The following is a 57671-nucleotide window of genomic DNA, read 5'->3' as shown; positions in this document are numbered from 1 at the left end:
TATAATTTAACCACTAATAACACGCCTTATTTGTAGAGGTGGCTATGAGCCAATTCACTCATTTATTTGATGCTTTACATCCGGAGCCTTGGTTGTGGGTTATTTTGTTGCTCGCTGCCGCCGTTATTCTCTTCATTCGTAATACCATCCGCATGGATATTGTTGCCGTGCTGGTGATGTTAGTCTTTAGTCTCAGCGGTATCCTGACGGTGGAAGAAGTCTTCGCCGGCTTTAGTGATCCGAATATTATCTTAATCGCACTGTTGTTTATTGTCGGTGAAGGCTTGGTGCGCACGGGCGTAGCCTATCAGGTGAGTGAGTGGTTGTTGAAGGCTTCCCGTAATAGCGAGTCGCGCGTACTCATTTTCATGATGTTGGCTGTGGCGGGGTTAGGTGCGTTCATGAGTTCTACTGGTGTTGTGGCAATTTTTATTCCTGTGGTACTGATGATTTGCCAACAAATGAATATTTCACCGAAACGCCTGATGATGCCGTTAAGTGTGGCGGGTTTGATTAGCGGTATGTTGACATTAATCGCTACGGCGCCGAACTTGGTGGTTAATGCCGAGTTAGTCCGCGAAACCGATATGCGCTTAAAATTCTTTGATTTTACTCCTATCGGATTAGCCATTTTATTGCTTGGTATCGGTTATATGTTGGTGGCGCGACGTTGGTTGAAGTCTGATAAAGAAAGCGAGATGCACAGCACGGATAAACGTTCTATGAACGATTTAATTTATGAATACGGCTTGCAATTGCGTGCGCAGCGTTTTGTTGTGAAAAAAGGCTCTTCGCTTATCGGTAAACATTTAGACGAATTACATTTACGTTCCAAATTCGGTTTGAATGTTTTGGCGATTGAGCGTTGGAAGCGTTTTCGTCCGATATTTATTTCGGCGCTTGGCTCCTCAGAAGTGCGTGAAAAAGATATTTTATTGATGGACAGCAGCGATCCCGAACTCAATTTGGCTGAGTTCTGTCAGGAATATAATTTAGAACGGGCGGAAATTCGTGCACAGTCTTTTTCGGAACAAGCCAGTTCCATCGGTATGGCGGAATTGATTTTGGTGCCGGATTCCGATTGTATCGGAAAATCTACCGAAGAACTGCACTTCCGTTCCAAATACGGCTTAAACGTTGTCGGTATTAAGCGTGACGGTGAAGTGCTTGACGGACATTTTGTGGAAATGCCTTATAAAGCGGGGGATTTGCTGTTAGTCGTGGGTGATTGGAAACTCATCCAGCAAATGCGTACTCACAGTAAAGACTTCTTTGTGTTGAACTATCCTAGCGAAATCACCCGTGCCGTGCCTGCACAAAGCCAAGCTCCTTATGCTTTATTAAGTATTTTAGTCATGGTGTTTTTGATGGTGACACGCCTCGTACCAAACGTTGTTGCCGCTTTAATTGCCTGTTTAATGCTCGGTTATTTCCGTTGTGTGGACAGCAAAAGCGCCTATGAATCCATTCATTGGTCGAGTCTCGTGCTGATTGTGGGCATGATGCCATTCTCCCTAGCGTTGCAAAAAACCGGTGGGGTGGCGATGATTGTCGATTTAATGCTGAATTTGGTGGGTGGCATGGGTAAACACTGGATCTTGATTAGCCTGTTTATTCTCACGGCAGTGGTCGGTTTGTTTATTTCCAACACCGCCACGGCAATTCTTATCGCGCCGATTGCGATTACGATGGCGAACCAGCTGAATTTATCTCCGGTACCGTTCGCCATGGTCGTTGCTATTGCGGCTTCAGCAGCCTTTATGACACCGGTATCTTCTCCGGTAAATACCATGGTTTTCGGCCCTGGTGGTTATAAATTTGCTGATTTTGTCAAAATTGGCGTGCCGTTCACTATTTTAGTGATGTTAGTGAGTATATTTCTTATTCCTTTACTCTTTCCTTTTTAACCTTTAAGGACAATTTTATGAGTATTTATGATCTTAAACCCAAGTTCCAAAATCTGTTGCGCCCGCTTGTAATAAAACTTGAGCAACGTGGTGTGACTGCCAATCAGGTGACCTTAACTGCTTGTGCTATTTCTGTCATTTTAGGGTTAATGTTGACCGCACTTTCTGACTATAACTGGCTTTTTATTTTGATTCCTATTTGGTTGTTTGTGCGCATGGCACTAAATGCTATTGATGGTATGTTGGCACGTGAATTTAACCAAAAATCCCGTTTGGGCGGATACTTAAATGAAATCACTGATGTGGTATCCGATGCTGCCTTATATCTGCCTTTTGCTTTTGTCTATCCTTTTGACGCTTTGCAAATCGGATTGATCATTTGGTTATCGGCATTGACGGAATTTTGTGGTGTGCTCGGGCAAGTTCAAGGTAAAACTCGTCGTTATGATGGTCCATTAGGCAAAAGCGATCGGGCGTTTTTGTTCGGCGTGTTGGGCTTAGTCTACGCTTTTCTCTCGATGCTACCGGATTTTCTCTATTGGGTGAGTTGGGCTATCGTCATTTTGTTAATTGCCACCTGTATAAAACGCGTTAAGTCTGGTTTGGCTGAAGTCGGTAACGAATAGGAGCACAAACATGTTAGCTAAATTTATCGATTTTCTCTTGTGTCGCTTCACCTCCTTTATCACCGGTGTTCGTCCGCAAAAAAATGTCGAACAGCAATCCGCGGATAAACATCGTTTGTATTTTGCCAACCATAACAGCCACGGTGATTTTATCTTGTTGTGGGTATCTTTGCCGTATCAAGTGCGTAAAAACACCCGTCCGGTTGCAGGCGCGGATTATTGGACAAAAGGGCCTATTCGGCGTTTTTTGGCATACAAGGTGTTTAATATGTTGCTGATTGAACGGGGCGGCGATAACCCGCAAGCCATTACCCAACAAATTAGCGATGCCTTGCAACATCATTCTCTGATTATTTTCCCTGAAGGCACCCGTAAAATGGACGACGATGTGGCGCTACAACCTTTCAAAAGCGGTTTGTATTACGTCGCAAAGCAAAACCCGCAATTAGAACTTGTGCCGGTATGGATTAGCAACATGCATAATGTTTTGCCGAAGGGCTTTGTGGTGCCGATTCCGCTGTTGTGCGATTTATATATGGGAGAGCCGTTATTCTACCGTGAAGAGGAAGATAAGGCCGATTTCTTAATCCGTGCCGAACAGGCATTATTAAGTTTAAATTTAACCGAGAAAGGAAAAGCATAATGGAAATATGGCAGCTGTTTGGTGGTTTAATTATCACCTTAATTATCGCGTCATCAATCGGTTATGGATTGAAATTCAAAGTCGGCTTTTCTACACCTCATGCGGTAATTGATAATCTTAACGCGCGAATTAACGCGTGGTGGGTGATGATTTTAATTATCTTCGCCGCTGCCGCGTTGGGGTTTTACGGCGTGATCGGGTTATTTTTTGTGATTTCTTTCATGGCATTGCGTGAATTTTTATCCTTGCTTTATATTCGCCGTGGCGATCATTTAGCTCTTGCCGCGTGTTTTTACGTCATCCTGCCTATTCAATACATTTTAGTGGCGATCGACTGGTTCAGTATGTTCACCATCTTCATTCCGGTGTATGGCTTCCTGTTTTTGCCAATTCTCTCCGCCTTGTTGGGCGACACTGCGCATTTCTTAGATCGTTCCACCAAAGTGCAATGGGCATTGATGATCAGCGTCTTCTGTATTTCCCACATCCCGGCAATCCTGACATTGGATATTGAAGGTTTTGAAGATAAAAAACTGCTATTGATGATTTTCTTGATTTTAGTGGTGCAATCCAGTGATGTGTTGCAATACGTATGGGGCAAGTTGTTCGGCAAACACAAAATTGCGCCGAAACTTTCGCCATCCAAAACCGTAGAAGGTTTTGTGGGCGGTGTCGTCAGCGCCAGTGTACTGGGTGGCTTGCTCTATTGGCTTACCCCGTTTAACCCGGTACAAGCGGTGTTAATGAGCTTATTAATCTGCCTCATGGGCTTTTTAGGCGGGTTGGTGATGTCCGCTATGAAACGGAGTATGGGCGTAAAAGACTGGGGGAATATGATTAGTGGCCACGGCGGCATGTTAGATCGTATGGATTCTCTTTGCTTCGCCGCGCCGATTTTCTTCCATGTTGTCAGATATTATTGGACCTAGGGCTACTGTTACGATAACGACTCCGGGTCAAATTGAATTGTTTATTCGCAAACCTTAAAAAAACGAGAGAAAAAATGACCGCACTTTTAAAGATTGGTTTGGTGTCCGTTTCTGATCGGGCATCGCAAGGGGTTTATCCGGATCAAGGCATTCCAGAATTAAAAAATTGGTTGGAACAGGCGTTAGTGGAGCCATTTGAGGTGGTAGAGCGCCTGATTCCGGACGAGCAACCGGAAATCGAGCGGACGCTGTGCGAGTTGGTGGATGGGGAGCATTGCCATTTGGTGCTCACCACCGGCGGCACCGGGCCGGCAAAGCGGGATGTTACGCCGGATGCAACACTTGCTGTCGCTGATCGTGAAATGCCGGGATTCGGCGAGCAAATGCGTCAAGTTAGCCTGCATTTTGTGCCGACAGCTATTCTTTCCCGTCAAGTAGGCGTGATTCGTAAAGAAAGTTTGATTTTAAATTTACCGGGGCAGCCGAAAGCCATCAAGGAGACGTTGGAAGGCGTGAAAGATGAAAACGGCAACGTGTTGGTGAAGGGGATTTTCAGTGCCGTGCCCTATTGTTTGCAACTCATTAACGGGTTATATATCGACACCAAACCGGAAATCATTGCCAGTTTTCGTCCGAAATCTGCGCGCCGCAGTTAAATGCGGAGGAAAGTGCGGTCATTTTTAACGGCGTTTTTGTGAAAGCAAAACAGAATAATCACGAAATAAAGCGATTAAGATTATTAAATACGACGTCTTGTTTTGTATTACAATAAAATCAACTGATTAATTAAGAGGAACCCATCATATGCCAGCCCAATCTGATTACCGTTACAGCTTAAAAGTCAATGGTAATACCGAATTTGACGTAGTGAGTTTTGTATTAACCGAGGGACTTTCGCAACTATTTCGTTTAGAACTGGAGCTAGCCGCCTTTAACCCCGCCTCTTCTTTTTCCGATGTGTTAGATAACGAAGCGACCTTGACCTTTTGGCAAGGTTCGGCGCCAGTGCGTTATGTTTCGGGCATTGTCACAGGGTTTGCGCAAGGCGAAAGCGGTTTTAGTCGAACCCGGTATAAAATGGTAATTGAGCCGTCGTTAAGTCGGGCGCGATATCAATCGGATAATAAAATCTTCCAACAGCAAAACAGCGAAAAAATCCTCCGTACACTGTTGCAAAAGAATCAGGTCTCGCAAGTGGATTTCAGTTTAACGAATGCGGATTGGGTGCGAGAATATTGCGTGCAATATCGGGAAACGGATTTAGCCTTTATTGAACGTTTAGCGGCAGAAGAAGGCGCCTATTATTATTTTGAACATCAAGCGGACAGCCATCTCTTACATTTCTGCAACGATAGCCAAACCGCCCCGCATAAAGGCACCTTGCTTTATAACGCCACGCCGTCAGGCGACCGTCCGCAGGCCGCGTTATGGCATTTCGCTTATGAAGCCAATCTTACCCCACAAAGCCAAACCTTACGTGATTATACCTTCACCAATCCCCGCTATAACTTAGAACAGTCTTCGCTTGCCCAAGGGCAAAATATCCTCGGGGGGCAAAGTGCGGTCAATTCTGCGGGCGTTTATGAAAAGTACGACTACCCGGGACGATACAAACGGGATGAACAGGGTAAACCTTTTAGTCAATATCGTTTGGAGTATGAGCGTCGTGAAGCGGAAGTCGCCTTTGCTCAGGGAGATGATTTACGGGTAGTGCCGGGGTATGTGTTTGAGCTTGAAGGGCATCGTAGAGCAGACTTTAATCGCCCTTGGCTCATTGTGTCAATCGAACATCGCGGTTATCAACATGGGATTTTAGAAGAAGAGGCGGGAGCGTTAGGTAATCGTTATGAAAACCACCTCAAACTGATACCGCACACCACGCAATGGCGACCTTTGCCACAACCGAAACCGAAAGTGGACGGTCCACAAATGGCGCATGTGGTGGGTCCGGAAGGAGAGGAAATCTATTGTGACGACTGGGGCCGGGTGAAAATCCGGTTTCCGTGGGACAGAGTGGGCAGTCATGACGAACACAGTTCTTGCTGGGTGCGGGTCAGTCAGGGTTGGGCGGGTGCGCAGTATGGCAGTCAAATGCTGCCTAGAATCGGACAAGAAGTCATTGTCAACTTCTTGGAGGGCGACCCGGACCAACCGATAATCACCGGACGTACCTATCACAGTACTACCGAGCCGCCTTATCCGGTGCCGAAACATAAAACGCGGATGACGATAAAATCGAAAACGCATAAAGGCAACGGCTTTAACGAACTGCGTTTTGAAGATGAAAAAGGTCAAGAAGAAATCTTTTTGCATGCAGAGAAAGACCATAACCATATCGTCAACCATGACGAAACCAGCCGAATTGGACATGACCGCACGGAGCAGGTGAGTCGAAACGAAACCGTGAATATCGGACATGACCGCATGGAAACTGTCGGTCTGGATGAAAGCCTGACTATCAACCGAGACCAAATGCGCCATATTGGTCGCAACCGCATCAGCAAAATCGAAAAAGACAATCTTCTCAATATCGGCAATAACTACCAAGTGAACGTGCATGCGGACACGATTATCAAGGTGGGTAAAGATACCACGATTGAAGTGGCGCAGAATGGCGAATGGCTTGCCGGTGATTTACTGGAGAGTATTTGTAAGCATTTTAATATAGAGGGCTATGAGGAAGTGCGTCTGCAGGGCCCGGCGGGCGAGGTTGTGGTAAATCAAGAAGGGATTACATTGATAGGGAATGTGCGGATTGAGGGGGAATTGACTGAAGAGGGCGGTTCAGCGGAGGCGGTGAATCCGTTTAAAACTCAAGTCTATGAAGCTAGACCTTTGGATATGTTGGATATTGAGTTTTCGTAATTAAGGAGCATAAGTATGTCAGAACAAGAAAAACAGACAAATGAACAGAACAATAAAATTGAATCCCCAATAATTCCAAATGTTGCTTATCCATTGAAACCGAGAAGTAATACCACTAATCTCTCTCAACAATATTTTAATCGTCTTGCTGGTGATGAAACATCGGCTTTTCTGTTTAATGATAGTGGTCTTTGGCACCAAGGGATTCATTTAAGAGCTTCGCAGTTTCCGAGTAGTGAATTTGAGAATGACAAGATTTGTGCGATTGCCGATGGCAAATTGATTGCCTATAAAGTGGATAGCGAATATAAAAAGGATAGTGAAGTTGAAGTCCCCATGAAAAGTGCGGTGTATTCTACGGGCTATTTTTTGTTGAAGCATAAAATGGCGTATCCGAAAGACAATGTACTGACGTTTTATTCGCTTTATCGTCATACGGCAAAGTTGTCAGATTATCCGCCGAAGAAACGTTATGTCACCAAATCAGCCGATGCAAATCCGGTGACGATCAAAGACAGACGGGGTGTCGTGATTGCACAATTAGCTGATGGTTTGATAATTTCCATCAAGTCCCCAAACTCTAAAGCGTCCCGTCACGAAATTGAATCTTATCAGGATGAACAAGGACAGATTCATCGCCCGTCAAATGGGGATATATGGACGATTTATAAAGGCTCTTATCACCAAGAGGAAGACAGTACACAACATGCTATTCCATTTTTATCCCAAAACAATATAGAGACGGAAGCGGATAAGGAAGTGTTACTTAGTGGAAATCGGCAAATTGAAGTTAAAGCCGGAGAGGTGCTGGGCTTAATGGGTGAATATAACCAAACAGGTAAAAGCGGTGAGAAACTGTTACATCTTGAAGTGTTTACCTATGACGACATTGAGCAATTTAGAGCTAAAGCAGAGGCGGCTTATAAGCAGGATAAAGAAAAGAAAGGGATAAAAGACAATTTTCTATATGTAGCACGAGGCAGTCAGCTTTACACCGTGCTAAAGGACGAAGTTGTAGAGCTGGAGAAAACCCAAGTCGAAATCATGGTGCCGTTAGCGGATGTAGCGAAGCAGACCGTGAAGAAGAACACGGATAAGACGGGTAAGGATTATTACAATGTACAGCCGTATCTTTATAGCCTGCTAGAAAATAATAATGATGGCGGAATTTACGTGGATGATAGTCATTTAACTCATGGCTTATTATTTCCGGGCGTGAATGTGTTTAAAGATGAAGCCCATGAAGTGAGTATTTTTAAGGAGAAAATAGCAACATGCGCAGAGCCGGAGGGTACTGCGACGCCGGAAGAAAAAGACCGATTAGGGCCGGTATTTAAAGAAATCTGGCAAGAATTGGACGTGGACAAGGATAGTCGACAAGGAGAGGTGCAGTTTGAAGCTGGGACGTTAAAGGCATTATTGACCAATCCGATAATACGTAGACGACTGACGGGGATAATTGTGAGACACAAGAGTGAGTGGTCTGCGGAGCAAGAGGGCAAATTTGAAGAGCTTAAGGCGCTGATGAGGAAGAATAATTGTGCGGAGAAGGCGGAGAGATTTGGTAAAAGAGTAGCAGACTTAGGGATTAAGTTGAAGGGGGAAGGATTTGATAGTGAGCAGGAGGCCTATTATATGCATCCGTTGGGGCTGATTGGGTGGTTGTCAGGCATGTGCATGCCATTAAAAGAGGCCAAAGAAACCGCTTTAATTATTTCGGGTACATATGAAGGAAAAGGTGGATTTGCTAGTCTATCTGGTAATTTTGATAACATGGGCATGTCATGGGGGATTGTTCAGTTTAATTTCGGGCAAAATACCTTAGGCCCGCTTTTGATAGATATGAGAAATAAAAATACCACCCTATTCAATGGGTGTTTTTCTAATAATGAAGATTTATCCAGTTTAAATAAAGCGTTAGATAAAGGGACTAACGAGCAGATGAAGTGGGCTATAGATATGCAAAATAAATATAATTCTAGATGGAAGGATATTTTTAATAAATTGGCTGAAATAAGAGAATTTCAAGAAATTCAGATTGAGCATGCAGATAAATATATCAAAACGGCTATACATATTATTCGTTGGATGAGGGGAATTCACCCTTCTGTTATGGAAAAAGTAGAGTTTAAAACCTTTGCAGCCTTGGTGGATCTATCCATTCAACAAGGAGGTATTGATAAAGTTAAGGATATTATAAAAGCTAAGAGTTTAAGCTCTCCTCCTAATACGCAGTACGCATTTGCTAAATTGGTAGTTGAGGAAAGAGGTAGTACCGCATCAGCCAGATGGAGAGCTGATTGTATAAGTAGAAGGCTGGGTATCTTGAATAAAAAAGCAACAAGTTATTCTCATAGTGGATACGTTGCAAAAAGGGATAATAGTAAATTCTCTTTAATTAAAGAGGTATATATATGCGAGTTATAGTGTTTCTTTTTCTTTTGTTTTTTGGGAATGGTACTGTGTATGCTTATGAGTGTGATGAGGATTATTCAAAAATAGAGATAAACATAAATAATAATGATATAACATGGTGTAAAAGCAGATTTTCAATGCAAGATAACTACTTTTTCTTAAAAACAAATAGAGTTACCTATAAGATAGAGCATTCATCATTTGCAACTAGTGTAGAGGATTACTTTTCTAGTTTGAATAATAATTCAGAATTATTTTGTTCGAGAGAGAAAATTACTTCTCTTAATATAAATGAAATTTTATTTTTTACCCTGCATCCAAGTGGAATTGATGAGATTCCATATTGCTATTCATTGGATTTGCGTTATTTTGATGAAAAAATACATTTTGTAAAAGATGATTCTGATGTCAAAGTAAGCATGTTGGGTTTTAACTCATTAGGTATTATAAATAAAGATAAACAGTATCTTTACAATTCTCCAAATAGAATAACAAGGATGTATTTAGTAAAAGGTGATAAGATAAGGGTGTTAAAAGAAGAAAAGGATGAAAAGGGTGATACTTGGTACTTCATCAGCTACAAAGGAAAAAAAGAAATCAATATGTGGATTAAAGCTGATTCCGTCGATCTAAATTAAATGATTTGTTAACCGCACTTTGTAATGTGCGGTTATTTTTTTGTTCTTTTAAAAGCTAGCAATCACTCCGCTAAATCTTCATTGTATATGTATTTGAATCTGGTAGATGGTTTTGGAAAAAAGAGCTACTCTTTCTAACAATAAGCCAGGTGTATGGAGATATCCTAATAGTGCTCCTAAAAGTATTCATGATCGTATTAAGATGGAAGGAGCTAATTGTAATAAGTCCATAGTGTCTTATGGAAATTTACAGGGAACTTTTGGTGTTTTAGATCTTAATGTGTTGGCAGATAATGATTGGGGAACTACTATTAGTTGACTTATCAACGGTGGCGCAAATGGATTTGATGATAGGATAAAATACAGAATTTGTTAAAGGAGATTATGAAATATGAATTATGTAAAAATAAAAAGTAGTCTTGTATTATTTTTTACGTTTATTTTTGGAATGTGTTCTCCTGCATTATCTGATGTTAGATATAATGTTAAAGTAAATAATAATGATATAGAGTTATCAGTTAGTGATGATGGAGAATTTATTGTATTAAATAAAACTAAAAATAATATCTTGTTTAAGAAAGAAAATATTCTATCTGATGGAATTTATTTCTTGAATAATATATCAAAAGAAAAAGATCTTTTTGTTGTGAGATTAGTCTTCGGTGGTTCAGGGGGACAAGAACTTGACTATTATTACCATATTGATGAGAATTCAGTATATCTTGTTAAAGAGAGTACAAGGTACTTAGAAACAGAAAGTAGTATAAGAGATAGAGTATGTGATTATTTTTATTCAAATAAAGTTAACGAATGCTTCTATCTTGTTTTAATGAAAAGTTATTTATATGATTTAAATAGAAAAAAGACAAGCATGTATTTAATTAAGGGAGATAGAGTAAAAATTATTAAAACTGCGTTTGATGCTGATGGAACTAGATGGTATTTTATTAACTACAAAGGAAAAAAAGAAATTAATATGTGGATTAAAGCTGATTCAGTTGATTTAAATTAAATGATTTGTTAACCGCACTTTGTAATGTGCGGTTATTTTTTGTTCTTTTGAAGACTAACAGGCTATACGCTAAATAATAAAGAGACTTTTGCAACTATGTAAGCATAAGATAGATACACAATTCATATACTGTCTCTAAAGCAGAAAGACGTCATAATTTCTCTATAACAAAAAAGGTGTGGAAATGCGAAGAGTAAATTATACTATTATTCTTTTATTGGCGTTGATTTTTTCATTATGTTCATATGGTTCAGATTATTGTTTATTTAAAGAGATTCCCTATGGGAATAAGTTTTTAATTAAGGTATTTATTTTATCTAAAGAATGTAAATTTGATAATAATTCTGATTCTATTGTTCAATTATTTAATGGTGATAAAGCTATTAAGGAATCTAAATATATTTTACCTAAAATAGAAGTTAATGATGATTACATTTTTGAAGGAGAAAGAGACTTAAGAGTTAATGGTGATTTGTTAGAAGTAGAAATAGCTAAGCCAAGCAGGGCAATGTCAGATGCTTATAGTTTTATATTTAAGTTTAAAATAGATAAAGAAAAAATTTCATTTTTTGATTATGAAATATCTGATCTTTGCTATATTCCAAATGAAAGTTTATGTCCTAGAATTAGCAAGGTGAGAGAAGATAAAGAACTTCATGAAATTATTAGATTTCATTTAAATGGAATAGATCTTTTCAAATTTAATACGCTAGATGTTTATGAGAATATATATTCTTACTGGCAAAAAGACGGAAAGGATTCTAAGATTTCTGTAAATAAAGCTTACCTTTATAAAAAGCCGGGAGATATTTCAAATATATATTTGATTAAAAATGACCATATTCTAATATTAGATGAATTTTTAGATAAGGATAAATCAAAATGGTATCTTATAAACTACAAAGGAAAAAAAGAAATAAATATGTGGATTAAAGCAGAGTCCGTTGATTTGAATTAAATAATTTATTAACCGCACTTTACAACGTGCGGTTATTTTTTGTTCTTTTAAAAACGAACGAGCTACATGCCAATTAACCGAGGGACTTTCAAAACTCTTCCGTTTAGAACTGGAGCTAGCCGCCTTTAACCCCGCCTCTTCTTTTTCCGATGTGTTAGATAACGAAGCGACCTTGACCTTTTGGCAAGGTTCGGAGACGGTGCGTTATGTTTCGGGCATTGTCACGGGGTTTGCGCAAGGCGAAAGCGGTTTTAGTCGAACCCGGTATAAAATGGTAATTGAGCCGTCGTTAAGTCGGGCGCGATATCAATCGGATAATAAAATCTTCCAACAGCAAAACAGCGAAAAAATCCTCCGTACACTGTTGCAAAAGAATCAGGTCTCGCAAGTGGATTTCAGTTTAACGAATGCGGATTGGGTGCGAGAATATTGCGTGCAATATCGGGAAACGGATTTAGCCTTTATTGAACGTTTAGCGGCAGAAGAAGGCGCCTATTATTATTTTGAACATCAAGCGGACAGCCATCTCTTACATTTCTGCAACGATAGCCAAACCGCCCCGCATAAAGGCACCTTGCTTTATAACGCCACGCCGTCAGGCGACCGTCCGCAGGCCGCGTTATGGCATTTCGCCTATGAAGCCAATCTTACCCCACAAAGCCAAACCTTACGTGATTATACCTTCACCAATCCCCGCTATAACTTAGAACAGTCTTCGCTTGCCCAAGGGCAAAATATCCTCGGGGGGCAAAGTGCGGTCAATTCTGCGGGCGTTTATGAAAAGTACGACTACCCGGGACGATACAAACGGGATGAACAGGGTAAACCTTTTAGTCAATATCGTTTGGAGTATGAGCGTCGTGAAGCGGAAGTCGCCTTTGCTCAGGGAGATGATTTACGGGTAGTGCCGGGGTATGTGTTTGAGCTTGAAGGGCATCGTAGAGCAGACTTTAATCGCCCTTGGCTCATTGTGTCAATCGAACATCGCGGTTATCAACATGGGATTTTAGAAGAAGAGGCGGGAGCGTTAGGTAATCGTTATGAAAACCACCTCAAACTGATACCGCACACCACGCAATGGCGACCTTTGCCACAACCGAAACCGAAAGTGGACGGTCCACAAATGGCGCATGTGGTGGGTCCGGAAGGAGAGGAAATCTATTGTGACGACTGGGGCCGGGTGAAAATCCGGTTTCCGTGGGACAGAGTGGGCAGTCATGACGAACACAGTTCTTGCTGGGTGCGGGTCAGTCAGGGTTGGGCGGGTGCGCAGTATGGCAGTCAAATGCTGCCGCGCATCGGACAAGAAGTCATTGTCAACTTCTTAGAGGGTGACCCGGACCAACCGATAATCACCGGACGTACCTATCACAGCACTACCGAACCACCTTATCCGCTGCCGAAACATAAAACGCGGATGACGATAAAATCAAAAACGCATAAAGGCAACGGCTTTAATGAATTACGTTTTGAAGATGAAAAAGGTCAAGAAGAAATCTTTTTGCATGCAGAGAAAGACCATAACCATATCGTCAACCATGACGAAACCAGCCGAATTGGACATGACCGCACGGAGCAGGTTAACCGAAATGAAACCGTGAATATCGGACATGACCGCATGGAAACTGTCGGTCTGGATGAAAGCCTGACTATCAACCGAGACCAAATGCGCCATATTGGTCGCAACCGCATCAGCAAAATCGAAAAAGACAATCTTCTCAATATCGGCAATAACTACCAAGTGAACGTGCATGCGGACACGATTATCAAGGTGGGTAAAGATACCACGATTGAAGTGGCGCAGAATGGCGAATGGCTTGCCGGTGATTTACTGGAGAGTATTTGTAAGCATTTTAATATAGAGGGCTATGAGGAAGTGCGTCTGCAGGGCCCGGCGGGCGAGGTTGTGGTAAATCAAGAAGGGATTACATTGATAGGGAATGTGCGGATTGAGGGGGAATTGACTGAAGAGGGCGGTTCAGCGGAGGCGGTGAATCCGTTTAAAACTCAAGTCTATGAAGCTAGACCTTTGGATATGTTGGATATTGAGTTTTCGTAATTAAGGAGCATAAGTATGTCAGAACAAGAAAAACAGACAAATGAACAGAACAATAAAATTGAATCCCCAATAATTCCAAATGTTGCTTATCCATTGAAACCGAGAAGTAATACCACTAATCTCTCTCAACAATATTTTAATCGTCTTGCTGGTGATGAAACATCGGCTTTTCTGTTTAATGATAGTGGTCTTTGGCACCAAGGGATTCATTTAAGAGCTTCGCAGTTTCCGAGTAGTGAATTTGAGAATGACAAGATTTGTGCGATTGCCGATGGCAAATTGATTGCCTATAAAGTGGATAGCGAATATAAAAAGGATAGTGAAGTTGAAGTCCCCATGAAAAGTGCGGTGTATTCTACGGGCTATTTTTTGTTGAAGCATAAAATGGCGTATCCGAAAGACAATGTACTGACGTTTTATTCGCTTTATCGTCATACGGCAAAGTTGTCAGATTATCCGCCGAAGAAACGTTATGTCACCAAATCAGCCGATGCAAATCCGGTGACGATCAAAGACAGACGGGGTGTCGTGATTGCACAATTAGCTGATGGTTTGATAATTTCCATCAAGTCCCCAAACTCTAAAGCGTCCCGTCACGAAATTGAATCTTATCAGGATGAACAAGGACAGATTCATCGCCCGTCAAATGGGGATATATGGACGATTTATAAAGGCTCTTATCACCAAGAGGAAGACAGTACACAACATGCTATTCCATTTTTATCCCAAAACAATATAGAGACGGAAGCGGATAAGGAAGTGTTACTTAGTGGAAATCGGCAAATTGAAGTTAAAGCCGGAGAGGTGCTGGGCTTAATGGGTGAATATAACCAAACAGGTAAAAGCGGTGAGAAACTGTTACATCTTGAAGTGTTTACCTATGACGACATTGAGCAATTTAGAGCTAAAGCAGAGGCGGCTTATAAGCAGGATAAAGAAAAGAAAGGGATAAAAGACAATTTTCTATATGTAGCACGAGGCAGTCAGCTTTACACCGTGCTAAAGGACGAAGTTGTAGAGCTGGAGAAAACCCAAGTCGAAATCATGGTGCCGTTAGCGGATGTAGCGAAGCAGACCGTGAAGAAGAACACGGATAAGACGGGTAAGGATTATTACAATGTACAGCCGTATCTTTATAGCCTGCTAGAAAATAATAACGATGGCGGAATTTACGTAGATGATAGTCATTTAACTCATGGCTTATTATTTCCGGGCGTGAATGTGTTTAAAGATGAAGCCCATGAAGTGAGTATTTTTAAGGAGAAAATAGCAACATGCGCAGAGCCGGAGGGTACTGCGACGCCGGAAGAAAAAGACCGATTAGGGCCGGTATTTAAAGAAATCTGGCAAGAATTGGACGTGGACAAGGATAGTCGACAAGGAGAGGTGCAGTTTGAAGCTGGGACGTTAAAGGCATTATTGACCAATCCGATAATACGTAGACGACTGACGGGGATAATTGTGAGACACAAGAGTGAGTGGTCTGCGGAGCAAGAGGGCAAATTTGAAGAGCTTAAGGCGCTGATGAGGAAGAATAATTGTGCGGAGAAGGCGGAGAGATTTGGTAAAAGAGTAGCAGACTTAGGGATTAAGTTGAAGGGGGAAGGATTTGATAGTGAGCAGGAGGCCTATTATATGCATCCGTTGGGGCTGATTGGGTGGTTGGCTGTTACTGGTTGTCAATGCGGGAAAAAGTTAATTAATCAAATTAAGTGCACTAGATATGGTAAAGCTTATGGACCGGTTTACAGGGGAAATAAAAAACTTAACTCTTATTCTCGTTGGGACTACCTAATTTCTACAAGAAAAATAACCCAAGATGAAAAAAGTATTTTACTAGCTATGTCAGAGAATGAGGGGAATATGGATGCTGTTCATTCCTATGATAGTGAAATATTAACAGCAGGTGCTATGCAAAAAACAATTAATTCTTCTGGAGAAGGAGAATTGCCAATTCAAATGTTTAAATTTAAACAACAACACCCATCATTATTTGATAAATATTTCAAATGTTGTGGTTGGGATGTGGATTATGTTAATAATAAATATATTGCTTATTACAATGGTATGACTGGAACAAGACTTAAACAGTTTTTACGGAATGAATGTTCTGTTGATAATTATGGTAAGGTTGTACCTAATAAAGCTGTTGCTATTTTCGCAGAAGCTGTAATTGTTGAAGAGTATCAAGATTTACAAATTGAGGATTTTATTGATAGATTAAATAATAAAGCGCTAGTGAAAAAACCAAAAGGTTATAGTTATCAAATAGTCAACTATGTAAAATCTAATTTAGGAAAAGCTACAGTATTGGATCATGATGTCAATAGGCCAGGTTATGTGGGAGAGGATTTTGCTGAAGCTTTAAATTATTTTTATAGGAATCATCCAAATATAAGTAAAGATCCTAGTACATGGGGAGAAAAGCATAAAGACTATGAGAGAGAAATTATAGAGTATTATGGAAATCATAGGCGAGGTACTGATATGGTGAATAGATTTAAAAAATTGAAGGGTAAACTATGAAGAAAAAATTATTAATATTATTATTTTTTTCATTGCAGGCTTTTTCAAAAGATGTAAAGCTTTTTGAAGATAATAATTATCGAATCTATGATAGGATTGATTCAAATTGTAATCATTTATTTTTATATAACAAGAATAGTAAAAAAAATATAATATTAAAGGATCCTTTGAATAGTGATGTAAATCTATCAGAAAAAAATTGCTATTCTAAGGAAAATAAGGAAAATATTAAGGTTACATTTTTTCCAAGTGATATAGAGGATTTTTCTGTTAGTAATAAAATTTTGAGAATTAATTATGATCTAGATTCACACATCCTTATTTCTCCTAATGAGTATCAAAAAATTCATTACGCAAAATGTGCAATTATAGATATGGATAATGCAGTTTTTATTGGTAATGAAAATGCTAGAGAAGAAGTTTGTTCTGAAGCTGACTTTGTAAAATATATTTTCCCTAACTTAGGTTTCCCAATAACCTGGGAAAATTTATTGATATATGTAAAAAATAATAAATTTACAGATTCAATAGAGTATGAGATTAATAATTATATATCTATATTATTATCTATTAATTATGATTTTGAAAAAATTAATAATGTTATGGAAATATTAAATAATACTGGTTATACAGCACAGTCTGAAAGAATATTATCTTATAATTATGTGAAGATTAAAGAAAAGTCATATTTATATTCAGACGATTTAATGAAGTCAAATATGTATTTAATTAAAGGGGACAAAGTAAAGATCCTTAAAGATAAATTGGATAACAAGGGTATAAAATGGTACTTGATTAACTACAAAGGAAAAAAAGAAATTAATATGTGGGTTAAAGCTGAGGCTATTGACTTAAACTAACGAGTACATTGACCGTACATTTGTAATGTGCGGTTATTTTTTGTTCTTTTAAAAACGAACGAGCTACATGCCAATTAACCGAGGGACTTTCAAAACTCTTCCGTTTAGAACTGGAGCTAGCCGCCTTTAACCCCGCCTCTTCTTTTTCCGATGTGTTAGATAACGAAGCGACCTTGACCTTTTGGCAAGGTTCGGAGACGGTGCGTTATGTTTCGGGCATTGTCACGGGGTTTGCGCAAGGCGAAAGCGGTTTTAGTCGAACCCGGTATAAAATGGTAATTGAGCCGTCGTTAAGTCGGGCGCGATATCAATCGGATAATAAAATCTTCCAACAGCAAAACAGCGAAAAAATCCTCCGTACACTGTTGCAAAAGAATCAGGTCTCGCAAGTGGATTTCAGTTTAACGAATGCGGATTGGGTGCGAGAATATTGCGTGCAATATCGGGAAACGGATTTAGCCTTTATTGAACGTTTAGCGGCAGAAGAAGGCGCCTATTATTATTTTGAACATCAAGCGGACAGCCATCTCTTACATTTCTGCAACGATAGCCAAACCGCCCCGCATAAAGGCACCTTGCTTTATAACGCCACGCCGTCAGGCGACCGTCCGCAGGCCGCGTTATGGCATTTCGCCTATGAAGCCAATCTTACCCCACAAAGCCAAACCTTACGTGATTATACCTTCACCAATCCCCGCTATAACTTAGAACAGTCTTCGCTTGCCCAAGGGCAAAATATCCTCGGGGGGCAAAGTGCGGTCAATTCTGCGGGCGTTTATGAAAAGTACGACTACCCGGGACGATACAAACGGGATGAACAGGGTAAACCTTTTAGTCAATATCGTTTGGAGTATGAGCGTCGTGAAGCGGAAGTCGCCTTTGCTCAGGGAGATGATTTACGGGTAGTGCCGGGGTATGTGTTTGAGCTTGAAGGGCATCGTAGAGCAGACTTTAATCGCCCTTGGCTCATTGTGTCAATCGAACATCGCGGTTATCAACATGGGATTTTAGAAGAAGAGGCGGGAGCGTTAGGTAATCGTTATGAAAACCACCTCAAACTGATACCGCACACCACGCAATGGCGACCTTTGCCACAACCGAAACCGAAAGTGGACGGTCCACAAATGGCGCATGTGGTGGGTCCGGAAGGAGAGGAAATCTATTGTGACGACTGGGGCCGGGTGAAAATCCGGTTTCCGTGGGACAGAGTGGGCAGTCATGACGAACACAGTTCTTGCTGGGTGCGGGTCAGTCAGGGTTGGGCGGGTGCGCAGTATGGCAGTCAAATGCTGCCTAGAATCGGACAAGAAGTCATTGTCAACTTCTTGGAGGGCGACCCGGACCAACCGATAATCACCGGACGTACCTATCACAGTACTACCGAGCCGCCTTATCCGGTGCCGAAACATAAAACGCGGATGACGATAAAATCGAAAACGCATAAAGGCAACGGCTTTAACGAACTGCGTTTTGAAGATGAAAAAGGTCAAGAAGAAATCTTTTTGCATGCAGAGAAAGACCATAACCATATCGTCAACCATGACGAAACCAGCCGAATTGGACATGACCGCACGGAGCAGGTTAACCGAAATGAAACCGTGAATATCGGACATGACCGCATGGAAACTGTCGGTCTGGATGAAAGCCTGACTATCAACCGAGACCAAATGCGCCATATTGGTCGCAACCGCATCAGCAAAATCGAAAAAGACAATCTTCTCAATATCGGCAATAACTACCAAGTGAACGTGCATGCGGACACGATTATCAAGGTGGGTAAAGATACCACGATTGAAGTGGCGCAGAATGGCGAATGGCTTGCCGGTGATTTACTGGAGAGTATTTGTAAGCATTTTAATATAGAGGGCTATGAGGAAGTGCGTCTGCAGGGTCCGGCGGGCGAGATTGTGGTAAATCAAGAAGGGATTACATTAATAGGGAATGTGCGGATTGAGGGGGAATTGGTTCGGGAAAGTGGTTCACCTGATGCAGTGAATGCCTTTTCTACACAAGTGAACACGCCTTATATGCCGCATATGAAAGTGAAATTCTTACAATCACCACATTCAACTAAGCTGATGATCGGTATGCCATATACTCTGCTCGTAGATGGTAATGAAGTGGGAAAAGGGATGACTGATAGTACTGGCGAAGTTGAGATTCCTCACAAAGAAGGTACAAAACACTATGAAATTCGCTTTGCTAATGGTGCTTCTTATTCTATACCAATAGTAGAAGAATTTGAGAAAGATACTGATAACGATGAACTGATTAATGAAGGTTTTTATCCATTTTCAACAGACTCCGCTTTATCTACAGCGAAAATATATTCAGCATTAGTTAAGGGTTTCTTCGAGGGAAAATAAAATATGAGTCAAAATAAACAACAGATTTCTACAACAGAAAGTAAGCTATGCGCTACCGTAAATTTTAATTGGTTTTTGAAAGATGCTGAGAAATTTGAAAATGGTACTCGAAGTGAACCAGTGCCAACAACGTTTAAAGCCTTGGTTAATGGTAAAGAAGCATTTGAAGAATTACATGATCGGATAGCAAATGCCCAGCATTCTATTGATATTGCAATTTGGGGCTTTCAACCATCCATGCATTTTAAACGAGATGGGAAATCCCCTTGTATTGGTGATTTATTGATTCAGAAAGCGCTTGAAGGTAAAAAAGTGCGTATTTTGGTCTGGAGTTTACCTGGGAATATTCAAACATTTAGTGAAGCTAATTTGGGAAATAAACCAGGTGTTTGGTTAAAGGATAAGGTTGAGGGAGTTACCAGTGAGCAAGTTGACTATGATCGGGTGGTATGAAGCAATTCAAGGGGAGTTAGATGAGGTTATTGTTAATGCTAAGACTGATGGAATAGTCCATGTATGGGAAGCTCATGAAATAGAAAAACATGAGAAGTTAGTTGAATTTACAAAATCCCCCAAACGTACAAATTTAATTTATAAAAACCGCAAAGTAGCGCCACAAAATGAAGATTTCAAGCCTAGGATTTTACCAGATGGGAGAAAAGTAAATCATAGCTTTGAGGATACGGAATTACCCGATGGTAAGGGCACATTAACTGATGGTTCATATGATTTTGCATTAAAAAAATTTAAATCGCATCATCAAAAAACTGTATTAATAGATTATGAAATTCCTGAGCTTGCAGTAGGATTTGTGCTAGAGCATAACATGGTGGATAACTATTGGGATGATAGTAATCATTCGTTAAAAACTACATTGCCAAATAAAGGGAAAAATAGCCCAACGCCATTACAGGATGTTTCCAGTATTGTGACTGGACAAGTGTTATGGGATATTAATCATAATTTTTGTCAATCTTGGGATCGGCAAAATAATAAACAGTGGGGAAAAGATCCCGTTGATATTGGTATTACAGGGAAACGACAATCGTTTACGCGTGACCATTATCAGCCTAATCCATCACTAGTTGATGATAGCAAACTTGTGATGGCTCAAATTGTTCGTACCTATGATCAACCAAATATCGAAGATATCATGAAGGTCTATTTAAAGAATATTAAACAGACCACAAGTTATATTTATACAGAAAATCAGTATTTTCGTTTTCCGCCATTGGTGAGAGAGTTTATTAGCCACTGGGAAACAATTAAAAATAACGGGCGTACAGAAGGGCCAATTCATTGGTTCACAGTAACGAATTCTTCTGACGAAGGTATCGGTGCAGGAACTTATACTACTAATGAAATGTTTAAATTATTGGGCAAGCAGGATGTAATGCCTGGGGTGGCGAGAAATATTAAGTTAAATGAACTTGAAACTCAATTAGGTATGGCGAAAAGAAGTGAAGTCCGCTTATATAATGAAAGCATGAAAGCTCCTACTGCTGAAGGAAAAGCTGTTGCAGCCGCTGAGTTTGAGAAAAACCAGCAGGAAATTCAGAGAATTGAAAAGGAAATAGGCGAGATTAAAGCGAAGCAACATGAGGAGCAAAAAACGCAAGAGGCTGAAAAAGCGGGCCCGACTAAAAAAGAAGGTGAACTCAATCAAATTGAGTCATCTGAGCTCGGACAAGAAGAGCCAAATCTTACAAAAGAGTTAGGCTATGAAATCAGCGACACCCCGGGGATTAAAGCACATATCTGCACCTTAATGCCGAAAGATGAGAACGGCAAATATGTACATACTTATAAGAAAAACGGCAAAGATACACCGGCGGAAGTCTATGTGCATTCCAAGGTGACTATTATGGACGACGTCTTCACCGTCATCAGTTCGGCGAACTTAAACACCCGCAGTATGCAGGTGGATACGGAATTGGGCATTATTATGGAATGCGCTGATGTGGCGGAAGGGCTGCGCAAACGCTTATGGGATTTACATACTAATAAGAATAGCGCGGCGAATCCCGATGATATGCATGATTATGCGGTGGCAAAAGAGGCATTTAAAAAATGGGGAAAATTAATTGAAGCAAACAAAAGATCTCAAAAAGATGGAAATTCTCCGGAATGTGCTTTACGGGAATTTAGCCGTGATGATCCTAAAGTAAGTCGGAGTGACTAAAATGGTAGCACGAATTTTTAAAATCATCGTTATTGCTATGATTGCCTTGATTGTTTTGGTGATTTGGGTCGGCATGAGTTTATTTAAAGGTGTTGATTTAGGTGGTACCGGACACTCGACTTCACCCGGAGTTATTGACGAATACAAAGCGAGAAAAATCAAAATGGAAAAAATGGAACAATTACAAGCAAATTTAGAATTTGTTTGCAAACACGAAGAAAAACCTGAATTATCACAAGAAACCCAACAACTCTATAACTACGCGCTTTATCACGACCTGCATAATATGTGGACGGGCAAGCGGGGCGATGAGGTCTGGAATGGGTTGGCACGTTATTATCGAATTGCAGCAATGAATGGCGATTACAAAGCCAATATTCGTTTACAGTATTTACTGAAAAGCGGACGCATTAGCTCCGATATGCCACAAACGGAAGTGCATAATCTCAATGAAGAACTGGCCAAACAATTGCCTGCCACTGCGTATTATAATTTGTATGGTTATTTGGATGTGGGCTATGGTGTACGTACGGAGAAAGATGGCAAGTACGCCTATCTTCGTAAAGCAGCGGATTTAGGGAGTCGCGAGGCACAATATGTCGTTGGGGATATATTAACTGATATTAATGATGAAGAAACAAGACCGTTGCGTTTAAAAATCTATGACCAATTGTTGGCTTGTGCTTCAGAGCAAGGATTAGGTCAAGCATCAGTTATGTTAGGTATTGGACTTCAAAGAAAGAACGAATACCAACAAGCATTGGAAGTGTTTCATCAAGGAACAAAGAATGGCAGTTCCTCTTCTGCAAGTCGGTTGGAAGAAGCATTTAGTGGCAAACAAAAGGATGGCGATATGGATTTTCTAAATTTATCAGAAGATTCTGAACGTTCTCGTCGTTATAAAATTATCGGTGATTACCTTTATGAAAAAGACTATCTCCAACCCAAAGTTCCTGATTTGGATGATATTGTGCCATTGCCTCCAGCGCCATTGCCGGAATGGGACGGTAAAATCGCCTTTCAGCGTTGGTATGAAGGGGAAGCCCCGCCCAAACCTGATGAAGCCCTGGTGCGTCGTTTGGCATGGCAGGCTGGGTTAAACGGTGATACTGGTTTAGACGAAAAAAACGGCATGCCGAAGAAACCAACAAAATGATTAAAAAATTAACCGCACTTTTGAGCTGAATGGTTTAAAAGTACGGTGGTTTTTTAGGGTGTTTTATAATAGATATTTTCCATTTTTTTCTTGCTATTTCCCGGAGTGACTAATGGTAGCACGTATTTTTAAAATCATCGTCATTATCATGACGGTCTTGATTGTGCTGGCAATATGGGCAGGCATGAGTTTATTTGAAGGTGTTGATTTAGGTGGTGCCGGACACTCGACTTCCCCCGGAGTTATTGACGAATACAAAGCGAGAAAAATCAAAATGGAAAAAATGGAACAATTACAAGCAAATTTAGAATTTGTTTGCAAACATGAAGAAAGGCCGGAATTATCACAAGAAACCCAACAGCTATATAACTACGCGCTTTACCATGACTTACACAATATGTGGACGGGTAAAAAAGGGGATGCAGTATGGAATGGGTTGGCACGCTATTATCGAATTGCAGCAATGAATGGCGATTACAAAGCAAATATTCGTTTACAGTATTTACTAAAAAGTGGACGAATTAGCTCCGATATGCCGCAAACAGAAGTACATAACCTTAATGAAGAACTGGCAAAACAACTGCCTGCCACTGCGTATTATAATCTGTACGGTTATTTGGATGTAGGCTACGGTGTACGTACGGAGAAAGATGGCAAGTATGCCTATCTTCGTAAAGCGGCAGACTTGGGGAGTCGGGAAGCGCAGTATGTTGTTTCGGAAATGTTAGGTGATATTAATGATGAAGAAACCTTGCAAATGCGCCTAAATATGATTAAACAATTACGTTCTTGTGCCTCAGAGCAAGGATTAGGTATCGCTTCAAATTTCTTAGGTATTCATCTTCAGAGTGATAAAGATTACAAGGATGCAGTAAAGGCTTTTTATCAAGGCGTTAAAAATGGAAACGCAGCTTCTGCCCGTTATTTATCAAATGGTTTTGGAGGAAGTCAAAAAGAAGACGATATGTATTTTTTAAACTTGCAAGAAGATCTGGAAAGATCTAAACGATATAAAGCTATTGCAAGGTATTTATCTGATAAAGACTACCTCCAACCCAAAGTTCCCGACCTAGATGACATCGTGCCATTACCGCCAGCTCCATTGCCGAAATGGGACGGTAAAATCGCCTTTCAACGCTGGTTTGAAGGAGAAGCCCCGCCTAAACCGGATGAAGCCCTTGTTCGTCATTTGGCTTGGCAGGCAGGATTAAACGGCGATACAGGGTTAGATGAGAAAACTGGGATGCCGAAGAAACCAACAAAATAACGAAAAATTGACCGCGCTTTGAGGCTGAGATGGTTTTAGTAAAAGTGCGGTCATTTTTGACGGCGTTTTTTTCAAAAGCATTAAAACGAAAACGGTATTCAGTCATAGTGAGTGAATACCGTTTTTGATCTTAGCCAAGCATCTCTTCAATTAATCGGGCGATGCTATCGCTGTCGTTTGAGCCGATAACCCGTTTGGTCTGCGCTTTCACCGCCTCTTCCGCATTACCCATGGCAACGCCGAGACCAACCGCGGTGAGCATACTGATGTCGTTGTGGTTATCGCCAAAAGCAATGACATTTTGTGGTTCAACATTCCATAGCTTCAGCAAATCAAGCAGACGCGCGCCTTTGCTGTTGCCGATATTGGCGACATCCACACGATCAACCCAAGACCATTCGCAACTGAATTCTGAGTCAGGTAAGGCACTGACTGCATTTTCTATGGCTTGTCGATCGGGTGAGCTGATGACAAATTTCCAAATGTTCTCTTTGGGATTATCAATGATTTCTCTGAAATCAGTAACTAAACGCACGTTTGGGCGCACCTCAGGCCCGCAATTCATCACCCATTGAGTGAATTTTTCCATGTGCGGATTTAAACGGGTATAGTTCATCGCGTCACGGCTATACATGAGCAAATGAGTGTCGAATTTGTCTGCAATATCAATGACTTTATGGCATTTTTCGGAGGAAAGCGGATTGGCAAATTTCACTTCATCGGTTTGCGGATAATACAGATAAGTGCCGTTGCAACAAATAATCGGCGTATCCAAATCCACTTCATGATAATAAGGTTTTACGGCAGTATGGTGGCGTCCGGTGACGAAAACCACGTTGATACCCTGTTCCCGAGCCCGTTGAATAGCGCGTTTACTGGCAGGGAGAATATTGCCTTGGCTGTTTAATAATGTGCCATCGAGATCGAAAGCGATCACTTGATATGCCATAAGATTTCCTTTGGGTTGAGCGTGATGGGGGAAAGTTGATGTTTTGTAGTATAGAGCGAAGCACAGAAAAAATCGACCGCACTTTAGAGCATCTTTGCCAAAGTGCGGTCGATTTTATACGTGTTTTTGCGTGCCGAAAGGCGGTTATTTGTTTACAATGTGCCACATGAAACCGAGTGGGTTTTATTCCATTATTTCTAAGGATGTCAACATGAAAAAAATCGAAGCGATTATTAAACCGTTTAAATTAGATGATGTGCGTGAGGCGTTGTCTGATATCGGGATTACCGGCATGACGGTGACGGAAGTGCGTGGCTTTGGGCGCCAGAAAGGGCATACGGAACTTTATCGCGGCGCAGAATATATGGTGGATTTTCTGCCAAAAGTGAAAATGGAAATTGTGGTGCCGGATGAGTTGTTGGAGCAATGTTTAGACGCGATTATTGATACGGCGCAAACAGGCAAAATCGGTGATGGTAAGATTTTTGTATATGAGGTAGAACGTGTGATTCGTATCCGCACCGGAGAAGAAAATGAGGATGCGATTTAACTTATGACAAAATCCTCTTCATTATTCAAAGGCTTGGTGGCTTTAGCTGCTATCGTCATTATTTTGGCAGGCATTAAAGCCGCATCGGAAATTGCGGTGCCGTTTCTGTTATCCTTATTTATCGCCATTATTTGTTCGCCGTTACTGAATTATTTAACGTCGAAAAAAGTGCCCTATTGGTTAGCCATTACATCATTGTTATTGTTAATTTTTGTGATCTTTTTCTTCCTTTTCGGGTTAATTAACAGCGCAATTCAAGAATTTAGCCAATCAATTCCGCAATATCGTCTATTATTGGCTGAACGGGTAAATAGCTTGGTGGGATTGGCGCAAGAGATGAAAATTCCGTTAGATATTTCAGAAAAAAGCATTATGGATAATTTTGATCCAAGTGTGATCATGAATTTTGTTCGACGTGTATTTTTGAGTTTCTCCGGTGTAGTCACCAACACCTTCGTGTTATTGTTAGTGGTGATTTTCATGTTGTTGGAAGCGCCTTATGCCAAACATAAATTTGTTGTGGCGTTTAGTGATGATCCGAATAATGTGGGACAACAAGAACTTTATTTAGATCGTATTTTAAACGGCATTATGAGTTATCTTGGCGTTAAAACCATGATGAGCTTGCTGACAGCCATTTGTGTTTGGGTGTTGTTAGAAGTGGCGGGCGTGCAATATGCGATCTTGTGGGCAACGCTCAGTTTCTTGTTAAACTACATTCCAAATATCGGTTCCATTATTGCCGCCGTGCCGATCATTGTGCAGGCATTATTATTGAATGGTTTTATTGTCGGCTTGGGCGTGTTGGTCGGCGTGGTGGTGATTAACGTTGGCATCGGCAGCGCCCTTGAACCTCGCTTAATGGGTAAAAAACTCGGTCTTTCCACTTTGGTGGTATTTTTGTCTTTATTGTTTTGGGGATGGTTATTGGGTACCGTAGGGATGTTGCTTTCCGTGCCGTTAACCATGGCGTTGAAAATCGCTTTAGAAGCGAGCCCTACAACGGCAAAATATGCTGCGCTGTTGAGTGATTCATCAAGCCTTCCCACTAATAAATAATGTGTTGTAAGAGCCTTCAATATAAGGCTCTTTTTCTTTATATCTCAATCTTATGCTATAATTCTGCAACTTTTTATCACCTTAATAGCAAATAACTTAAGGTTTTTATTTATGAAAAAATTTTGTGTATTTATTTTATTTTTGATTGTCGTTTTAGCCGGCGCAGGATTTTGGGGATTTCAGCAGTTACAACAATTTGTGCAACAACCGGTGAATGTGCAAAACGATCAATTATTAACCATAGAACGTGGCACAACAGGCAATAAATTGGTTAGTTTGTTGGAAAAAGAACGTATTTTGGATAATGCTGCGCTGTTGCCTTGGTTGTTGAAATTACATCCCGAACTCAACAAAGTGAAGGCAGGAACCTATTCTCTTAACGGTGTAAAAACCGTGGAAGATTTACTGAAGTTGCTGAATTCCGGCAAAGAAGCGCAATTTTCACTGACCTTCGTTGAAGGCGAAACCTTCAAAACTATACGAAAACGTCTCGAAAATGCACCGCACTTAAAACAAACTTTGCAGGGCAAGTCTAATGACGAGGTTTTTGGGATGCTTGCTATGGATACCAACCTCAATAAAAATTTAACTGAAAGCCATATTATCGACGGTTGGATTTACCCCGATACTTACAATTACACACCGAACTCCACCGATTTAGATTTGTTGCAACGTTCAGTGGAACGTATGAAAAAGGCTTTAGATAAAGCATGGAATGGACGGGATAAAAATCTGCCGTTAGCTGATCCTTACGAAATGCTTATTTTGGCCTCGATTGTGGAAAAAGAATCGGGCGTGGCGGCAGAGCGTCCACAAATTGCATCCGTGTTTATCAATCGCTTAAACGCCAAAATGAAATTGCAAACCGACCCTACGGTGATCTACGGTATGGGGGATAATTATAACGGCAATATTCGCAAAAAAGATTTAGAAACGCCGACACCTTATAATACTTATGTCATTGACGGTTTGCCACCAACGCCTATTGCAATGCCAAGTGAAGAGGCCTTGCAGGCAGTAGCTCATCCGGCGCAAACGGAATTTTATTATTTTGTGGCGGACGGTTCGGGCGGCCATAAATTTAGTCGTAATCTCAATGAACACAATAAAGCGGTACAAGACTATTTGCGCTGGTATCGTGAACAAAACAGGAAATAATATGGCCGGTAAATTTATTGTTATCGAAGGCTTGGAAGGCGCAGGCAAATCCACTGCCCATCAATGTGTAGTGGATGTTTTGAAAGAATTGGGCATTGATGATGTGGTGTTTACCCGCGAGCCCGGCGGCACGCCTTTAGCAGAAAAATTGCGCTACCTCATTAAACATGAAACGGAAGAGCCGGTAACGGATAAAGCCGAATTATTAATGTTATATGCCGCCCGTATTCAATTGGTGGAAAATGTCATTAAGCCCGCTTTGGCTCAGGGCAAATGGGTAGTCGGTGATCGTCATGACATGTCTTCCCAAGCCTATCAAGGTGGTGGTCGCCAACTCGAACAACGTTTGCTTCAAAGCCTTAAGGAAACCATTTTAGGCGATTTTGAACCGGATTTAACGCTGTATTTGGATATTGATCCGGCTGTGGGGTTGGCTCGCGCCCGTGGTCGTGGCGAATTGGATCGTATCGAACAGCAAAACTTAGATTTTTTCCACCGCACTCGAGCACGTTATTTGGCGTTAGTGAAAGACAACCCCAAGGCAGTGATTATCAATGCGGAACAACCCGTTGAGCAAGTGAAGGCCGACATTCAAAGTGCGGTCAAAAATTGGTGGATTTCCCTTTCAAGATGATTTCCTTATACCCTTGGCTTGCGCCTACCTATCATAAAATTACAGGGGCTTTTGATGAAGCCTTGGGGCATCATGCGTTGTTGCTCCGTGCTGATGTTGGCCTTGGCGTGGCGCAATTATGTGAGGCGTTAGCACAGCGTTTAATGTGTCTTACGCCAAACGGTGACGAGGCTTGTGGTCAATGTCATTCTTGTCATTTAATGCAGGCCAATAGTCATCCCGATTTCCAACATATCGCGCCCATAGAGAATAAAGACATCGGCGTTGATCAAATTCGTGCCATGAATGAACAGGCCACTCAGCATGCGCAACAAAATGGTAATAAGGTGATTTATATTGAGCAGGCTCATCGCCTAACAGAAGCGGCTGCCAATGCTATTTTAAAAACACTGGAAGAGCCTCGCCCAAACACCTATTTCATTTTACATTGCGATATACAAACCACTTTGTTGCCAACGATTTATAGCCGTTGCCAAGTGTGGAATCTGTTGCCGCCGGAGACGGAAGTTGCGTTGCAGTGGTTGCAATCGCAGGTTTCTGCAGAAACACTTGAAATGTTGACCGCACTTCGCGTGAACTATGGGCGCCCGCTGTTGGCGCTTGCGATGTTGCAACAAAACCAATTAGAACAACGACGTGAATTTTTGCGTCAATTTTGGGTATTTTATCGCCGCCGTTCACCACTCGAGTTATTACCTTTTTTTGCCAAAGAAAAAGACACGGCATTGCAGCAACTGGATTGGTTGTTGGCTTTTTTAAGTGATGCACTAAAAGCAAAATTGCAGGTGAAAAGCGGTTGGATTTGTCAGGATATTGAACGCGGCGTGGTTCAATTTGCGCAAGGGCTTTCTGCCCCCGCATTATTGCAGGCCGGCAATATTGTGCAAAAAGTGCGGTCGGATTTGCAGACGATTAATGCAGTGAATCAGGAATTAATTTTATTGGACGGTTTGACCCGTCTTATTACCGACGTATTTGAAGGATAACAAATGTTTATTGTGGACTCCCATTGCCATTTAGATGCATTGGATTATGAAAAATTACATGAAAATATTACCGATGTCGTGGCAAAAGCCCACGCCCGTGAAGTGAAACATTTACTGGCTATCGGCGTAACACTCAGCCGCTTTGAAAAGGCTTATGACGAGTTAAGCAAATTTGATAACATTTCTTTGGCCTGTGGCGTACACCCGTTAGATTTTGAGGAAGAGCCTTTCGATGAAGAACGCCTGCTACGATTGGCGCAAGATAAAAAAGTGGTTGCCATTGGTGAAATCGGGCTGGATTATTATTACAGCTCAGAGAATAAGGCCGCGCAGCAAGCGGTGTTTGCTGCACAAATTCAAGTGGCGAATCAGCTAAATAAACCCGTGATTATTCACACCCGCGAGGCGCGAGAAGATACCATTCGTTTATTGCGAGATAATCATGCAGACAAGTGCGGTGGCGTTTTACATTGTTTTACCGAAAATGAAGATATGGCAAAAAAAGCCTTGGATCTTGGTTTTTATATTTCTATTTCCGGTATTGTCACTTTTAAAAATGCTGAAGAAATTCGCAATGTGGTGCGTAAGTTACCGTTAGATCGTTTATTGGTGGAAACCGATTCGCCGTATTTGGCACCTGTACCTTATCGCGGCAAACAAAATCAACCGGCTTATACTCGTGAAGTGTGTGAATATGTGGCTGCTTTGAAAGGCCTTTCGATAGAAGAAATGGCTCGTGTCACCACGGAAAATTTCGAGCGTTTGTTCAAAATTCATGTACAATAATTAAACAATCTCATTTCAATAGGACAACATGATGAGAAAATTTCTAAAATATTTTTTTATAAGCGTGCTTTTTGTTTTTCACCTGTTTTTAGCAGCCGTAGTGAATTATTCTATGCCGAGCTATGACGTCACGAAAGTCACTGGCGTGGAAGTTAAGCGGGTGGATAAAGACGGCCCGATAACCAAATCTAATCCGGCAGACGGCCCGACCCGTGACGTGTATTTTATCAATACTCAACATCCTGACGGCAAAGTCATGGTCTATCGCAACGAAGATACCCGTTGGGGTTTCCCGTTCTATTTCAAATTCGGTTCCGCTAATTTACAGGCGCAGGTGCAAGCCTTTGGTAATGAAGATAAAACCGTCCAAATTAAATATTACGGTTGGCGCCTTACGATATTTGATGAATTCCGTAATGCCTTGTCGGTAAAAGAAATTACCGAAGCGGATTCGCCAAGCCATCCGATTTTCTCTTATATTCTCTATATTGTTTTATTCTTTACATTCTTTTTCTCTGTCCAATTTATTCGCGGTTGGTTTGATAGCGAAAATTAGGCTTTCTTTTTCTTTCTTTTCGTGCGGTCAAGAAACACATTAAAAATCGACCGCACTTTTCCCCGTTTAAGCCAAGAAATCGAGAACATTATGAGTTTATTATCAGCTACTTTACTTTTGATTCTACTGATTATTATCAGTGCTATTGTGTCTTCTGCCGAAATTGCTTTGGCAGGCGCGCGCCGCATTAAATTGCAAAACATGGTGAATGAAGGTAATGCTAAGGCCGCGTTGGTATTGAAATTACAAGAACAACCGGGACGTTTCATCACCGTGGTGCAAATTGGCTTGAACATGGTTGCGGTGCTTGGCGGGGTCATTGGTGAAGCGACAATTCGCGTACATTTGCAAGCCTTCATTAATCAATACACAGATGCCGCTTGGGTTGAAAGTGCTGCCTCTTGGTTAGCGTTTGTGATCGTAACGGCCTCTTTTATTTTATTAGCCGATTTAATGCCAAAACGCTTAGCTTTAATTAATCCTGAGGTGGTGGCTTTGCGCACCGTGCGCATTATGCAACTGTGCATTATTCTGTTAAAACCGATTGTGTGGATTTTCGACTCTTTAGCGAACGTGATTTTCCGTCTGTTCAAGGTCTCTACTGTGCGGGTAGAAAGCATGACGCCGGAAGACATTGTGGCTGTGGTGGATGCCGGTGCTGAAGCCGGTGTGCTGAAAGCGCAAGAGCATTATTTGATTGAAAATATTTTCGATATGCAACAGCGTACGGTGACATCTACGATGACTACTCGCGAAAACATCGTCTTTTTAGACCGCACTTTTAATCGTCAACAGGTGCTGGATACCTTGACGAAAAATTCTCACTCTAAATTAATTATTTGCGATCAGGGCTTAGATCATATTCTAGGCTATGTAGAGTCACACAGCTTGCTCACGTTGTTCTTAAAAGAAGAACAAGTGCAGGTAACTGATCATCGCTTATTACGCAAACCGTTATTCGTGCCGGACACACTATCTTTATATGAAGTGTTGGAACTGTTCAAATCTACCGGTGAAGATTTTGCCATTATTGTGAATGAATATGCCCTGGTTGTCGGCATCGTGACGTTAAATGATGTGATGAGTATTGTGATGGGCGAATTGGTTTCTAATGAAGAAGAGCAAATTATCCGCCGTGATGAAGACTCTTGGCTCATTGACGGCGCTACTCCGTTAAACGACGTGAAACGCGCCTTGGATATTGAAGCCTTTCCGCATGACGAGAACTACGAAACTATCGCCGGTTTTATGATGTATATGCTACGCAAAATCCCGAAAAAAACGGATTTCGTGTTGTTCGAACGCTACAAATTTGAAATCATCGACACCGAGAATTTTAAAATTGACCAACTGATGGTGTCTTTTCGGAAGGATGTTGCGGAGAGTAATAAGGATTAAGGTTGGTAGCGTTTTTCTTCTTTATCTTTGGGTTATTTCGAGAGAAATTGATTATAAGTGCATTAAGCCTCCATCGTCAGAAAGAGGAAAAGTGCGGTCATTTTTTCAAGTGTTTTTCCTTGCCTTTCAAAAAATGTTGAATTTTCTTTCCCTCTCCGTAAACGGGCGAGGGGAAGAATATGAAAACAATCTCCAAATCCACCGCACTTTTACACACAGATTATTTCTTTTTCAGCAAAATCAAAAATCGACAATCGTAAGGATTTTGCTCGTCAGCAGAGCGATATTGCTCAAATTCAATGTGCCATTCGTCCCAATTAATTGATGGGAAGAAAGTGTCGCCATCCAGCTCCGTTTGGATTTCCGTGAGGTAGAGGCGATCGGCTTTCGATACATATTCGTTGAATAATTGACCGCCACCGATAAGCATGATCTCTTCAGAATCACGGACAAAATCCACCGCACTTTCCAGGCTGTCTTTCCAAATCACGCCGTCATGCTCAAAAGGTTGGCGGGACAGAACGATGTTGGTACGTTTCGGGAGGGGACGTCCGATGCTTTCAAAGGTTTTTCGCCCCATGATGACGGGTTTGCCGGTGGTGTTTTGGCGAAACCAAGCAAGATCCGCAGGCAAGTGCCATGGCATTTGGTTATCTTTACCGATAACGCGGTTTTTGGTCATGGCGACAATCAGGCTTAAGCTCATTTATTTTCCTAATTTATTTAACAAGTTAAAGTGCGGTTACTATACCACAGGTTTTTCCCGATAGAACAGTAAGCCTGGTAATGCCAAGCCGAAAACCAACGCGCCGAGAATAAAGGTAGTGTTAATAAAGGAGGCGATCATTTGTTCAAATAAAGCGTCGGAGAAACCGTAATGGTGAATTTGTACGATGGCGATCATCGCTTTGTATGCCTGTACACCCGGAATCATGGGGATAATGGCGGCGACAGTAAACACTTTTGGGTGTGCCAGATAACGATGAGATAAATGCACGCCGATAAAACCGATTAATGCGGCACCCACCAAGGTGGCGAAGACAATAGGAATATCACAATGAATGAGAATGGTGCGGGTAACGTGTCCTAGGGCGCCGAGTAGGGCGCAATATTTTAACGCTTTCGGCGGCACATTAAACACCAAGGCGAAACCCACTGCCGGAATCGCGGCAAAAAACATGTCGTCCAATAATAGAAGTAACCAATCCATCTTAATGCCCCCAAGTAGTGATGTTGAGTACGCTTAAAGCAAATACAATGCCGAGGCAAGCGCCGAAAGTAAGAATGGTAGCGATTGCCCAACGGCCGATCCCCATGTTCACATACCCTTTTAAAATATCCGCCAGAGAATTGATTAACGGAAAGCCGGGCACTAGCAATAACACGCTGGAAGCTAAGGCAATTTGTGGATCGTTACCGATCTGATATTTCAAGCTGACACCGGCAAGAAGGGAAGCAACGAAAGAGGTCACGGCAAAGACGATGACCGGATTATAGTGCCGTTTAGACAATTCCTGACGCACGAACATGGCAATGGATGCGGCGATGAAGGTGATGAGCGAAATCAGTGCGTCGCCGCCCGATAAATGGGCAAAAGAGGCGCAGGATAAGCCAATCATCAAGAGCACGAAATAACGGTTATATTTTAATGGCTTGAGTTGTTCGAGTTTCTTCCTAACCAGATGCAGGTTGTATATTTTATGTTCGGCAGAAATCACGATGCGTTGAACGTCCGTCACCATTTGCATATTAATGCCTTTGTCGGTGTTTTTGCGGGCGGTGGTAATGCAGTGATCGTTCGCCAATGTGGTAATAATGACGGCGTTGGCGGTGAGGGCGCATTCTACGCTTTCTACACCTAATGCCAAGCCTAGTCGTTGTGCCATTTGCGCCACGACGGTGCTTTCCGCACCATGTTGCAGCAATAACAGTGCCGTTTGCACGCATAACCGCGTGACTTCCCGTTGATCATCGGGCGTGATGTTTTCCTTTTTCATAATGAATCTACCTAAAATTAATTAGTGTCATTATAGACCTTTCTCATGGAACAAAAAACGCTTAATAAATACCCCCGAAATAGGCTTAAAAGTGCGGTCTGATTTTTGGATAAATTTCGGGATTTATGCTAACTTAAACGCATTTTTTCGATGAGGAGTCAGTATGCAACATCATAATAAAACTATTGTAGTGAAATTTGGCACCAGCACGTTAACCCAAGGTTCCCCAAAATTGAATTTGGCTTATATGATGGAAATTGTGCGTCAACTTGCGCAATTACATCAAGCCGGTTTTCGCTTGGTGATCGTCACCTCGGGCGCTATTGCGGCGGGGCGTCATTATTTGAATCATCCGCAATTGCCACCAACAGTGGCCTCTAAGCAATTATTGGCGGCAGTGGGGCAGAGCCAGCTAATCCAAACCTGGGAAAAATTATTTGCGATTTATGACATTCACATCGGGCAGATGTTGCTAACCCGCGCCGATATTGAAGATCGCGAACGTTTTTTGAATGCCCGCGATACATTACAGGCGCTGTTAGACAATCAGATTATTCCGGTTATCAATGAAAATGACGCGGTGGCAACGGCAGAAATTAAAGTCGGGGATAACGATAATTTATCGGCATTGGTGGCGATTTTAGTGCAAGCAGAACAGCTTTATTTGCTCACGGATCAACAAGGGTTATTTGACAGCGACCCGCGTAAAAACCCGCAAGCGAAATTAATTCCCGTGGTGGATAAAATCACCGATCATATTCGTTCTATTGCCGGTGGTAGCGGGACGAATTTAGGAACAGGCGGAATGTCCACCAAAATTATGGCTGCGGATGTCGCGACCCGCTCCGGCATTGAAACCATTATTGCACCGGGCAACCAAGCCAATGTGATTGTGGATTTAGCGTATGAGCAGGCGATTGGTACGAAATTCACCGTGCAGGCGGATCGTCTGGAAAGTCGTAAACAGTGGTTATTTGCGGCACCATCGGCCGGGGTGTTGGTGGTGGATGACGGCGCCGAAAGTGCGGTGTTAATTCAGCATAAATCCTTATTGCCGGCAGGTATCATCGAAGTCAGCGGACGTTTCTCCCGTGGTGAAATGGTGCGTATTCGCACGCGATCAGGCAAGGATATTGCGCTGGGTATGCCACGTTATAATAGCGATGCGTTAGAGCTTATCAAAGGCAAACATTCGCAAGATATCGAACACATTTTAGGTTATGAGTATGGTGCGGTGGCGGTGCATCGTGATGATATGATTGTGTTGTAATAACCTCAAAAAAACAAAAAACGGCGTTTGATGACGCCGTTTTTTTATGGGTAAATGTTAATTAAAGAATATCCAATAATTCCACTTCGAATACCAATGGGCTGAATGGCGGAATTGCTGCACCGGCGCCACGTTCGCCATAGGCCAATTCATGTGGAATAGCCAAGCGCCATTTGGAACCGACCGGCATCATGGAAAGGGCTTCAATCCAGCCTTTGATAACACCGTTAACCGGAAATTCGGCCGGTTGGCCACGAGCGACGGAACTGTCAAATACGGTGCCGTCAGGTAATGTACCGGTGTAATGAACGCGTACGGTGTCGGTAGCGGATGGTACGTTGCCATTGCCTTCAACCAACACTTCATATTGTAAGCCTGAATCTGTCACTTTCACGCCGTCTTTTTGTTTATTCGCCTCTAAGAAGGCTTTGCCGGCGGCTTCGATTTCTTTAAATTGTGCTTTTTGCGCTTCATCCGCTTGTTGTTGTAATTGTTGTAACGCATGGCTGATTTCATTGAAATCTAAGGCTGGCGCTTGCTGGTTTAAGACATCATAAATGCCTTTTGCTACGGCTTCCGCTTTCACCGCCAAGTGGCTGTCCAATAATTGTTGGCCGATTTGCAAACCGATACCGTAACTGCCTTTGGCTTCGGTATCGTCTAATTTCACTTGACTGAAGAATTCTGCTGTCATGTTGTTTTCCTTTTTGTTGATAAAACTATTTAATGGTGGCGAGGATTTCACCCATTCTTACCGGTACTTCTACCTGCAAATGTTCCGCTAATTTCACACTATCGGCAGGGAATAAATTAATGACCGTTGAACCTAGTTGAAAGGCGCCCATTTCTTGACCTTTGCGTAATTCGATTGCGCTGTCGCCTTGATATGTCCACACTTTGACTTCTCTTGAGCGCGGCGGATTAATGATACCCGCCCAGACGGTGCTCATGCTGGCTGTAATGGTGGCGCCGACTAAAATTTGCACCATCGGGCCGAAGTCCGTATCAAATACACAAATTACCCGTTCATTGCGGGCAAATAGATTCGGCACATGTTCTGCTAAAAACGGATTGACCGAGAATAAATCCCCCGGCACATAAAGCATTTTACGCAGGGTGGCATCGCACGGCATGTGGACACGGTGATAATCACGCGGGGATAAATAAATCGTGGCGAATTCCCCGTTTCTAAAGGTATTGACTAATTCTTCATCACCCGCCAATAAATCAGATAGGCTGAAAAAATGCCCTTTGGCTTGTAATAATAGGTCGTCGTCAATATGGCCGATTTGGCTTACACGACCATCGGCCGGTAAGCAAAGTGCGGTTGGATTTTCATTTATTTTTCGCGCGTCTTCTTTTAACTCACGAATAAAAAATTGATTGAAACTTTTGTAGTCGCTGAAGTGTTCTTTTTGGGCTTCGCTCATGTCCACGTTGTATTTTTTCGCAAAAAGTTGGATCACAAAATGCGTTATCGAGCCCCATTCTTGCTTAGCAAACCAGCCTGCCAGTTGGGTTAAATAGAGTTGCGGTATAACATATTGAAAAGCAACTTTCAGACGTTGCCAATAGGTGAATTTATTCATAATGGTTATTTTTTCTACAAGATTAAATGAATGAGGGGTGATTATAACAACTTATTCGGCTTGTGCAATGACGAGCACTTTTGTGTATTTGGTGTCGCGGAAGAGAAAATTTTCCGATTTTGTGACACATCCGACAAAAATGAATTGCATTTGCAATGTTTGATAATGGTGATGTTGAGTATAATCGAGTGAAAAATACCCCAAATTTCTACCGCACTTTTAACCTAACGAAGGAAGCCAATATGGAACAGGAAAAATATTTTCGCAGTGCCGATGACACCGAACTTTTTTATCGTTATCGCCCGGCAAAAGATGCTAGTTGTAATAAGGCAATTGTGTTGTTTCATCGCGGGCATGAACATTCAGGACGCATGATGTTTGTAGCTGACGAACTGGGTTTTGATGATTTTGCTTATTTTGCTTGGGATGCGCGCGGACATGGTTTGAGCCCGGGCGAACGCGGTGATAGTCCGAGTTTGGGCACCTCCGTTGCCGATATTCAGGCATTTATGCAGCATATTGAACGGGAGTATGGCATCAAGGCGGAAAATATCTGCGTGATCGCGCAAAGTGTCGGTGCAGTGTTGGTTTCTGCTTGGCTACATGATTATGCGCCCAAAATCCGTTGTGCGGTGTTAGCGTCACCCGCTTTTAAAGTGAAACTTTATGTCCCTTTTGCCCGCGCAGGGTTAAAGCTGATGTATCGTCTGCGTGGCAATTTCTTTGTGAACAGCTATGTGAAAGCCCATTACCTTACCCACAATAAAGCCCGTCAAGAAAGTTACAATAACGATAAACTCATTGCTCGCGCGATTTCTGTGCGTATTTTGCTTGGTTTATATGAGGCAGCGGATCGTGTGGTGGCGGACGCTCAGGCGATTACCGTACCAATTCAGCTGTTCATTTCGGGCAGTGACTGGGTCGTACATCATAAGCCACAGCATGATTTTTATAATCATCTAGGCAGTCATATTAAAGAACGTCATATTTTAAACGGTTTTTATCACGATACATTAGGCGAGGAAAATCGAGAAGTGGCGTTTAAAGAAATGCGCCGTTTCATTCGTCAGCGTTTTGCCGAACCGTTACAACGGGTAGATGTTACCCAGGCGCATATTCATAGTGCCAGCCGTATTGAGGCCGATGAGCTGGCAACGCCGCTTTCTCCTTTTAGCCCTCGCGGTGCATTTGGGGCCGCTTATCGTCGATTGATGAAACTTGGTGCAAACTGGAGCGAAGGCCTGAAAATCGGCAAAGAAACCGGTTACGATTCCGGTAGTACGCTGGATTATGTATATCGTCACCAACCACAAGGAACCAATAAATTTGGTGTGTTAGTGGATAAAAATTATTTGAATGCTATTGGTTGGCGCGGCATTCGTCAGCGTAAGGTGAATATTGGTAAAGCGATTCAACTGGCGATGGAAAAATTACGCACAGCAGACAAACCCGTACATGTGCTGGATATTGCCTCTGGTCATGGGCGCTATGTGCTGGATGCGTTAACAGCCGACAGGTTGCCTGATTCTGTGCGATTACGCGATTACAGCCCAATTAATGTGGAAGCAGGACGTAAGCTAATTGAAGAGCGTCAGTTGCAGGATGTGGTGACTTTTGAGCAAATCAACGCCTATGATCGCAATAATTACCAAAACCTTGATCCCCGCCCGACACTGGGGATTGTATCCGGTTTACATGAACTATTTGCCGACAACGATTTGATTATGAATTCCTTATATGGCTTTGGCGATGCTATTGAAGAGGGCGGTTATCTAATTTATACCGGACAACCTTGGCATCCGCAGCTGGAGCTCATTGCCCGTTGTTTAACCAGTCATAAAGAGGGCAATCCGGAGTGGGTAATGCGTCGTCGCAGTCAGCAGGAAATGGATCAGTTAGTGGAAAAAGCGGGTTTTGAGAAAATCCATCAATGGATTGATGAAGACGGCATTTTTACCGTGAGTTTGGCATTAAAAAAATAGTATGCCTATGAAAAAAGCGGTGTCGCATCGTCTCGGTTATTTAGTTGCTGTAGGTGTGCTGTTCTACGCAACTTACGGCTTCAGTAATTGGTTTAGTGCACAACAGGAGAATGTGGCGGAGATTGTCTTTGCTTGGGAAGAACATATTCCTTTTCTGGCATGGACAATCGTACCTTATTGGTCGCTCAATGCCATGTATGCGTTGGCGTTCTTTTTGGCTCGTGACAAGCGGGAATTACAACATTATGTGGCACAATTATTATTGGCGCAGTTGATTGCCATCTGTTGTTTTCTTCTATTTCCGCTGCAATTTAGTTGGCAAAAACCGCCTGCAGACGGGTTTTCAACGCTGTTATTCGATTCCTTGGCGACTTTTGATCAACCTTATAACCAAGCGCCGTCGTTACATATTATTCTGACGATCATTGTTGGTTCATTTTATTGGCGTTATTTACCGAAAATCTGGCGTTTGCCTTTAATTATTTGGCTTGGATTAATTGCGTTATCCGTATTGACGACTTACCAACATCATTTTATTGATATTCCTACCGGTGTTCTGGTGGGCTGTTTGATTTTATGGGCGTTGCCTTATGAAGGAGCAAGTCCGTTACATGGTACAAGAGCCGATAGATTTCGTTTTAAGCTCATGCGATATTACTTAGCGGGCGCGCTCATTTTCTTCCTGCCGACTTTTCTTGGCGGGGCCTATCTTTGGTTTATTTGGATTAGCATTGCATTATTGCTGGTGGCATATGCTTATCTATGGTCAGGGGCAAAGTTATTTCAAAAACAACCGAACGGCAGACATAGCATGGCGGCCACCCTATTGCTTTTGCCCTATTTGTTAGGTGTGAGACTGAATATTTTTTATTGGTTACGACATCAAGTGAAAGTGTCGGAAGTGTTACCTGGAGTGTTTATCGGTAGTGTCACGCAAGCGGCAAACTTTGAGGCCGTGTTGGACCTGTGTGCCGAATATCCTTGTATAAATCCGCCCAAGGATTATGTTTTCATACCAATGTTGGATATGGTTCCCCCCGAATCTACCGAGCTTGTGCGGACGGCGCAGGAAATGCAACGTTTGCACAATAACCACCAATCAGTATTGATCTGTTGTGCTTTGGGTTATGGCCGCAGTGCCGCTGCGATGCTGGTTTGGTTGGCAGTTTATGGAGGTTGTGATAATTTAACCGAAGCCCAACGACAGCTTCGTGTTGCGCGTCCCAATATGATATTGCCCGCAGCTACGAAACAAAAAGTGTTGGAGGCGATCTATCTCTTGCAAAAAACGCGATAAAAACTGACCGCACTTTTAGGAGGAAATTATGTCTGCACAAGCCCGTTTAACCTCTCATTTGCTTGCTACGGCACGTTACATCGGTGTATTGAATCTCGTGGTGTTTGCGTTGTCTTTCCGCCTTGATTCAGGCTTCTTCTGTTTACAGATTTTACTTTGCGCGGCCTTACTCTATTTACATATTCGGATTTATTTTGATCAAATGCTATTTAGCGATTTGGCACATCAGCACATTACTACGGAAGAATTAGATAAGGCACTTGGTGTGTTAAAACGGAAAATGCCACAAGGCGACCGTAATATTGCCGAACGCGTGCAAGGTGCTTTAAGGTTGTGGAAGTATGTTTTATACGGTACAGGAATACAGTTATTGTTACTTTTTTTAGCGAGTTGATTTTATGTTTTATAGCAGAGTGCAATACTGTATAACCTCGAGTAACTCTATGTAATTCAGTGTAAATTTCTTGTAAATCCGTAAAATTTGAGGGTTTTTACGTTACAATAATACCCAATTTTTTCATCACTTATCTAGGCATGCGGTACCTAAGGAACCTCTCATTTTGTGATGGCATCTCTTTTAAATTCTTCCTACATTTTAATTACAATAATCATGATGATTAATAAACAACGTGTTGCACAATTCTTTCATGCGGCATTAGAAAGTTATGAGCAAAATTCTGTTGCTCAGCAGAAAATTGGGCAGCATTTGCTTCAAATATTATTAAATAATCAGTTAAGCGGTTTTCAGAATGTGCTGGAAATCGGTTGTGGGACCGGGATTTTTACCCGTCTGTTAATGCAAAACATTCACCCGAAAAGTTGGGATTTAAATGACTTGTGTGATGTTTCCACTCAGTTAAAAAATAATCTGTGTACCCAACCACTTAATATTAGAAATTGATAACAGGTTAGGACTTAAATTGAATTAAACGGAATTAAGCGGGAAAGAATCAATGAAATAAAGGGCTGAAAGAAATTTTGGCCTTTTTTGTTGGGTGGTTTTGTCGTTAAAGTTGGTTTTAGAAAAAAAGTGGCTAAAATCTAAAAAGGGCGGTTTTAGCCACTTAATTGTAGAAAAACAAAAAGGCGTTTAAAAAACGTTTAAAGACCGTTTAAATTACGCTTTTGCCGATGTAGGCAACTTGTCCGATTATCTCTAAATTGTCCGCTTCCTCTTTGGTTAGCGTTATCGGGGCGTACTCTTCTTTGTTGTCTGAAATGAGCTCTATGCCGTTCCAGTTGAGTTTTACACGCTTAACCCACACGCTTTCGCCGTTTTGCACTAAATAGATTTTATCGCCCTTGATCTCTTTTTTAGAGAGGTCAACCAACATCTGATCGCCGTCATCAATGGTTGGGCGCATGGATGTGCCATCTGCCCAAAATACGGCGGCGTGCGTTGGTTTAATGCCGAGCTTTTGCAACAGGCTGTCCGAATATGGCACTTGCCCGTCGGGCGCGGTTACGCCCTCGTTAAAGCTGCCAAAGCCTGCCGACACGTTTACCGAACAAAAGCAGTCAATCATTGAAACTCCGCTTATTTCGTGCTTTTGTGCGCGTTTAATCGGAGGACTATCAACATCCCCGTTCTTCTCGCCAGTTAGTAAATAACTAGGCTCAACCCCTAATTCTTCCGCAAGGGTAATAATCATTGAAGCTATAGGCTCAGTTTGACTTGTTTCCCAATTCTGCAAGGCAGATAACGAAAGCCCCAAATTCTCTGCCATGGCATTTCTGGAGATTTTTTTCTGCTCTCTTAACTCTCTAATTCGACTTCCTATTGATGAGTTGTTTTTAAACTTAACACGCATAACTTTAAAAAATCCTTGTATTTTCTTTAATGTTTTTAAAGTTGAATTAAAAGTTATTGATTTCAAAGAGATACAATAAACAACCCTTAAAACAACGCTTAATTTTTAATCAATTAACTTTAAAATGACTTTTTTAAAGTTGATTGAGTTGTTTTTATGGTTTATTATCCTCATTAGATTAACGAGTGAAGTTATCTAATGAGGACATAAATGGAAACTAAAAAAACAGCTATTGATTGGCATAGAGAAGACATCAAAGCTGCATTAGCAAAAAAAGGTTGGTCGTTGCGCCAGTTATCGTTGAAACACGGTTACAGCAACGGAAGCACGTTAAAAAATGCGTTAGACCGTCCATGGTTGAAAGGTGAACGCATTATTGCTGAAGCGATTGGCGTACCTGCCGAAGTGATTTGGGCATCTCGCTATGAGCAACGCAACCTTAAAAAATATGCTGACAGATAGTTTTGAGGTTATTTATGAGCGTAAACAACTTAAAAACACACTACTCAGCAAAAGAATTAGTTGGTTTAAGTTTAGCAACTTTGCCTAATTCGGTGCAAGGAATACTTTACCAAGCTAAAAAGAATTGCTGGGCAACTCAAAAAAGAGTTGGTAAAGGCGGTGGTGTTGAATATGCCGTGAAATCCATGCCGGAAGACGTGCAAGCCGAAATCGTGGTGAAACTTGGCAAAAGTGCGGTGAAAAATCTCCCAGTTTTAGCCGAGGAAAGTGCGCCTGTTGATGCGCAGTTGTTGTGGGCGACCTATGAACAAGGCACGGCAAAGCAACAACAAAAAGCGCAAATGAAGCTTGGCATTATGTTTGCGGTGGCCGAATTGGTCAACGGTGGCGTGAAGATTTTGGATGCGTTGGCATTGGTATGCCATAAACACAACCAAGATGGCGAGAAATCGGTCACGGTGAGTGCACTTAAGTCTTGGTGGTATCAAGTTAAAGACGCTGATCGTAGTTTGTGGCTACCGCTTTTAATGGATAGCTACGGTGCGCACAGCGAAAGCCGCGAGGCCGCTTTTACCTCTGAAGCCTGGGCATTTTTCCGCGCCGACTATTTCCGTAATGAGCGCCCTCAGTTTGGATCTTGTTATGAACGCTTGAAACGTGCGGCAAGTGCGAACGGTTGGGTTATCCCAAGCCCCTCTAGTATTAAGCGCAAAATCTTGCGCGAAATCCCAAAAACCCACCAAACCTATTTAAGAGATGGCACTTATGCGTTGAGCCGCATGTATCCATCGCTCATTCGTACCGTTGCCGGCATTGAAGCAATGGAATGGGTCAACGGGGACGGTTATAAGCATAACGTTTGGGTGAGATGGCATAACGGCCACATTATCCGCCCTAAAACGTGGCTTTGGCAGGATGTGCGCACCCGCAAAATCTTGGCGTATCGGTGCGATGAGTCGGAAAACACCAACATGATCCGCTTGGCGTTGCTTGATGTCGTGAATAAGTACGGTATCCCGAAACACTTAACCATCGACAACACCAAAGCGGCAGCCAATAAGAAAATGACAGGCGGGGTGAAAAACCGTTACCGCTTTAAAGTGCGGGAAGATGAGGTGCAAGGGATTATTCCGGCGCTTGGCATCCAACTGCACTGGACAACGGTGCGCTACGGCCGAGGACGGGGGCAAGCCAAGCCGATTGAGCGTGCATTTTCGCACGGTGGCTTGGGTGAGCTTGTGGATAAGCACCCTTTACTTGCCGGCTACCACGCAGGTGACAACGCATTAGACAAGCCTGATAACTACCAAGGCAACAAGGCGGGCGTGGACTATGAGAGTTTTATTTTAGCCCTCGAAGAAGGCATACAGATGTTTAACGAACGCCAAGACCGCGCCACTGAAATTTGCCAAGGCAAACTGAGTTTTAATCAAGCATTTGAACGGGATTATGCGGTTGCCGAGAAACGTTGGGCAACGCCTGAACAACTGCGCTACTTACTCACATTACACGAAGAAGTCACGCTAAAAGACAACGGCACCTTTACGTTAAAAGCCGGTGGCGAAGTGCAAGGATTACGCAACCGATACGAGGCTTACGAGTTGATTGGTACAAGCCACAAGAAAGTGGTGGTGCGTTACGACCCGAACAATTTGCACGATGCGGTTTGGGTGTACAGCTTGGATGGAAGTTATTTAGCCGAGGCGCACTGTACGGTGGATGCCGCCTTTGGCGACACAAGTGCGGCACAAGACCACTCTCGCAAAGAGCGCGAATTTGTACGCCACACCCAAAAAGCGGCGAAAGCGGCACAGGATATGGCAATCCAAGAGGCAGCCGCCTATATGCCACCGGTGGAGTTTGAAGAAAACCAAGAGGCGGAAGCCCAAATGTGGCAAGTCATTAAAGAAGGCACCGCATTACGCAAAGTGGAAGTCGTGCCGGAGGATGAACAAGAAGACGAAGCCGAACAATGGCTGATGAAAGGCATCGCCATGTTGAAAGAAGAAAAAGGGCTTTAAAGCCAGTTTAAACCACCTTTAAGGAGCGAAAAAAATGACATTAAGAGAGCAAATTAGCTTATTAATCAAACAAGGCAAGCTCACGCAAGCCAAGTTAGCGCGCGAAACGGGCGTAAACGGCGGGGCATTGAGTGCATGGCTAAACGAAAAATACACCGGCAATGTAGAAACAGTGGAAGAACCCATTAAAAACTGGATGGCCTTAAACGAACGTAAAGTGCAGGTGTTTGTTGAAGCGCCAAGTTTTATCGAAATCCCGACTGCTAAAACGGTGTTTGGTGTGCTTGATATGGCGCGCATTTTGCCAACGATGGTGACCATTTACGGCGCCAGTGGCGTAGGCAAAACGAAAGCCTGCCAAGCCTATCAACAACACAACACCAACGTGTGGATGATTACCGCAAGCCCGGCACGCGCCACGTTAAGCAGTATTTTGTATGAATTGGCATTAGAGCTTGGCATTAATGATGCGCCACGCCGTAAAGACCGCCTAAGCCGTTTAATTGTTAAAAAGCTACAAAAATCAAAAGGTTTGGTGATTATCGATGAAAGCGACCACTTGCCTTATGACGCTCTTGAAGAAATCCGCATTATCCAAGAAGAAGTCGAAGTCGGCTTTGCCCTAATCGGTAACGACAAGGTTTACAACCGCATCCAAGGCGGGGTGAACCAAGCGCACGAATATGCGCGCCTTTGGAGCCGTATTGGTAAGCATACGCCTATCAAGGGGAGCAGTAAGGCCGATATTAAAGCGATTGCAGGTGCTTGGGGTTTGGATACTGACGATAAAGATTTGATGACCGTACTTAATAGTATCGGCACCAAGGCAGGCGGTTTACGCGCGTTGACGCAGTATTTAAAACTTGCCGCTATCACCGCCAAAGCACAGGGCACCGCAATTACATTAGACCTGATTTTAATCGCACAAAAACAAATGACCGGGGGCAACTGATGAAAACCTTAAAAACGGCTTTGATTTTGACCGCACTTTTGAGCGGTGTCGCCCAAGCGGAAACGCTGAAATGTGCTGATAGCGATGAGTTGTGTTGGCAACAAGCGGCAAATGCAGAATGGCGCGAAGAATTTGGCGATATGCCACCGCCATTGACGGCCGAAGCCGAAAAAGAAGTGCGTGCATGGCTCGCCAAACACTACCCAAACACTGATTTTAGTAACCCGTAAAAAAAGGAAAAACAAATGGAAACTCAAAAAGTAACAATCCCCGAAGGCTATCGCAAAGACGCACGCGGCGCGCTTATCCCTGAGGCATCAATTAAAGAAATCGACAAAGTGCGAGATGAGTTGGTGCTTGAAATTGTGCGCAAGGCCGTAGCGACTAACCAAGTCATGAAAGACTTTAAAAGTGAAGTGTTTGGCGACATCGCCGCCTTTGTCGAACTTTCCGCTGCGCAGTATGGCGCAAATTTAGGCGGTAAAAAAGGCAACGTCACACTTTATAGCTTTGACGGTGAATACAAAGTGCAACGCGCTATCGCCGAATCATTGCAATTTGATGAACGCATCCAAGCGGCTAAAGCATTAATTGACGCCTGTTTGCAAGACTGGACAGAAGGCAGTCGCCCTGAGCTTAAAACCATTATTGACCGCGCGTTTGACGTGGATAAGGAAGGCAATCTTAACTCAAACAAGATTTTAGCCCTACGCCGCGTGGACATCCAAGACCCACGCTGGAAATGCGCGATGGACGCTATCTCCGACAGCGTGCAGGTGGTTGGCTCAAAAAGCTATATCCGAGTTTATAAACGCGTCGGCGACACCGACAAATACGAACCAATTAGTCTTGATTTAGCAAGCATTTAAGGAGCGCAAAATGAACTACTTAGGATTAACAGGAAGAAAAGAATATCCGGACCTAATTAATTTAGACCAAGTAACCATCATTAAAGCGGATAAAAACGAAGATGGGACCGTAAAACTGACATTTAACTTTGTCAACGGGTCAACTGTGACGGCGGATAGAGTCACCGCAGCAGATTACACCCGAATATTAAACTCAATTAGACGGGATTAATCATGGAAATGACCTACAAGGACTTATCCGAGCTGGCCGTTGAAGTGGAACGTGCGGGGGATTTGAGTTATGCCGCGACGCTTTGGTTTAAGGCGGCAGATATCGCCAAAAAAACGGTTAATCAAGATTGGGCAATTACGCGCGGTGAATTTTGCGAACACTGGCACCCAAGATTAAAACGCAAGAAACAAACGGAGGTAAAGCAAGATGGATGAACGCTTAATAACACTGCTGAGTATATGGGGGTGGGCTAGCTTTGCATTGATTGTGATCTTGCTTGCTTGCAAAGGCCGATAAAGCCCATTTACAGCGCATTTAAGCACGGTTTAAGTGCGCTGAATAATGAGTTTTAGAATAACAACTAAGGAGCGAATAATGGCTAAATATCTCGTCAGGCTAGATTGCACGGTGGAATTTGCAATTGAAGCCGAAAACATGCAACAAGCGATGGACGCTTGCGATTTGAATAACAATGACCTCACCCAAATGGCGCACATCATCACCGAAGTGTATGACGTGATTGAGGTTGAGCCTGTGCCATCCAAAGGGGATGAATACTATGATTGACAAAGATAAAAAGTCGCATGTAACTATCCAATTGGCACAGATTATTGAGCAGTTAGAAATGGCCAAGGAAATGTGGCAGGAAGATGATGATAAAGCGTGCTTGAAGCTATTACAGGCAGCAAGCAGAGAAATGAAATGTGTGGCGTGGAAGATTACGCCGGTGTTGGAGTGAGTATGGCAGAGCTAACAACAGAAGACCTAAAAGTTGGGCATGTTTATTCGGCGAAACGCCCTCAAACATACGGATTCGCCCGTTTATTGGGAGATAGACAAATCCTTTGGGTTGGGATGATTTATGACAACAAAGAAGGGTTCGTCCAGGGGTTGCAATATGACAGCCCGTCAGTAAAAGATGGACGGCATTATCCGAAAATTAGCGTAACCAAATTTTTAAAATGGGCAGACGCCGACATAACCGAAATAATGCCTAAGGGCGAATGGAGAAAGGGGTAAAAATGAAACCTGAATTTAGATATTTTAAATGTGCATTAAATGTTGAACCGGTTAAATCACTTTATCAACAATGGAATATCGACCACGAACAACGAAACAAAGAATTAGACGTAATTTTTGACACTATCCCGTTTTATGAGTTTTGGCGCGGCAGTGAAAGTCGAATTTATGGCATTGTATGTAGCGAAAACAATCCTGAATTTGAAAAAATTAAAGAGGATAAAACCTATAAATTTGAAATGATTGAAGGTGGGAAAGTGAATATTACCGGCAACAATCGCACCAAAGCCGGCAAGGCGTTTAACGCTAAAATCCAAGAACTCAGAAATATATTAAATCAATATCCAAGTTTTAATGATTTTATGATAAGCGAGTTAGCGCTTAATTGTTGGGTGTTTGCGAGTAACATGGCATATATCGCAGTGTGTGGTGTGGCAAGCGATCACTTTATCGCAAAAATACCGGGTGAAATCAGAAGGCTTCGGTGGTGATGATTTTCCGGCAATCCCTGAGTGTTTAACGGAAATCAAACAAAGTGAATTTTTGATGTTACAAGGAAAATAAAAATGAACAAATATTTTGCTTATGACGCGTTAGAACGTGAGTTCACAACGCACGATACATTAGACGAAGCTAAATCACAAGCACAAGACTGTGTCGACCAGATATTTGAATTTGGCACAAATGATGGATTTGATACTGACCTTGAAGACGCTATAAAAGAGGGGTGTTTTGGGGTTGTGTTAGGCGGATTTGATTTACCGACCAGACCGCTCACCGAAGAGGAAAAAGAACTCTATGCCGATGAGTTCATTCACATGGTTGAAAATCCTCCGGTGCTTGTTGAGTATCCACAAAATGGCTGGATTAAGTGTTCGGAACGGTTGCCAGGCGATTGGAGTGAAGTTTTATTTGCAATGAAGGTACCGGAATCCGAATCCGGGTGGCTAATTAGAACGGGCAGCTACTTTGAAGATGGTATGGGATTTTGTAGTTTTGACGGTGTAGAGTTTGAAGGTGTAACACATTGGAAACCGTTGCCACAACCACCAATCGACTAAAACCCATTTACAGTCCATTAAATCTTCCCTAACCCTCTTTACAAAAGAGGGGAATAAGTTAGATGAAGTGGGCTGAATAATGTGTTTTAAACCTAGTTTAAAGGAGTTTTAAAGTGAAATTATGCCGTTGCCCGGTTTGCCATAGTGACATCCACTTGGATGTGCTATTAGAAGATGACGCGGGGCGTGAAATGTTGGGTATTATTACCAATTTACGCGGCGACAATGCCCGTGCGTTGGTGAGTTATATTTCCCTATTTAGACCGGGAAAAGCGCATTATCTAACTCAAGAGCATTAAAATTAATGCAAGAGGTGTTGGATATGTATCAGCCGAGTCCGTTGTTGTCCCATGCGCTCACCGAAACTGTCAGTGGCGTGATGAAAAACCGCCGTGAAACCCGAAATGTGGTAGCGTTAACAAATCACAATTATCTCAAAAAGGTGTATGAGGGGGCGAAACCGTTATTTGCTGTGGTGCGCAATGAGCAAGGTAAAAGTACGGTGGAAAATACGGAAAAATTGGAAGAAGACAAGCGTACGGCTGCAATACAGTACATTGAGCAATATGCTGCTATTGGGCAATTGGAATTTGTAAAGAATATGCCGGAATATACAATTTGGTTGGAATGGAAAAATGATACTAGACGTTAAATTAACTAAACCTAAACTTATCCAGCTGATCCATATTGCAAAAAGCAAGTTAAATATGGATGAGTTAAGTTATCGTGTGTTGTTGGATAATCTAACCGGCAAAACAAGCACCACTAAAATGACGATTGAGGAGCTTTTAAAAGTGTACGAAAGCATGAAAGATAAGGGGTTTAAACCACAAGTCAGAAAAGGCAGAACACCGGTAACTGAACATGCGATTGTGAAATCCCGAATCACTCACAAAATCCGCGCAATTTGGATACAAATGCACAAAGCAGGCATTGTTAAAGACGGCTCGGAGCGTGCGTTAAATCGGTTTATGCACAATACATTGTTTAAAGCAAAAAACAATCAACCAAATCAGCTAATCAAGCTCAATGTGCAAAGTTTAGATGACGACGAAGCAACAAACTACTTGAGATTTTGAAAAAATGGCAACGGAGAGCGCAAGTATGACAGACGAACAACACGATTTATTTGCAGATGACCACGAGATGGTCGGGCAGTTATTTGATAAGTTAGATCACATTCCGGATGATGAATTATCCAAGTCTTGGGAAAGCGTGTTAGTCAAATTAGTGCAGTTGATTAAAAGCCGAATTTAGCCGACAAGGAAAGAGCTTTGATGATAAGACTATCGAAAAAATAATCCTTGTCATATCGCACTATCTCGGCGGTCGTGCTATCTACCTGCCGCGCGCAGACAGACTAAAAGAAGCACTCCGCGACTATGCTATCTATAATGATTTTAACGGCGGTAATGTGCGGGCATTAAGTGAGCGTTACGGCTTGTCTGAGCCGCATATTTACGCTATTATCCGCAAACAACGTAACATCATCAAAAAACGCTATCAGCCTGAATTACCCTACTAAATTTAGTGATAGACAATAAACCCGAATAGCTCCTTACTTTGTTTAAACTCCCTTTAAAACATTAAAGGGAGTTTTTTTATGTCTTTACCCATCCACAAAATAGTGATCCATTGCTCGGCCACACAAAACGGCAATCAATTACGCACTGCCACACAAACCGCCGCACAACGCATTGATGAGTGGCACAAAGCCGCGCGGATTTAAACGTGACGCCGCAAAATGCAAACAATTTAACCCGCACTTAACCTCTATCGGCTACCACTTTGTGATTGATACTGACGGCACCGTGGAAAACAGGCCGTCAAGTTGGTGAAGACGGGGCGCATGTAAAAGGCCACAACCAACATTCCGTCGGCATTTGCCTAGTCGGTGGCGTCACCAAAAGAGGCAAAAACCACGGTGAATACACCGAGGCGCAGTGGATTGCACTGCACAAACTCTTACGCAAACTCGAAAGTCAACATCCCAGTGCTCGCATTTGTGGACATCGTGATTTAAGCCCTGATTTAAACGGCGACGGCACGATTACGCCGAACGAGTGGCTGAAAGATTGCCCTTGTTTTGATGTATGGGCATGGCTTGATAGTGAGCAAATGATTAACTTTGACCATTTGTATAAGGGGTAAATGATGGGGCTTCCCGATCTGTTTATTTGCCGTTTGCAGTTTTGGTGCTGTTATATCGTTTATGCATGACAAGACTGACATAGCGATTTTATTTTTGATTGTCGCAGTATGTCTAATTGGCATTATGTTTACTGTGATTAGCGTCAGTTTTGATGTTGTTACCGATTGCCAAGATTACGGCAAATTCAAAATAGGCGTTAATTTTTACCGTTGCGAGCTTATACAGGGGCAATAATTATGTTTTCACAGCTTTACACTAACGCGGACGGCCGATTGTCCACAACCGCATTTATCCAGTTTTTCGGCGCGATTTTAATGGCCGTTATCCTCTGCTTTTGCGCATGGGTTGACCGTCCTTATGTGCCGGAAATGTTTATGTACTTTGCCATTTTTTGCGCAGGCGGTGCAGCAACCAAGGGCTTTGCTAACGCATTAAATCGCAACAGACACAGAGACCCTAATTATGATTAATTTAAGCCTAATTGGCGCGCTTGGCGCCGTTATCTTGGCCATCATCGGCTATGTGTATTTTTAAAATCCGCAGAATTAAATCTCACGCAGAGAGCCTGTCTCGTGCAAACGCGGAATTAACAACCAAAAACGAACAGCTCAAGACCGAAAAAGCGGTCGTTGAGAAACAAGTTAAAAACTACAAAGTGAAGCAAAAAAATGATGAAACAACTCATGGTCTTGGTCGCGACTCTGTTGTTGACGAGTTGCGCAAAAACAACGACTTACGCGCCGAATAATAGTTGCGCAGGCTTTGCCATTATTAAAGCCTCGGAAAAGGACACGCTAGGCACGTTGCGCCAAGTGTTAGCCCATAACAAAACCTATCGCACCATTTGCGAGAAGGAATCACAACCCAATGAATGACATTGTTGATAAAACCCAAGAAAGGGAAGAAATAATGTGGGATAACTGGCGCAAACAACAGGCATCGGCGCAACAATTTGCCAATGCCATGAACACGGCGCGGTATTGTATGGATTGCGGTGCGCTTATCCCCCCAGCCCGCATTAAAGCCATGCCGCACTGTGTGCGTTGTGTAAGTTGTCAACAAGAACACGAAGAATCACAAAAATGATGGAAATTATCTCTTTTATCCAGAAAAACTGGAGCATTATCGCCACCCTTTTTGGCGTTATAGGAACCCTTTTTTGGCTCAAAATGGATAGTAAATATGCCAAAAAAAGCGATATTTACATGCTGCAAGATGGCATCGAAAAAAACGATGAACGGTTGACAAAAAATGGAATTAAAAGTGGACGCGTTACCCACTGCAAAAGATTTTGCATCACTTGAAAAATTGATGACAAAAATTGAAGGCGAAACGAAGGCCACTAACGCCACATTAAGCGCAATTAGCCGCCAAACGGGCTTATTGCTGGAAGATAAAGTTTTGAACCGAAAGGAATAAATCATGCACGATATTTTTACTAAAGACCAACGTCTTGTCATGCTCCGCACGCTTGCGGAAGACGGCTACGACGCTAACGAGTCCATCTTACAAGATGTATTAACCGCCTACGGACACAACATCAGCCGCGATTTGGTGCGCAATCATGCGATTTGGCTCGAAGAACAAGGTTAGTCAAAATCAAGCGCATTGACACCGGCAAAGGTGAGTTTTTTGTCCTCGTCATCACTCAAAGAGGGTTAGACGTGGCACAAGGGCGCGTTATCGTGGACGGCGTTAAACGCCCCGTCACCTCACCTTTAAACCGACTTTAAAGGGGCTTTAAATGAGTGATAAAACCACCCGCGGGCGCGCATCAAAAGTTGATTTATTACCACCGGACATCAAAACCCGCCTTGCCATGATGTTGCGCGACAAGATGTTTTCACAGGCTGAAATTTTGGAAGAAATTAACGATCTCATCCGCGATTGTGGCTTGCCGGAAACCGCACTTTTGAGCAAAACAGGGCTTAACCGCTATGCCAGCAAGATGGAAAAGATGGGGGCAAAAATCCGCGAAAGCCGCGAGATGGCCGAAATCTGGACGAAGCAAATCGGCGAAGCGCCGCAATCGGATGTTGGCAAACTCTTAATGGAGGCGGTCAAGACCATTGCCTTTGATAAGGCCATGGCGTTAGGTCAAGATGATGATGTCGACCCTAAAGTCATTAATCAGCTTGCTTTAGTAGCCAACCGAATTGAGCAAGCACAAGCTATCAACGAGGAGCGGGAGCGCAAAATTCGCAAAGAGGTGGCGCAACTTGCCGCAGAAACGGCGGAAAAAGTGATTTCGCAAGCCGGACTATCGCAAGAAACCGTTGACCACCTGAAAGCAAAAATTTTGGGGATTGCATGATGAAGTTACCGGATTTTATCCCGTTTGATCCGAAAGAATTATTATTGGGCTATCAAAAGCGCTGGGTTGCTGATGATAGCCCTTTAAAAATTGCCGAAAAGTCCCGTCGAACAGGTTTAACCTGGGCGGAAGCGGCAGATGATGTATTAATTGCGGGCAGAGCAAAATCAGACAGCGGGTCTGATGTTTTTTATATCGGCTCCAACAAAGAGATGGCACGCGAGTTTATTGACGCGGCGGCCATGTGGGCGGAAAACTTTAACCAAGCCGCCGGGCAAATCCAAGAAGAGATTTTTGATGACGAAGACAAGGACATTTTAACCTACGTCATCTACTTTGCATCGGGCTTTAAGATTAAAGCACTCTCATCCAACCCTAAAAACTTGCGTGGTATGCAAGGGGTCGTGTGTATTGACGAAGCGGCATTTCACGAAAAACTAGCCGAAGTTCTGAAGGCGGCTCTTGCGCTTACCATGTGGGGCGCAAAAGTGCGGTTAATCTCAACTCATAACGGCGTGGACAATCTGTTTAACCAATTAATCCAAGATAGCCGCGCGGGTCGCAAAAGCTACTCCATCCACACTATTACACTAGATGACGCGTGCAAAGAGGGGCTTTACCAACGTATTTGCCAGGTGTCAAAACAGGAATGGTCACCAGCAAAAGAAGATGCCTGGAAGCGCGGTTTATTGCGTGACACCTCCACGGAAGAAGACGCACTGGAAGAATACTACTGCGTACCAAAACGAAGCTCCGGTGGTTATATCCCTCGTCCGCTAGTTGACCGCGCGGCGAATCCGGATAAGGTCAAACTTGCATTTGAATGCGACAGCAAGTTTATAGACTACAGTGAGATGGAGCGTATTACGCTAGTCAATGAATGGCTAATCAAAGACGTTTTACCGCACTTAGACGCGCTAGATAAAGATATGCGTCACTCGTTTGGGTGTGACTTTGCGCGTAAAGGCGACTTGAGTATTTTTAGCGTTTGTGCCGTGCAACCGACTACGGCACGCCACATGGATATCACCCTTGAGGTGCGTAATTGCCCTTATGAGCAACAAAAACAAATCGTATTTTTTGTGTTAAAACACATCCCACGTTTTATCGGTGCGGCATTTGATGCCACCGGAAACGGGGGGTATTTAGCGGAGTCCGTGCTATTGCGTTATGGCGCAAGCATGGTCGAGACGGTGCAGTTAAATGATAAATGGTACCGCGAGTGGATGCCAAAATATAAAGCGCTATGAAAGCGGACTGATCCAAATCCCGCAAGATGAAGAAATCATCTTAGACCAAGGGCACATTGTGGTGATTAATGGCGTACCGAAAATCGACCGCGCCCGCAATCAAGGCAAAAGCGGACAGCGCCACGGAGACAGCGCGGTGTCGTATTGTATGGCAGTGCGAGCAAGTTATATGACGGGCGGAGAAATTGAGTTTACACCACTGCCCGCCAAACACCAAAGCGCGACAGGCGGCCGAAATTTTGAATACTCCAACAGCGAAAAAGAAGACCTTAAGGCCGAGTTTGGCTCTGATTGGGATAATATTTAAGGATTACTTATGCAAAGCAAAATTTTAGACATCCACGGCAAACCATTTGCTTTTGATGACGAGCTACAAACCGAAAATGACAGCCGCTTAGGTTGGTTGCAACGTCATTATAGTGAGCACCCGGCAAGCGGTCTTACCCCATCCAAAGCGGCAACATTATTACGTGCCGCTGAAATGGGCGACTTAATCGGACAATGTGAATTGGCCGAAGATATGGAGGAAAAGGACTCACACTTGCAATCGGAGCTCGGCAAGCGCCGTAATGCCATCTTGACAATGGATTGGCAAATTGCCCCGCCGCCTAATGCCGGTGCGGCAGAACAACGAGACGCACAAATGCTCGAAGAAATCTTGCGTGACGCAACGTGGCTGGATGATTGCATTTTTGATGCGACTGACGCCATTTTGAAAGGGTTTAGTTGCCAAGAAATCGAGTGGGAACCGGGCCTTGTCAGCGGCCTGAAATTAATCCGTAATGTTAACTGGCGCGACCCTGCGTGGTTTATGACGCCGCAATATGACCGCAATACATTACGCTTGCGCGATGGCACAGAAAAAGGCGTGGAGCTGGCTAAATTTGGATGGATTACGCATATAGCCAAGGCGAAAACGGGTTATTTGTCCCGTATTGGTCTTGTGCGCACCTTGGTTTGGCGTTTATTTATCGCAACTACTCCGCCCGAGATTTTGCCGAGTTTTTGGAGATTTATGGCCTGCCATTGCGCCTTGGTAAATATCCGGAAGGGGCTACCAACAACGAGAAAAATACATTGTTACGGGCGGTAATGAGTATCGGTCATAACGCAGGCGGCATCATCCCGCGCGCCATGGAGATTGAATTTGCCAAGGCGGCTGACGGCAATGCGGCAGAATTTATGGCGATGATTGACTGGGCGGAAAAATCCATGTCTAAAGCGATTTTAGGCGGCACGCTCACCTCGCAATCTGATGGCAAGACCTCGACCAATGCCCTTGGCAATGTACACAATGAGGTGCGCCAAGAATTACGTGACGCCGATTTAAAACGCTTAGCCGCAACGCTAACCCGTGATTTGGTGTACCCGCTTTATGCGCTTAACTGTAAGTCATTTAACGACGCGCGCCGCATACCACGATTTGAATTTGACACCGCCGAAAGTGAGGATATTAATAGCTTTGGTGAGGGATTGGGCAAGTTAGTTGACATCGGGTTTAAAATCCCGTTGCAATGGGCGCAAGATAAAATGCAAATCCCTGTTGCAGCCGAGAATGAAGACGTATTAAGCCGAACACAGCCCAAAGCCGAACCGGAAGACCCGCGCAAAAAAGCCATATTAAGCGCTAACCTACCGGAGCTTAAATTTAACACAATCCACCGCGACCCCGACGACTTAATCGACGAGCTGGAGCCTACGGCAGAAGAATACGAGTCGGTGATTGACCCGATGTTAAAACCGATTGTGGACGCTATCCGCACAGGTGGCTATGAATACGCACAAACCCGCCTGGCCGAACTCTATCAAGATTTGGACGATGACGCGTTGGAGCAAATGCTTACCCGTGCATTATTTGTTAGCGACTTGATAGGACGTCTCAATGCCAACCGCTAATCTAGATATGCGCGAGCTATTGCGCATGGAGCCTAAACTTGCCGTTGACTATCTCAAGGCCAAGGGGTATGCCATCGCCTGGAATTGGCAAGAAGCCCTTGAGGATGCCCACGCGCGGGCGTTTACCGTGGCAAAAGTCACCCGCATGGATATTTTAGAGACTATCCGCACGGCCACCGTGGAAGCCATTGAAAAAGGCATCCCGGAGCGCGAATATATCAACAATTTGCGCCCCAAACTGGAGGCGTTGGGATGGTGGGGAAAAGTTAAAGTGTCTAATACCAACGGCACGGAGCAGACGATACAGCTCGGCAGTCCGCGCCGCTTACAAACGATTTTACGCACCAATAAAATCACCGCTTACCATGCCGCGCGCTACGCCGAACAAATGGCCAACGCCGATGAACAGCCCTATTGGCAATATTTGGCGATTAAAGATAGTCGCACTCGGGCAAGTCATTTAGCCTTGCACGAGAAGGTGTATCGTTATGACGACCCGATTTGGGATGTCATGTATCCGCCCAATGGCTGGAATTGTCGTTGCCGGTGCGTGCGTTAAGCCAAAGACGGTTAGACAAAATGGGGCTTGAGGTAAGTCAATCGGGCGGCAGAATTAAACAGGATTGGGCGCTTGCGGGCGTGGATAAGGCCACCGGCGAAGAAACCCATGCCAAAGTGTATAGCCTAACGACCGATAAAGGCACCATTACCACGGACGCAGGATGGAGCAATAATGTTGGCAAAAGTGCGGTAGGAAATGACATCGTTTTAATCCGTAAAATCTTAGATGCCAAAAAACCGTGATTTACGTAGTCAGACTATCCAAGCAATCAACAAAAGTGAAGCGCGGCATAAGGCATTTGAGAATTGGGTTAAAGCCAACCTGAATAATCGTGGGGCAAGTGACCGATATATTAGCGCAGGTATTGTGTCTGAGGATATTGCTGACGATGTTAAGCAAATTACCGGACAAACAAGCCAACGCCTGCTTGTTATGACCGAAAGAAACTTATTACATGCCAATAGTCATAA

The 57671-nt window shown here is 42.9% G+C and carries 55 protein-coding genes and 11 pseudogenes; 59 read left to right on the top strand and 7 right to left on the bottom strand.

Going from position 1 to position 57671, the window contains the following annotated elements; genetic code table 11:
• The first annotated feature begins 44 nt into the window (after positions 1–44).
• The 18 genes and pseudogenes from EL144_RS00335 (at position 45) to EL144_RS00235 (ending at position 24409) form a co-directional block, all read left to right on the top strand.
• Positions 45–1907 carry an SLC13 family permease gene (locus tag EL144_RS00335; protein WP_005702793.1) on the top strand — a complete coding sequence of 621 codons (1863 nt, stop codon included), beginning with the start codon at positions 45–47 and terminating at the stop codon, positions 1905–1907.
• A gap of 17 nt (positions 1908–1924) precedes the next feature.
• The gene (locus EL144_RS00330; protein WP_005702792.1) at positions 1925–2533 is read left to right on the top strand and encodes a CDP-alcohol phosphatidyltransferase family protein; all 609 of its coding nucleotides are present in this window, start codon (positions 1925–1927) and stop codon (positions 2531–2533) included.
• A gap of 10 nt (positions 2534–2543) precedes the next feature.
• Complete coding sequence (locus tag EL144_RS00325) at positions 2544–3176, top strand: lysophospholipid acyltransferase family protein (protein WP_005702791.1); 633 nt, start codon at positions 2544–2546, stop codon at positions 3174–3176.
• Positions 3176–4105 (top strand): phosphatidate cytidylyltransferase, encoded by a 930-nt coding sequence (locus tag EL144_RS00320; protein WP_005702332.1) that lies wholly within the window; start codon positions 3176–3178, stop codon positions 4103–4105. The genes EL144_RS00325 and EL144_RS00320 overlap by 1 nt, the downstream gene beginning before the upstream one ends.
• A 74-nt stretch (positions 4106–4179) precedes the next feature.
• Positions 4180–4761, top strand: a complete 582-nt coding sequence (gene mog / locus EL144_RS00315) for a molybdopterin adenylyltransferase (RefSeq protein WP_005702789.1) — start codon at positions 4180–4182, stop codon at positions 4759–4761.
• A 148-nt stretch (positions 4762–4909) separates the two neighbouring features.
• Positions 4910–6970, top strand: a complete 2061-nt coding sequence (locus EL144_RS00310; protein WP_126379358.1) for a type VI secretion system Vgr family protein — start codon at positions 4910–4912, stop codon at positions 6968–6970.
• Between the two features lie 15 nt (positions 6971–6985).
• Positions 6986–9397, top strand: a complete 2412-nt coding sequence (locus EL144_RS11435) for a hypothetical protein (RefSeq protein ID WP_232010635.1) — start codon at positions 6986–6988, stop codon at positions 9395–9397.
• The gene (locus tag EL144_RS00295) at positions 9385–10023 is read left to right on the top strand and encodes a GW dipeptide domain-containing protein (protein WP_005702758.1); all 639 of its coding nucleotides are present in this window, start codon (positions 9385–9387) and stop codon (positions 10021–10023) included. Before EL144_RS11435 ends, EL144_RS00295 begins: the two co-directional genes overlap by 13 nt.
• A 391-nt stretch (positions 10024–10414) precedes the next feature.
• Positions 10415–11035 (top strand): hypothetical protein, encoded by a 621-nt coding sequence (locus EL144_RS11305; protein ID WP_005702756.1) that lies wholly within the window; start codon positions 10415–10417, stop codon positions 11033–11035.
• Between the two features lie 184 nt (positions 11036–11219).
• Positions 11220–11993, top strand: coding sequence for a hypothetical protein (locus EL144_RS00280; protein ID WP_005702755.1), 774 nt, complete (start codon positions 11220–11222; stop codon positions 11991–11993).
• A 73-nt stretch (positions 11994–12066) separates the two neighbouring features.
• Positions 12067–14052, top strand: a pseudogene (locus tag EL144_RS00275) (type VI secretion system Vgr family protein); the annotation flags it as partial.
• Positions 14053–14067: 15 nt separating this feature from the next.
• Positions 14068–16578 carry a hypothetical protein gene (locus tag EL144_RS11430; RefSeq protein WP_232010634.1) on the top strand — a complete coding sequence of 837 codons (2511 nt, stop codon included), beginning with the start codon at positions 14068–14070 and terminating at the stop codon, positions 16576–16578.
• Entirely contained in the window at positions 16575–17438 is an 864-nt protein-coding gene (locus EL144_RS00260) for a hypothetical protein (protein ID WP_005704790.1), read from the top strand. Before EL144_RS11430 ends, EL144_RS00260 begins: the two co-directional genes overlap by 4 nt.
• 74 nt (positions 17439–17512) lie before the next feature.
• Positions 17513–19804: pseudogene (locus EL144_RS00255) on the top strand (type VI secretion system Vgr family protein); the annotation flags it as partial.
• Positions 19805–19807: 3 nt separating this feature from the next.
• On the top strand, positions 19808–20257 hold the full coding sequence (locus EL144_RS11425; protein WP_005704771.1) for a hypothetical protein: 450 nt from the start codon (positions 19808–19810) through the stop codon (positions 20255–20257).
• Positions 20226–21986, top strand: coding sequence for a phospholipase D-like domain-containing protein (locus EL144_RS00250; RefSeq protein WP_232010633.1), 1761 nt, complete (start codon positions 20226–20228; stop codon positions 21984–21986). The genes EL144_RS11425 and EL144_RS00250 overlap by 32 nt, the downstream gene beginning before the upstream one ends.
• 1 nt (position 21987) lies before the next feature.
• The gene (locus tag EL144_RS00240) at positions 21988–23142 is read left to right on the top strand and encodes a DUF6396 domain-containing protein (RefSeq protein ID WP_065336525.1); all 1155 of its coding nucleotides are present in this window, start codon (positions 21988–21990) and stop codon (positions 23140–23142) included.
• Between the two features lie 112 nt (positions 23143–23254).
• Positions 23255–24409 (top strand): DUF6396 domain-containing protein, encoded by a 1155-nt coding sequence (locus tag EL144_RS00235; RefSeq protein ID WP_126379348.1) that lies wholly within the window; start codon positions 23255–23257, stop codon positions 24407–24409.
• A 130-nt stretch (positions 24410–24539) separates the two neighbouring features.
• On the opposite strand, the gene EL144_RS00230 is transcribed toward EL144_RS00235, so the two are convergent.
• Entirely contained in the window at positions 24540–25358 is an 819-nt protein-coding gene (locus tag EL144_RS00230; RefSeq protein WP_005704944.1) for a pyridoxal phosphatase, read from the bottom strand.
• A 211-nt stretch (positions 25359–25569) separates the two neighbouring features.
• Between EL144_RS00230 and glnB the strand changes: the two genes are divergently transcribed.
• From glnB to EL144_RS00190, 8 genes are all read left to right on the top strand, one after another.
• Positions 25570–25908: a nitrogen regulatory protein P-II gene (gene glnB, locus EL144_RS00225; protein ID WP_005701342.1), complete on the top strand. Its 339-nt coding sequence runs from the start codon at positions 25570–25572 to the stop codon at positions 25906–25908.
• A gap of 3 nt (positions 25909–25911) precedes the next feature.
• Positions 25912–26967: an AI-2E family transporter gene (locus EL144_RS00220; RefSeq protein WP_005704942.1), complete on the top strand. Its 1056-nt coding sequence runs from the start codon at positions 25912–25914 to the stop codon at positions 26965–26967.
• Between the two features lie 111 nt (positions 26968–27078).
• Positions 27079–28125: an endolytic transglycosylase MltG gene (gene mltG, locus EL144_RS00215; protein WP_005704941.1), complete on the top strand. Its 1047-nt coding sequence runs from the start codon at positions 27079–27081 to the stop codon at positions 28123–28125.
• 1 nt (position 28126) lies between these two features.
• The gene (tmk, locus tag EL144_RS00210) at positions 28127–28759 is read left to right on the top strand and encodes a dTMP kinase (protein ID WP_005704940.1); all 633 of its coding nucleotides are present in this window, start codon (positions 28127–28129) and stop codon (positions 28757–28759) included.
• Entirely contained in the window at positions 28756–29745 is a 990-nt protein-coding gene (locus tag EL144_RS00205; protein ID WP_005704939.1) for a DNA polymerase III subunit delta', read from the top strand. The genes tmk and EL144_RS00205 overlap by 4 nt, the downstream gene beginning before the upstream one ends.
• Before the next feature lie 3 nt (positions 29746–29748).
• A complete protein-coding gene (locus EL144_RS00200; RefSeq protein ID WP_005704937.1) occupies positions 29749–30531 on the top strand; it encodes a YchF/TatD family DNA exonuclease in 783 nt (260 codons plus the stop codon).
• Positions 30532–30562: 31 nt separating this feature from the next.
• Positions 30563–31087: a DUF1523 family protein gene (locus tag EL144_RS00195; RefSeq protein ID WP_005701336.1), complete on the top strand. Its 525-nt coding sequence runs from the start codon at positions 30563–30565 to the stop codon at positions 31085–31087.
• A 90-nt stretch (positions 31088–31177) separates the two neighbouring features.
• Entirely contained in the window at positions 31178–32485 is a 1308-nt protein-coding gene (locus EL144_RS00190) for a hemolysin family protein (protein WP_032995417.1), read from the top strand.
• 220 nt (positions 32486–32705) lie between these two features.
• Here EL144_RS00190 and folA read toward each other — a convergent pair whose 3' ends face one another.
• From folA to EL144_RS00175, 3 genes are read right to left on the bottom strand one after another with little or no spacing between them, the layout of a single operon-like run.
• Positions 32706–33191: a type 3 dihydrofolate reductase gene (gene folA / locus EL144_RS00185; protein WP_005704933.1), complete on the bottom strand. Its 486-nt coding sequence runs from the start codon at positions 33189–33191 to the stop codon at positions 32706–32708.
• Positions 33192–33230: 39 nt separating this feature from the next.
• Positions 33231–33695, bottom strand: a complete 465-nt coding sequence (locus tag EL144_RS00180; protein WP_005701332.1) for a threonine/serine exporter family protein — start codon at positions 33693–33695, stop codon at positions 33231–33233.
• Between the two features lies 1 nt (position 33696).
• Positions 33697–34482, bottom strand: coding sequence for a threonine/serine exporter family protein (locus EL144_RS00175; protein WP_005704932.1), 786 nt, complete (start codon positions 34480–34482; stop codon positions 33697–33699).
• 163 nt (positions 34483–34645) lie between these two features.
• Between EL144_RS00175 and proB the strand changes: the two genes are divergently transcribed.
• Positions 34646–35752 carry a glutamate 5-kinase gene (proB, locus tag EL144_RS00170; RefSeq protein WP_005704931.1) on the top strand — a complete coding sequence of 369 codons (1107 nt, stop codon included), beginning with the start codon at positions 34646–34648 and terminating at the stop codon, positions 35750–35752.
• A 61-nt stretch (positions 35753–35813) separates the two neighbouring features.
• On the opposite strand, the gene EL144_RS00165 is transcribed toward proB, so the two are convergent.
• Together EL144_RS00165 and asd are read right to left on the bottom strand one after the other, a co-directional pair.
• Positions 35814–36446 (bottom strand): FKBP-type peptidyl-prolyl cis-trans isomerase, encoded by a 633-nt coding sequence (locus EL144_RS00165; protein ID WP_005704930.1) that lies wholly within the window; start codon positions 36444–36446, stop codon positions 35814–35816.
• 25 nt (positions 36447–36471) lie between these two features.
• Positions 36472–37341, bottom strand: coding sequence for an archaetidylserine decarboxylase (gene asd, locus EL144_RS00160; RefSeq protein ID WP_005704929.1), 870 nt, complete (start codon positions 37339–37341; stop codon positions 36472–36474).
• Between the two features lie 242 nt (positions 37342–37583).
• Between asd and EL144_RS00155 the strand changes: the two genes are divergently transcribed.
• The 4 genes and pseudogenes from EL144_RS00155 to EL144_RS00140 form a co-directional block, all read left to right on the top strand.
• Positions 37584–39323 (top strand): bifunctional alpha/beta hydrolase/class I SAM-dependent methyltransferase, encoded by a 1740-nt coding sequence (locus EL144_RS00155; RefSeq protein ID WP_032995416.1) that lies wholly within the window; start codon positions 37584–37586, stop codon positions 39321–39323.
• Position 39324: 1 nt separating this feature from the next.
• A complete protein-coding gene (locus tag EL144_RS00150; RefSeq protein WP_005704926.1) occupies positions 39325–40620 on the top strand; it encodes a phosphatase PAP2/dual specificity phosphatase family protein in 1296 nt (431 codons plus the stop codon).
• 28 nt (positions 40621–40648) lie between these two features.
• Complete coding sequence (locus EL144_RS00145; protein WP_005704925.1) at positions 40649–41014, top strand: hypothetical protein; 366 nt, start codon at positions 40649–40651, stop codon at positions 41012–41014.
• 216 nt (positions 41015–41230) lie between these two features.
• A pseudogene (locus EL144_RS00140) lies at positions 41231–41491 on the top strand (malonyl-ACP O-methyltransferase BioC); the annotation flags it as partial.
• A 241-nt stretch (positions 41492–41732) separates the two neighbouring features.
• Here EL144_RS00140 and EL144_RS00135 read toward each other — a convergent pair.
• Positions 41733–42431 carry an XRE family transcriptional regulator gene (locus EL144_RS00135; protein ID WP_032995454.1) on the bottom strand — a complete coding sequence of 233 codons (699 nt, stop codon included), beginning with the start codon at positions 42429–42431 and terminating at the stop codon, positions 41733–41735.
• A 210-nt stretch (positions 42432–42641) separates the two neighbouring features.
• On the opposite strand from EL144_RS00135, the gene EL144_RS00130 reads away from it, so the two are divergent.
• The 28 genes and pseudogenes from EL144_RS00130 to EL144_RS11365 all read left to right on the top strand — a co-directional run.
• Positions 42642–42893 carry a helix-turn-helix domain-containing protein gene (locus EL144_RS00130; RefSeq protein WP_005544208.1) on the top strand — a complete coding sequence of 84 codons (252 nt, stop codon included), beginning with the start codon at positions 42642–42644 and terminating at the stop codon, positions 42891–42893.
• A 14-nt stretch (positions 42894–42907) separates the two neighbouring features.
• A complete protein-coding gene (locus tag EL144_RS00125) occupies positions 42908–44914 on the top strand; it encodes a transposase domain-containing protein (protein ID WP_005705076.1) in 2007 nt (668 codons plus the stop codon).
• 34 nt (positions 44915–44948) lie between these two features.
• The gene (locus EL144_RS00120; protein ID WP_005705078.1) at positions 44949–45866 is read left to right on the top strand and encodes an AAA family ATPase; all 918 of its coding nucleotides are present in this window, start codon (positions 44949–44951) and stop codon (positions 45864–45866) included.
• Entirely contained in the window at positions 45866–46096 is a 231-nt protein-coding gene (locus EL144_RS00115; RefSeq protein ID WP_005705079.1) for a hypothetical protein, read from the top strand. The genes EL144_RS00120 and EL144_RS00115 overlap by 1 nt, the downstream gene beginning before the upstream one ends.
• 15 nt (positions 46097–46111) lie before the next feature.
• The gene (locus tag EL144_RS00110) at positions 46112–46735 is read left to right on the top strand and encodes a DUF3164 family protein (RefSeq protein ID WP_005705080.1); all 624 of its coding nucleotides are present in this window, start codon (positions 46112–46114) and stop codon (positions 46733–46735) included.
• 10 nt (positions 46736–46745) lie between these two features.
• A complete protein-coding gene (locus EL144_RS00105) occupies positions 46746–46946 on the top strand; it encodes a hypothetical protein (RefSeq protein ID WP_005705081.1) in 201 nt (66 codons plus the stop codon).
• Positions 46947–46948: 2 nt separating this feature from the next.
• Positions 46949–47161: an ANR family transcriptional regulator gene (locus EL144_RS00100; RefSeq protein WP_005705082.1), complete on the top strand. Its 213-nt coding sequence runs from the start codon at positions 46949–46951 to the stop codon at positions 47159–47161.
• A gap of 160 nt (positions 47162–47321) precedes the next feature.
• Positions 47322–47513 (top strand): hypothetical protein, encoded by a 192-nt coding sequence (locus EL144_RS00095; protein ID WP_032995457.1) that lies wholly within the window; start codon positions 47322–47324, stop codon positions 47511–47513.
• Entirely contained in the window at positions 47506–47685 is a 180-nt protein-coding gene (locus EL144_RS00090; RefSeq protein ID WP_005705084.1) for a hypothetical protein, read from the top strand. The genes EL144_RS00095 and EL144_RS00090 overlap by 8 nt, the downstream gene beginning before the upstream one ends.
• A gap of 2 nt (positions 47686–47687) precedes the next feature.
• Positions 47688–47966, top strand: coding sequence for a hypothetical protein (locus tag EL144_RS00085; protein WP_005705085.1), 279 nt, complete (start codon positions 47688–47690; stop codon positions 47964–47966).
• 2 nt (positions 47967–47968) lie between these two features.
• Positions 47969–48530, top strand: a pseudogene (locus tag EL144_RS00080) (DUF5420 family protein).
• A gap of 2 nt (positions 48531–48532) precedes the next feature.
• Positions 48533–49027, top strand: coding sequence for a DUF551 domain-containing protein (locus EL144_RS00075; protein ID WP_005705088.1), 495 nt, complete (start codon positions 48533–48535; stop codon positions 49025–49027).
• A 113-nt stretch (positions 49028–49140) separates the two neighbouring features.
• Positions 49141–49679, top strand: a pseudogene (locus tag EL144_RS00070) (hypothetical protein).
• Positions 49663–50135: pseudogene (locus EL144_RS00065) on the top strand (gp16 family protein). The pseudogenes EL144_RS00070 and EL144_RS00065 overlap by 17 nt, the downstream one beginning before the upstream one ends.
• Positions 50132–50284 carry a hypothetical protein gene (locus tag EL144_RS11420; RefSeq protein ID WP_232010632.1) on the top strand — a complete coding sequence of 51 codons (153 nt, stop codon included), beginning with the start codon at positions 50132–50134 and terminating at the stop codon, positions 50282–50284. Before EL144_RS00065 ends, EL144_RS11420 begins: the two are co-directional and overlap by 4 nt.
• A gap of 31 nt (positions 50285–50315) precedes the next feature.
• Complete coding sequence (locus tag EL144_RS11415) at positions 50316–50552, top strand: Mor transcription activator family protein (protein WP_331251155.1); 237 nt, start codon at positions 50316–50318, stop codon at positions 50550–50552.
• 78 nt (positions 50553–50630) lie between these two features.
• A pseudogene (locus EL144_RS00055) lies at positions 50631–51178 on the top strand (N-acetylmuramoyl-L-alanine amidase).
• Between the two features lie 237 nt (positions 51179–51415).
• Positions 51416–51649 carry a DUF2644 domain-containing protein gene (locus EL144_RS00050; protein ID WP_005705095.1) on the top strand — a complete coding sequence of 78 codons (234 nt, stop codon included), beginning with the start codon at positions 51416–51418 and terminating at the stop codon, positions 51647–51649.
• A gap of 50 nt (positions 51650–51699) precedes the next feature.
• Complete coding sequence (locus EL144_RS00045) at positions 51700–51927, top strand: DUF2681 domain-containing protein (protein ID WP_232010631.1); 228 nt, start codon at positions 51700–51702, stop codon at positions 51925–51927.
• Positions 51848–52054, top strand: coding sequence for a hypothetical protein (locus EL144_RS00040; RefSeq protein ID WP_089503477.1), 207 nt, complete (start codon positions 51848–51850; stop codon positions 52052–52054). Before EL144_RS00045 ends, EL144_RS00040 begins: the two co-directional genes overlap by 80 nt.
• Entirely contained in the window at positions 52047–52265 is a 219-nt protein-coding gene (locus tag EL144_RS00035) for a TraR/DksA C4-type zinc finger protein (RefSeq protein WP_005705097.1), read from the top strand. The genes EL144_RS00040 and EL144_RS00035 overlap by 8 nt, the downstream gene beginning before the upstream one ends.
• A complete protein-coding gene (locus EL144_RS00030; RefSeq protein WP_232010630.1) occupies positions 52262–52483 on the top strand; it encodes a DUF2730 family protein in 222 nt (73 codons plus the stop codon). Before EL144_RS00035 ends, EL144_RS00030 begins: the two co-directional genes overlap by 4 nt.
• Before the next feature lie 7 nt (positions 52484–52490).
• On the top strand, positions 52491–52598 hold the full coding sequence (locus EL144_RS11745; RefSeq protein ID WP_407923661.1) for a DUF2730 family protein: 108 nt from the start codon (positions 52491–52493) through the stop codon (positions 52596–52598).
• A gap of 3 nt (positions 52599–52601) precedes the next feature.
• Positions 52602–52912 (top strand): annotated as a pseudogene (locus EL144_RS00025) (VpaChn25_0724 family phage protein).
• A gap of 11 nt (positions 52913–52923) precedes the next feature.
• Positions 52924–53493 (top strand): DUF3486 family protein, encoded by a 570-nt coding sequence (locus EL144_RS00020; RefSeq protein WP_005705101.1) that lies wholly within the window; start codon positions 52924–52926, stop codon positions 53491–53493.
• A pseudogene (locus EL144_RS00015) lies at positions 53490–55050 on the top strand (terminase large subunit domain-containing protein). The gene EL144_RS00020 and the pseudogene EL144_RS00015 overlap by 4 nt, the downstream one beginning before the upstream one ends.
• Positions 55051–55059: 9 nt before the next feature.
• Positions 55060–56639 (top strand): annotated as a pseudogene (locus tag EL144_RS00010) (DUF935 domain-containing protein).
• Positions 56626–57666 (top strand): annotated as a pseudogene (locus EL144_RS11365) (phage head morphogenesis protein); the annotation flags it as partial. The pseudogenes EL144_RS00010 and EL144_RS11365, both read left to right, overlap by 14 nt.
• Positions 57667–57671: the final 5 nt, after the last annotated feature.

The sequence above is a fragment of the Aggregatibacter aphrophilus ATCC 33389 genome (genome assembly GCF_900636915.1).
Classification (GTDB): Bacteria; Pseudomonadota; Gammaproteobacteria; order Enterobacterales; family Pasteurellaceae; genus Aggregatibacter; species Aggregatibacter aphrophilus.
Note: the sequence above shows the minus strand (reverse complement) of the source record. Positions and strands in the feature narration are given on the sequence as shown.

Coding starts and splice junctions, on each gene's coding strand:
- mog (WP_005702789.1), top strand. CDS start 4,180: ATGACCGCACTTTTAAAGATTGGTTTGGTGTCCGTTTCTGATCGGGCA.
- EL144_RS11745 (WP_407923661.1), top strand. CDS start 52,491: ATGACAAAAATTGAAGGCGAAACGAAGGCCACTAACGCCACATTAAGC.
- EL144_RS00330 (WP_005702792.1), top strand. CDS start 1,925: ATGAGTATTTATGATCTTAAACCCAAGTTCCAAAATCTGTTGCGCCCG.
- EL144_RS00280 (WP_005702755.1), top strand. CDS start 11,220: ATGCGAAGAGTAAATTATACTATTATTCTTTTATTGGCGTTGATTTTT.
- EL144_RS00120 (WP_005705078.1), top strand. CDS start 44,949: ATGACATTAAGAGAGCAAATTAGCTTATTAATCAAACAAGGCAAGCTC.
- folA (WP_005704933.1), bottom strand. CDS start 33,191: ATGAGCTTAAGCCTGATTGTCGCCATGACCAAAAACCGCGTTATCGGT.
- EL144_RS00325 (WP_005702791.1), top strand. CDS start 2,544: ATGTTAGCTAAATTTATCGATTTTCTCTTGTGTCGCTTCACCTCCTTT.
- EL144_RS00040 (WP_089503477.1), top strand. CDS start 51,848: ATGATGAAACAACTCATGGTCTTGGTCGCGACTCTGTTGTTGACGAGT.
- EL144_RS00220 (WP_005704942.1), top strand. CDS start 25,912: ATGACAAAATCCTCTTCATTATTCAAAGGCTTGGTGGCTTTAGCTGCT.
- EL144_RS11430 (WP_232010634.1), top strand. CDS start 14,068: ATGTCAGAACAAGAAAAACAGACAAATGAACAGAACAATAAAATTGAA.
- EL144_RS00200 (WP_005704937.1), top strand. CDS start 29,749: ATGTTTATTGTGGACTCCCATTGCCATTTAGATGCATTGGATTATGAA.
- EL144_RS00045 (WP_232010631.1), top strand. CDS start 51,700: ATGTGTATTTTTAAAATCCGCAGAATTAAATCTCACGCAGAGAGCCTG.
- EL144_RS00310 (WP_126379358.1), top strand. CDS start 4,910: ATGCCAGCCCAATCTGATTACCGTTACAGCTTAAAAGTCAATGGTAAT.
- EL144_RS00090 (WP_005705084.1), top strand. CDS start 47,506: ATGATTGACAAAGATAAAAAGTCGCATGTAACTATCCAATTGGCACAG.
- EL144_RS00335 (WP_005702793.1), top strand. CDS start 45: ATGAGCCAATTCACTCATTTATTTGATGCTTTACATCCGGAGCCTTGG.
- EL144_RS00050 (WP_005705095.1), top strand. CDS start 51,416: ATGTTTTCACAGCTTTACACTAACGCGGACGGCCGATTGTCCACAACC.
- mltG (WP_005704941.1), top strand. CDS start 27,079: ATGAAAAAATTTTGTGTATTTATTTTATTTTTGATTGTCGTTTTAGCC.
- EL144_RS00100 (WP_005705082.1), top strand. CDS start 46,949: ATGGAAATGACCTACAAGGACTTATCCGAGCTGGCCGTTGAAGTGGAA.
- proB (WP_005704931.1), top strand. CDS start 34,646: ATGCAACATCATAATAAAACTATTGTAGTGAAATTTGGCACCAGCACG.
- EL144_RS11420 (WP_232010632.1), top strand. CDS start 50,132: ATGACAGACGAACAACACGATTTATTTGCAGATGACCACGAGATGGTC.
- EL144_RS00085 (WP_005705085.1), top strand. CDS start 47,688: ATGGCAGAGCTAACAACAGAAGACCTAAAAGTTGGGCATGTTTATTCG.
- EL144_RS00165 (WP_005704930.1), bottom strand. CDS start 36,446: ATGACAGCAGAATTCTTCAGTCAAGTGAAATTAGACGATACCGAAGCC.
- EL144_RS00095 (WP_032995457.1), top strand. CDS start 47,322: ATGGCTAAATATCTCGTCAGGCTAGATTGCACGGTGGAATTTGCAATT.
- EL144_RS00115 (WP_005705079.1), top strand. CDS start 45,866: ATGAAAACCTTAAAAACGGCTTTGATTTTGACCGCACTTTTGAGCGGT.
- EL144_RS00075 (WP_005705088.1), top strand. CDS start 48,533: ATGAACAAATATTTTGCTTATGACGCGTTAGAACGTGAGTTCACAACG.
- EL144_RS00205 (WP_005704939.1), top strand. CDS start 28,756: ATGATTTCCTTATACCCTTGGCTTGCGCCTACCTATCATAAAATTACA.
- asd (WP_005704929.1), bottom strand. CDS start 37,341: ATGAATAAATTCACCTATTGGCAACGTCTGAAAGTTGCTTTTCAATAT.
- EL144_RS00180 (WP_005701332.1), bottom strand. CDS start 33,695: ATGGATTGGTTACTTCTATTATTGGACGACATGTTTTTTGCCGCGATT.
- EL144_RS00240 (WP_065336525.1), top strand. CDS start 21,988: ATGGTAGCACGAATTTTTAAAATCATCGTTATTGCTATGATTGCCTTG.
- tmk (WP_005704940.1), top strand. CDS start 28,127: ATGGCCGGTAAATTTATTGTTATCGAAGGCTTGGAAGGCGCAGGCAAA.
- EL144_RS00230 (WP_005704944.1), bottom strand. CDS start 25,358: ATGGCATATCAAGTGATCGCTTTCGATCTCGATGGCACATTATTAAAC.
- EL144_RS00320 (WP_005702332.1), top strand. CDS start 3,176: ATGGAAATATGGCAGCTGTTTGGTGGTTTAATTATCACCTTAATTATC.
- EL144_RS00150 (WP_005704926.1), top strand. CDS start 39,325: ATGCCTATGAAAAAAGCGGTGTCGCATCGTCTCGGTTATTTAGTTGCT.
- EL144_RS00235 (WP_126379348.1), top strand. CDS start 23,255: ATGGTAGCACGTATTTTTAAAATCATCGTCATTATCATGACGGTCTTG.
- EL144_RS00105 (WP_005705081.1), top strand. CDS start 46,746: ATGAACTACTTAGGATTAACAGGAAGAAAAGAATATCCGGACCTAATT.
- EL144_RS00195 (WP_005701336.1), top strand. CDS start 30,563: ATGAGAAAATTTCTAAAATATTTTTTTATAAGCGTGCTTTTTGTTTTT.
- EL144_RS00035 (WP_005705097.1), top strand. CDS start 52,047: ATGAATGACATTGTTGATAAAACCCAAGAAAGGGAAGAAATAATGTGG.
- EL144_RS00030 (WP_232010630.1), top strand. CDS start 52,262: ATGATGGAAATTATCTCTTTTATCCAGAAAAACTGGAGCATTATCGCC.
- EL144_RS11425 (WP_005704771.1), top strand. CDS start 19,808: ATGAGTCAAAATAAACAACAGATTTCTACAACAGAAAGTAAGCTATGC.
- EL144_RS11435 (WP_232010635.1), top strand. CDS start 6,986: ATGTCAGAACAAGAAAAACAGACAAATGAACAGAACAATAAAATTGAA.
- EL144_RS00125 (WP_005705076.1), top strand. CDS start 42,908: ATGAGCGTAAACAACTTAAAAACACACTACTCAGCAAAAGAATTAGTT.
- EL144_RS00135 (WP_032995454.1), bottom strand. CDS start 42,431: ATGCGTGTTAAGTTTAAAAACAACTCATCAATAGGAAGTCGAATTAGA.
- EL144_RS00155 (WP_032995416.1), top strand. CDS start 37,584: ATGGAACAGGAAAAATATTTTCGCAGTGCCGATGACACCGAACTTTTT.
- EL144_RS00130 (WP_005544208.1), top strand. CDS start 42,642: ATGGAAACTAAAAAAACAGCTATTGATTGGCATAGAGAAGACATCAAA.
- glnB (WP_005701342.1), top strand. CDS start 25,570: ATGAAAAAAATCGAAGCGATTATTAAACCGTTTAAATTAGATGATGTG.
- EL144_RS00190 (WP_032995417.1), top strand. CDS start 31,178: ATGAGTTTATTATCAGCTACTTTACTTTTGATTCTACTGATTATTATC.
- EL144_RS00020 (WP_005705101.1), top strand. CDS start 52,924: ATGAGTGATAAAACCACCCGCGGGCGCGCATCAAAAGTTGATTTATTA.
- EL144_RS00110 (WP_005705080.1), top strand. CDS start 46,112: ATGGAAACTCAAAAAGTAACAATCCCCGAAGGCTATCGCAAAGACGCA.
- EL144_RS00175 (WP_005704932.1), bottom strand. CDS start 34,482: ATGAAAAAGGAAAACATCACGCCCGATGATCAACGGGAAGTCACGCGG.
- EL144_RS00260 (WP_005704790.1), top strand. CDS start 16,575: ATGAAGAAAAAATTATTAATATTATTATTTTTTTCATTGCAGGCTTTT.
- EL144_RS11305 (WP_005702756.1), top strand. CDS start 10,415: ATGAATTATGTAAAAATAAAAAGTAGTCTTGTATTATTTTTTACGTTT.
- EL144_RS00145 (WP_005704925.1), top strand. CDS start 40,649: ATGTCTGCACAAGCCCGTTTAACCTCTCATTTGCTTGCTACGGCACGT.
- EL144_RS00295 (WP_005702758.1), top strand. CDS start 9,385: ATGCGAGTTATAGTGTTTCTTTTTCTTTTGTTTTTTGGGAATGGTACT.